The following is a 56,879-nucleotide window of genomic DNA, read 5'->3' as shown; positions in this document are numbered from 1 at the left end:
GCCCCTGCTGGCCGCGATGCGACCACAGGCCGGCATCGCCGAGATTCTGGAGCGCGGCGGGTTGCGGGTGCGGCCGCGGTCGCCGTTGGGTTCGGCGGCACGGCGGGTGCTGTCGGTGCTCGCCGGTCATCCTGCGCAGGAGGCGGGCGCGGCATGAGCGCCTCGCTGATCGATCGGGTGCGTGAACGGCTGGTGGCCGAAGCCTCTCCGTTCAGCCCGGGCGTCGTCGCCGCGGCGATCCGGGCCGAGTCGGGCGGCCTGCTCGGGGACACCGAGGTACTGAGCAACCTACGGCTGCTGGAGACCGAGCTGACCGGAGCCGGAATCCTGGAGCCACTGCTGTGCGCGCCGACCACCACCGATGTCCTGGTGACCGCCCCCGATGCGGTGTGGGTGGATGACGGCAGCGGGTTGCACCGCAGCGCAGTCTGTTTCCCCGACGAAGGCGCGGTCCGCCGGCTGGCCCAGCGGTTGGCGCTGCTGGCCGGGCGCCGGCTCGACGAGGCGCAGCCGTGGGTGGACGGTCAGCTCACCGGCATCGGACCGTTCGCCGTACGCCTGCATGCGGTGTTGCCTCCGATCGCCGCCGCGGGCACCTGCCTGTCGCTGCGGGTATTGCGCCCGGCTACCCAGAATCTCGACACCCTCACCCGGTCCGGGGCGATCCCACCGCAGGCCGCCGACCTGGTGCGGGCGATCATCCGCGCCCGGCTGGCGTTTCTGATCTCGGGCGGCACGGGATGCGGGAAGACCACCCTTTTGGCCGCCGCGCTCGGCGCCGTCCCAGACCATGAACGCATCGTGTGCGTCGAGGACGCTGCCGAATTGGCCCCGCCGCACCCACATCTGGTCAAGCTGGTGGCCCGGGGCGCCAACGTCGAAGGCGTCGGCGAGGTCACCGTGCGCGAGCTGGTCCGGCAGGCATTGCGGATGCGTCCGGACCGCATCGTCGTCGGTGAGGTCCGCGGGGCCGAGGTCGTCGACCTGCTGGCCGCGCTCAACACCGGGCATGACGGTGGGGCGGGCACCGTGCATGCCAACAGTCCCGCGGAGGTCCCGGCCCGGTTGGAGGCACTCGGTGCGCTCGGCGGGTTGGACCGCGCCGCGCTGGTCAGTCAGCTGGCGGCGGCCGTGCAGATCCTGCTGCACGTCGGGCGTGACGGTGCCGGGCAGCGCCGGCTCGCCGAGATCGCTGTGCTGCGCCGAGCCGCCCGCGATGATCTGGAGGTGGTGACGGCCTGGCATGCCGATACCGGGTTGGGTTGTGGTGCAGACGCTCTCAATGCCCTCATCGAACATCGGGTGGCGTCGTGACGGCGAGTGCGCTGGCACTGGCAGCGGCACTGCTGCTGTGGCCGGCCACACCCCGGCGGGCGGCCGCGCTGCGGCGGGTGGATTCACCGGTCCGGTGCCGGGTGCGTGCAACGCCGGTCGTGTTGCCGGTGGGTGTCATTGTGGCCTGGCTGGTTCCGTTGCCGGTCGCCCTGGCCGCGGCGGTGGTGGCGGGCACTGTGGCGATACGCCGTCGGCGCCGCGCCGCCCGGCGGCAGCGACAACAGGAATCCGGGGCACTGCAGGCTGCCTTGGATGTGTTGGTGGGTGAACTGCGTACCGGAGTACACCCGGTGACCGCTTTCGCGACTGCGGCCGGCGAAGTGGCCGGGCCGGTTCATCACGGCATGAGTGCCGTCGCCGCCCGGGCGCGCCTGGGAGCCGACGTCGCGGCCGGGTTGGACGATGTCGCGGCAGGCTCACAGATGCCGATGCACTGGGAGCGGCTCGCTTCCTGCTGGCGCCTGGCCCACGCGTATGGACTCTCCATCGCCACTCTGATGCGCACCGCGCAGCGCGACATCGTTGAGCGTGAACGCTTTTCCTCACACGTCGAAGCAGCGATGGCGGGTCCGCGGGCGACGGCGGCGGTGCTGGCCGGGCTGCCGGTGGCCGGGATCGCGCTGGGCCAGTTGATCGGTGCGCGGCCGTTGGCCTTCCTGTGTGGTGCGGGAGTGGGCGGATGGCTGCTGGTCATCGGAGTCCTACTGGCGTGCGCCGGCCTGATGTGGTCGGACCGGATCACCGAACAGGCGCTGAGATGAGCTGGGCAGCACTGTTTCTCGCCACCGCCATACTTGTCGGAGCGGGTCCGGCCCGCGTACGCAACCGTGCCGTACCCACGCCGGTGCGGCGGGCAAGCCTGCAGCCGGTGCGGGCTGACGATCCGCTCGCCGCGGCCTCGACGTTCGACTTGTTCGCTGCCTGCCTGGCCGCCGGGATGGCGGTGTCGACGGCGGCTGCGGCCGTCACCCCGTCAGCCCCACCGGCACTGGCGCCGCTGCTGCGCCGCGCGGCCGAACTCCTGGCACTCGGAGCGGACCCGGCCAGGGCCTGGGCGGCAGTAGATGCCGCTGTGCCCCAGGACAAGAACGCTGAAGCGCTGTTGCGCCTGGCCCGTCGCTCGGCAGCCTCGGGCAGTGCCTTGGCCGACGGGGTGGCGGAGTTGGCCGTCCAGACGCGGCACGACGCCGCCACCTCGGCCGACGCGGTCGCGGAACGCGCCTCGGTTCTGGTCGCCGGTCCGCTCGGGCTGTGCTATCTGCCGGCGTTTCTGTGTCTGGGCGTCATACCTGTGGTTGCCGGCCTGGCCGGTGACGTACTGGGTTCAGGTCTGTTGTGAGCACACATCGCAAAGGGAGGAAAAGTCATGGCAGGAAACATGATTCGGCGTGCGAAGGCCAGGGCGACGCTGTTGGCGCTCGACGAATCAGGGATGTCCACCGTCGAGTACGCGATCGGGACGATTGCCGCGGCGGCGTTCGGGGCGATCCTGTACACCGTGGTCACCGGAGACTCGATCGTGAGTGCGCTGACCAACATCATCAGCCGGGCCCTGAACACCAACGTCTAGATGACCGGGGTGCGGTCACCGTCGAGGCCGCGTTTGCGATCGCGTCGCTGGTGGCGGTCCTGGTGCTGTGCTTCGGCGGCCTCAATGCGGTGGGCCTGCAGATCCGCTGCATCGACGCCGCGCGTGAAGCCGCCCGCCTGGCTGCCCGAGGTGACGGCGAGGAGGCGACGGCCGCCGCGCGCCGGGTCGCCCCGTCGGGCGCGGTGGTGCACGTCGGTCAGGACGGCGGTCTGGTGGTGGCTCGGGTCAGCGCAGCCACGGTGCTGCCGGGGTTCACGGTGTCCGCCGAGGCGGCCGCGGCTCCCGAGCCCGGCGTCGGGTGAACGGGGATCGGCCACGCTGCTGGCCGCGGCCATGATCGCGATGCTGATCGCGTTCGCGGCGGGCGGCGCCTACCTCGGTGCGGCCGTGACGGCCCGGCACCGGGCTCAGGCCGCAGCGGACCTGGCCGCCGTGGGCGCTGCCGGCGCTGTGGCGTCCGGCCCGGATGCGGCGTGCCGACAGGCTAACCAGATCGCGGCCCGGATGAGATCGATCGTCGGGTCCTGCCGGATCGACGGGCTCGATGTCGTGCTCGAGGTCTCGGTGCCGGTCCGCCTCGGTCGCTGGGGCGTCGGCCCGGCTCGGGCGGCTGCTCGCGCGGGTCCGGTGGATGCGGCCGGTTAGTCGAGCTCGTCGAGGTCTGCTGCGGCGACCTCGTCATCGGTCGGCAGCCGAAGGGCGATCAGGCCAGCGAAGGTGTCGTCGTCGAGTTCGATCCGGTTGATCGTCATGTGCACCGGCCGCCAGCCACCGTCCTCGGCGCGCATCCGCAGCACGGCAGTGGTGGCGCCGTCGGTGAAATCCGACGTCATCCGGGCCATGTGCCGGGCGTCGGCAGGGTGGATGCGGGCCTGCCCGCCGTCGCGGTTACGCCAGTCGAAGAACGGTGCGGGATCGTCGAGCCATTTCAGAAGCTTCCAGTCGTCGAGGCCGACCAGCGCCCGGTGCACACCGGGCCGGGCCAGCCCGTCGAGGATGCGTTGGGCCAGATTGTCGGGGCGCGCCACCGCTTGCTCACGCTCGCTGCGCCAGTTCATCGCCCGGCAGATCAGCCGCTCGGAGCCGTCATCGTGGGGTTCCAGCATTACCCGGGCCACGAATCCCGCGGTGATGGGCTCCCCGCGGTGGTCGGTGAGATCCCAGGTGGCGCACATAGTGTGGCCCACCACGGGTTTGATCGTCATGGCCAACACCTTGGCCTCACTGCCGTTGAGGTCCCTGGCCGGCAGGTCATCGGCGAACATTCGGCCATGGGTGGCTTCGATCTCCGGGTTCTTACCGCCGTTGAGCAGGGATTCGGCAGTGTCGGTAGCCACGCCGGTTGTCAGGTCCCAGACCAGCGGGCCCGGAACGGGCCGCGGCGGCGGCTCGGCATCGGTCGGCCCGATCCAGACGTGCACCCCGTGGATGTGTCCGTCTGACATCCGCACCACCTCAGTGCGGATTACGCGGTCGTTCTTGGGTGTGATGCTGCTGAAGCCCTGGCTGGCCTGCACGGTTTCCCTGATGGCGCTCTGAATTGCCATCAGGTGCGGATTCCGGCGCAGAAACACACTGATCGGGACGAGGTTCTTTGTCTGCAGACCTCGTGCGACCACAACAGGCTCGCTACCCAGTGTCTCCACGAGCAGCCAGTCGTGGGTCATGCGCGGCATTTTACCGGCGGGACCGTAGCTGTCTGCACACCCGACAACGACGGAATCCGCACCTGAAAACTGCGGATTACGGTCGCAGTTTCCGAAACTAGCGCCTGTCGGGTTGCAAACATGAGTGAGGTCACGTAATTTGCCACTGCGCCCGGCCTCCGGGATTGGGAACGGATCGCGTTGTCCGACCGTTCGTCGCAACGTCTGTGTGTTCGGCGTGGCCGAATGCAGCCACGTAGTTGTCGATCCGCGTAGTCGGCCGTCGAGGGGTCGGTCGTCAATGCGGTCGGGGGATCACGCTGAGGACGTATTCAGCGCGCCGAGCACCAGGCGGAGCACCTTCACCGCGCCCGTTTTGTCCAGCGGGTCGTTGCCGTTACCGCACTTCGGTGACTGCACGCACGAGGGGCAACCCTGCGGGCACTCACAAGCTTCGATCGCGTCGGCCGTCGCGCCCCACCATGTACTCAGATTGCGGAATCCGCGGTCGGCGAAGCCGGCACCGCCCGGATAGCCGTCGTACACGAAGATCGACGGCAAACCGTCCACCGGCCCGACGGCCGTCGATACCCCGCCGATGTCGCCCCGGTCGCAGCTGGCCACCAGCGGCAACAGGCCTATCGACGCGTGTTCGGCGGCGTGCAGGCTCCCCGGGACGGCGAGCGGGTCAATACCGCTGTCCTGCAGTGCTTCCGGGGTGATGGCGCACATCACCGCCATGGTGTCCAGCGTGCTGGGTGGCATGTCCAGTTCCACGAAATCGATGACCTCGCCGTCGATGCGGCGGCGCAGGTAGCCGACCACGGTGTTGGTCACCGACACCGGAACCAGCCCGACCGTGACCGGCCCGAACGTCCTGCGTTCGCCGGGCCCGGTGACCGATATGTCGGTGAGTTCCCTGGCGAAGGTGCTGTAGCCGGGATCGGTGGCGTACACGAACGCCACACCGTCCTCGAAAGACAGCGAGTCGACCAGGTAGGTCTCGCCCTGGTGCAGGTATACCGCGCCGGGATGCAGCGAGGCTGCTGCCCGGCCGGCGCCGGTGCTGCCCAGCATCCGGCCGGTATCGGCTTCCAGGATCGCGATCTGGCCGCCGCTGGAGCCGCGGATGTCCACGGCCGGGTGCGGATCCACCCCGGGCGCGGGGAAGTAGCCACCCGGACGCTTGCGCAACAACCCGTCGTCGACCAGGGTTCCGGCCACCGCCTCGGCGTTCCACAGCCGGACCTCGGCCGCCGTCAGCGGCAGCTCGGCTGCGGCGCAGAGCAATTGCGGGCCCAGCACGTGCGGATTCGTCGGGTCGATCACCACCCGTTCGATCGGCTTGTCCAACAGCGCCGCGGGATGGTGCACGAGATAGGTGTCCAGGGGGTCATCGCGGGCGATCAACACGATCAGCGCGCCCTGCCCACGCCGGCCGGACCGGCCGGCCTGCTGCCAGAACGAGGTGACGGTGCCGGGAAATCCGGCCAGCACCACCGCATCCAGCCCCGCGATGTCGATGCCCAGTTCCAGCGCATTGGTGGTGGCCAGCCCACGCAGCCGCCCGTCGGTCAGCGCGCGTTCCAGCTCGCGGCGGTCCTCGGCGAGATAGCCGGCGCGGTAGGACGCCACCAGATCGGCCAGCTCGGGTGCGGTGTCCTCCAACCGGGCCCGGGTTCCCAGTGCGGTGAGCTCGGCGCCGCGGCGGGACCGGACGAATGTCAGGGTCCGCGCGCCCTCGGTCATCAGATCGGCCATCACCCGGGCGGCCTCGGCGCCCGCCGAACGTCGCACCGGCGCGCCGTTCTCGCCGGTGAGATCGTCCAGCAGAGCCGGCTCCCACAGCGCGATCGTGCGAGCGCCCTGCGGGGAGCCGTCCTCGGTCACCTCGGCGACGGTCTGCCCGATCAATTCGGCGGCGGTCTCGGCCGGTGACGCCGTGGTGGCGCTCGCGAAAATCACCGTCGGCCCAGCATTGTCGGCGGAATATCTCTCGCACAGTCGCAGCAGCCGGCGCAGCACCATGGCCACGTTGGAGCCGAAAATGCCACGGTAGTAATGGCATTCGTCGACGACGATGAACTTGAGGTGGCGCAGGAACACCGCCCAGCGGGCGTGGTTGCGCAGCAGCGACAGGTGGATCATGTCGGGGTTCGAGAAGATCCAGCGTGATCGCTCCCGGGCGAACCGGCGCACCTCGGTCGCGCTGTCGCCGTCGTACGGAGCCGGCGCGACATCGCGCAGTGCGGTCACGGTCTCGGTCAGATGCTGCGCGGTACGCAGCTGGTCATGACCGAGCGCCTTCGTCGGTGACAGGTAGAGCACCCGCGCCTGCCGGTCTTCGGCCAACGCCGACAGGATCGGCAGTTGGTAGGCCAGAGACTTGCCCGACGCGGTTCCGGTGGACACGACCACGTGACGTCCGTCGTGGGCCAACTCGGCGGCGGCGAGTTGATGCGACCACGGTGCGGAGATCCCGCGGTCGGTCAGCGCCTGCACGACCTCCGGATGAGCCCATTCTGGCCACTGCTGCGGTTTGCCGTGTCGTGGCGGGATATCCGCAACATGGCGTAGCGGATCTTCGCCGGACGGGGTGCCGTCGACAGCGCAAGCCAGCAGCTCACGGCCGAAATCCGACCCCTGATCCAGCACTCCTGATCCTCCTACCATCTACCCCGCCGACATCGGCCCGGATTTGTAAACGAATTGTTCACCACGCGCCGTATCCCGAGACTGTTGCAGCGGCCCTCAACATGATTGACTGATCACGGTCGCAGCTTCTGTGTTTGTACTCGCACTCGCAGGATCGTCGTTGCGATCGCGGTTCCTGCGAGGGTTGTAGGTCGGGTCTAAGTTCCGGGCGACTCCACGAAGGTATGGCGGTCGGAACGGGCCCGGTGCACCGGAAGTAGGTGGACCGCACCCGGTTGAAAGAGAAGGAAAGAACAAAAGATGCCACAGGGAACTGTGAAGTGGTTCAACGCGGAGAAGGGCTTCGGCTTCATTGCTCCCGAGGACGGCTCTGCTGACGTGTTTGTCCACTACACGGAAATCCAGGGCAGCGGATTCCGCACCCTGGAGGAGAACCAGAAGGTTGAGTTCGAGGTCGGCCAGAGCCCCAAGGGGCCGCAGGCCACGGGTGTTCGGGCCATCTGAGCCACAAACCCAACGAGACACCCCCGTGTGAGTCCGTACCGGACACCGCGGGGGTGTTCTCGTTTTTGCGGCCCGCGCTGGCCTAGTGTCGATTTGTGAGCCAGCTGTCCTTCTTCTCGGCTGAGTCGGTGCCGCCCGCGGTGGCCGACCTGACCGGGGTTCTCGCCGGGCCGGGGCAGGTTGTGTTGGCGAGTCACGGCGGCCAGCAGGCCGCCCGGATCTCGGTGGTCGTCGACGAGCTGTGGCGCGCCCAGGGCCTGGCCGAGATGATGAGTGAGGCCGGGCTCGTCTCGGAGATCTCCAGGACCGACGAGAACAACCCGCTGGTGCGCACCGCGCTGGACCCGCAGTTGATGCTGATCGCCCGGGAGTGGACCAGGGGCGCGGTCAAGACGGTGCCGGCCGGATGGCTGCCCGGTGCCCGCGAGCTGCGGGCCTGGACGTTGGCGGCGGGCACGCCTGAGGCTGACGACCGTTATCTGCTCGGGCTGGACCCGCATGCACCCGATACCCACCCGGCGCTGGCCGCGGCCATGATGCGAGTGGGGATCGCCCCGACATTGATCGGGACGAGAGGCTCACATCCGGCCCTGCGGATCAGCGGGCGGCGACGGCTATCACGCCTGGTCGAGAACGTCGGGGAACCACCCGGGGAGGGCGCGGCGTTGGCGCACTGGCCACGTATTTAATGGTGGACACACGGAGAGCCGGTTTGCGTAGGCTCGCGCGTAATGCGAAATTGTCAGTTGCCGGGCGTGGCGCGGCAACTATAGAAGTGGAGCGTAGGCACAGTTGGCTGGCGATAGCGGCAGCGGTAGCAAGGGACCTGTCCGGCGACTCGTGATTGTGGAGTCGCCGACAAAAGCGCGCAAGATCGCTGGCTACCTAGGCTCCAATTATGTGGTCGAATCTTCCCGCGGGCACATCCGTGACCTGCCGCGCAATGCCGCTGACGTGCCGGCAAAGTACAAATCCGAACCGTGGGCGCGCCTCGGGGTCAATGTCGACGACAACTTCGAACCGCTGTACATCGTCAGCCCGGAGAAGAAGAGCACCGTCACCGAGCTGAAGGACCTGCTCAAGGGCGTTGACGAGCTCTACCTCGCGACGGACGGTGACCGCGAGGGTGAGGCGATCGCCTGGCATCTGCTGGAAACGCTGAAGCCCAAGGTGCCGGTCCGGCGGATGGTGTTCCACGAGATCACCGAACCCGCGATCCGCGCCGCCGCGGAGAATCCGCGTGACCTGGACATCGCGCTGGTCGACGCGCAGGAAACCCGCCGCATCCTCGACCGGCTCTACGGCTACGAAGTGTCGCCCGTGCTGTGGAAGAAGGTCGCACCGAAGCTCTCGGCAGGCCGGGTGCAGTCGGTGGCCACGCGCATCATCGTGCAGCGCGAGCGGGAGCGCATGGCGTTCCGCAGCGCCGGCTACTGGGACGTCAGCGCCGAACTGGACGCGAGCGTCTCCGACCCGCAGGCCACCCCGCCCAAGTTCACCGCCAAGCTCAACACCGTCGACGGCCGTCGCGTCGCCGCCGGTCGTGATTTCGACTCACTGGGCCAGCTGAAGAAGCCCGACGAGGTGCTCGTGCTCGACGAGGCCAGTGCCGGGGCCCTGGCCGCCGGACTGCGTGGCGCCCAGTTGGCCGTCAGCTCCGTCGAGCAGAAGCCGTACACGCGCAAGCCGTACGCACCGTTCATGACGTCGACGCTGCAGCAGGAGGCCGCCCGCAAGCTGCGGTTCTCCTCGGAGCGCACCATGAGCATCGCGCAGCGGCTGTACGAGAACGGCTACATCACCTACATGCGTACCGACTCGACGACGCTGTCGGAGTCGGCCATCAACGCCGCGCGTAACCAGGCGGGCCAGCTGTACGGCTCGGAGTACGTGCACCCGACGCCGCGGCAGTACACCCGCAAGGTCAAGAACGCCCAAGAGGCGCACGAGGCGATCCGCCCCGCCGGTGACGTGTTCCAGACCCCGGGCCAGCTGCACGCGCAGCTCGATACCGACGAGTTCCGGCTCTACGAGCTGATCTGGCAGCGCACCGTGGCCTCGCAGATGGCCGACGCGCGCGGTACGACGCTGTCACTGCGCATCGCCGGCACCGCGGCGGGTGGCGAGCAGGTCGTCTTCAACGCCTCCGGTCGCACCATCACGTTCCCGGGCTTCCTCAAGGCCTACGTCGAGAGCATCGACGAGCTGGCCGGCGGTGAGTCCGACGATGCCGAGAGCCGCCTGCCCAACCTGACCCAGGGGCAGCGCGTCGACGCCGCCGATCTGACCGCCGACGGCCACCAGACCAGCCCGCCGGCGCGCTACACCGAGGCCTCGCTGATCAAGGCCCTCGAAGAGCTGGGCATCGGCCGTCCGTCGACGTACAGCTCGATCATCAAGACCATCCAGGACCGCGGCTACGTGCAGAAGAAGGGCAGCGCGCTGGTGCCGTCCTGGGTTGCCTTCGCGGTCGTGGGCCTGTTGGAGCAGCACTTCGGCCGGCTGGTGGATTACGACTTCACCGCGGCCATGGAGGACGAGCTCGACGAGATCGCCAACGGCCAGGAGCAACGCACCAACTGGCTGTCGAACTTCTACTTCGGCGGCGACCACGGCGTCGAGGGTTCGATCGCCCGGGCCGGTGGGCTCAAGCACCTCGTCGGCGGCAACCTCGAAGGCATCGACGCTCGAGAAGTCAACTCCATCAAGCTCTTTGACGATGAGGAAGGCCGCGCGGTGGTGGTCCGGGTCGGCCGTAACGGGCCGTACCTGGAGCGGATGATCGCCGATCCGGACAACCCGGGCGAGCTCAAGCCGCAGCGCGCCAACCTCAAGGACGAGCTGACTCCGGATGAGCTGACCCTGGAGTTGGCCGAAAAGGCTTTCGCCACACCGCAAGAGGGCCGGGTGCTGGGTGTCGACCCCGTGTCCGGACACGAAATCGTCGCCAAGGACGGACGATTCGGTCCCTATGTCACGGAGATCCTCCCGGAACCCCCCGAGGACCCGGATGCGGGCGCGACGGCCAAGAAGGGCAAGAAGCCGACCGGGCCCAAGCCGCGCACCGGATCGCTGTTGCGGTCAATGGATCTGGAGACGGTGACGCTCGACGACGCGCTCAAGCTGCTGTCGTTGCCGCGGGTGGTCGGCGTCGACCCGTCGAACAACGAGGAGATCACCGCGCAGAACGGCCGCTATGGCCCATACCTGAAGCGCGGCACCGACTCTCGCTCGCTGGCCACCGAGGAACAGATGTTCACCATCACCCTCGACGAGGCGCTGAAGATCTACGCCGAGCCGAAACGCCGTGGGCGCCAGGCCGCTGCCGCCCCGCCGCTGCGTGAGCTGGGTACCGACCCGGCGTCGGGCAAGCCGATGGTGATCAAGGACGGCCGGTTCGGTCCGTACGTCACCGACGGTGAGACCAACGCCAGCCTGCGCAAGGGCGATGACGTGCAGTCGATCACCGACGAGCGGGCCTCGGAGCTGTTGGCCGATCGCCGGGCCCGTGGACCGGTGAAGAAGGCCGCCAAGAAGGTTGCGAAGAAGGCGCCGGCCAAGAAGGCCCCGGCGAAGAAGGCCGCTGCCAAGAAGGCCTGAGCCGTCTAGCTGGAGACGTCGCTCTCGGCCGCGCGCTCGAGGTCGCGGGGCAGCACCAGGTTCATCGGGCGGGCCAGCTGGGTGGGCACCGTGCGGCCGCGCAGTTCGACGATCTCGCCGACGTCCCAGCTCAAAGCCTCGGCATCGAGTGCACCGCTGACCGCGATCGCCGAGGCCAGCACGTGGCCTTCCTCCAGCTTGGCGAGCTCGGTGAGGCGCGCGGCCTCGTTCACCGGGTCGCCGATCACGGTGTATTCGAAGCGGGCCTGAGCGCCGATGTGGCCGGCGATCGCGCGTCCGGCCGAGACTCCGATACCGAACTCGGTGTCGCTGCCCAGCACGCTGAGCAGCTCGTCGTGCAGTTCGCGGGATGCCGCCAGCGCGCCACCGGAGGCGTCGGGATGCTCGATGGGGGCGCCGAAGATGGCCAGCGCGGCGTCACCCTGGAACTTGTTGACGAACCCGCCGTGACGGTTGACGGTGTCGACGATGACCCGGAAGAACTCGTTGAGCAGGTTCACCACGTCGCCGGCCGGGATGGTCGACGCCAGATGCGTCGAACCCACCAGATCCACGAACAACACGGCGACGTCGCGTTCCTGGCCGCCGAGCTCGGTGCCGCGCTCCAAGGCGCGACGGGCCACGTCCTCACCCACGTACCGGCCGAACAGGTCGCGCAACCGTTGCCGCTCGGCCAGCTCACGCACCATGTCGTTGAAGCCGGCCTGCAGCAGGCCGAGCTCGCTGGCGTCGTAGATCTGCATGTGCGCGTTGTAGTTGCCGCGCTGCACCTCGCCTAGCGCCCAGCGCAGCTGGCGCAGCGGATCGGCGATCGACATCGCCACCAGCACGGTGCTGGACAGCCCGATCACCAGCGCGGCGATGGCCAGCAGCAACAACGGCGTGGTCAACCGGTCGGCGGATGCGGTCAGGATCGAGAACTTGCTCGCCACCAGGGCCAGCACGATGGCCAGGAGCGGCACGCCCGTCGAGAGCACCCAGGTGAGCACCTGGCGCAGGATCACCCCGGGGGCGCGGAAGTTCTCCGGAACCCCGCCGCGCAGCGCGGCCACCGCGACCGGCCGCAGCACGCGCTCGGACTGCAGGTACCCGATGATCGCGGTGGCCGTCGCACCCAGGGCGGTGGCGACCAGAACCACCGGAGCCGACTTGCTGGCCACCGGCCAGCTGGCCACGATGAACACGATCGAGCCCAGGAACCAGTTCGTGACGCTGATCAGGGTGCGGTAGAAGGGCATCTTCAGCGCCCGCACGCGGGCCAGCTCGGTGATGGCCGGGTCGGACTTGGACAGCAGGGTGTCGCGGCGCTGCCACCGGATCACCGGGATCAGCAGGCGTAGGGCCAGGTAGGCGCCGATGGTGAACGACACGAACAGGTAGCCCAGGAAGATCGCCAGGTTCACCACCGGGAGGTCCTGGAGCTGGATGCGGTCCTCCGGCGGCAGGCCGAAGCGCAAGAAGCCCAGCACGAACAGCGCGCCGATGATGTCGGCCTGCAACATGCCCAGCGTGAACACCGGCCACGGGGTACGCGCCACCCATCGCGCGAATGCACCGATTCGCGCGATGGGTATGGGCTCCGTGGTCACCCGTTCACCGTATCGGGCCGCAGGGACGTTCAGCGCCTGCTGTGACGTGGTTGTGTCGGCTTGACCACTACTGTTGGGGACGATGAGCGGGGTCTTTTCGCGGCTGGTGGGCCAGCAGGCGGTGGAACAGGAGCTGGTGGCGGCTGCGTCGGCGGCCCGGGGTGATTCGCCACACAGTGGCACCACCGTCGGGACCATGACACATGCATGGCTGATCACCGGCCCGCCCGGATCAGGGCGTTCGGTGGCGGCGCTGTGCTTCGCGGCCGCCCTGCAGTGCACGTCCGAGGGGACTCCGGGCTGTGGTGAATGCCGGGCCTGTACGACGACGATGGCCGGCACGCACGCCGATGTGCGGCGGATCGTGCCCGAGGGGCTGTCCATCGCGGTCAAAGAGATGCGCGAGATCGTCCAGATCGCGTCGCGCCGGCCCGGGACCGGGCGCTGGCAGGTCGTGGTGATCGAGGATGCCGACCGGCTTACGGAAGGCGCCGCCAACGCGCTGCTCAAGGTCGTGGAGGAGCCGCCGGCGTCGACGGTGTTCCTGCTGTGCGCGCCGTCGGTGGATCCCGAGGACATCGCGATCACGCTGCGCTCTCGGTGCCGCCACGTCGCGCTGACCACGCCGTCGGTGGATGCCATCGCCGACGTGCTGATCTCCGGTGACGGGCTGCCCGAGGAGGACGCTCGCTGGGCGGCCTCGGTCAGCGGCGGGCATGTGGGCCGGGCCCGGCGGCTGGCGACCGATCCCGAGGCCAGAGAGCGCCGCAAGCGGGCGTTGGGGCTGGCCCGGGACGCCGCGACACCCGCGCGGGCGTTCGCGGCGGCTGAGGAGATGGTGGCCGTCGCCGAGGCCGAGGCGCTGGCGTTGACCGCCGGACGCAACGAGACCGAGACCGAGGAGCTCAAAACCGCCCTGGGCGCCGGTGGCACCGGAAAAGGCACCGCGGCCACCACCCGCGGGACTGCCGGCGCGCTCAAAGAGCTGGAGCGACGGCAGAAATCCCGGCAGACCCGGGCCTCCCGCGATGCGCTGGACCGCGCCCTGATCGACCTGGCCACCTACTTCCGCGATGCACTGCTGGTGTCATCGGGAGCGACGGCGGTGACGGCCAACCACCCGGATATGGCCGAGAAAGTGGAGGCCATGGCCGCCCACGTGCCACCGGACCGGCTGCTGCGCTGCATCGAGGCGGTGCTGGAATGCCGCGAAGCGCTGGCCATCAACGTCAAGCCGAAGTTCGCGGTCGATGCCATGGTGGCGACCATCGGGCAGGCGCTGCGTGGGTGAGTTGGGTCCTGGGCGGTGTCTGCCGTAAAGTGGTGCCGCCCGGTTCGCTGGGTACGCCACCCTAGCTCAGTCGGTAGAGCAATTCACTCGTAATGAATAGGTCAGGGGTTCGATTCCCCTGGGTGGCTCCACAAGTCCAGGTAGGACAAAAATGCTGCGCTTCCGCAGGTTGAAGCGGCGATAGGCTCCCTGTTTATGGCACGGATCGTAGTGGGCGCGGTTCTCGTCGCCGCGGTTTCACTGACATCTCCGGTGGCAGGCGCCGACCCGGGGCACATCCCTGATCTGGGTAGTTACACCGCGGTGGATATCGACGACTACAACACGTACTACAACTATCCGACGACGAACGGCGCGCAGTTCGTCACTCCGGGTGGGTACCGATGCCGGATCACCTACACGGGCCGTGCCAATCCACCCATGAAGCAAGCCAGCTGCTGGGGTGAGCTGCCCGGTACGTCGAGCAACATGGTCAGCGTCTTCGCGGCCATGTCACTCGATCCGGCGACTTTCTCTACCGGGGATCTGGCCGGCATGGAGAAGTACACGGACTACAAAGAGCCGCGTGACCGCACGGTTGATCCGGCCGACTACAAGCTGCTTCCCGCGGGCAGCAAGCTCGTCTACCCCGATACCGGCACGTGCGCCGTCACCGAGGTGAGCACGGTGTGCGTGGTGGGCGACCACGGCTTCGAGTTGTCGGCGAAGGGCAGCCGCGTCTTCTAGTCCTTGGACAGCGCTTCACGGGCCACGTTGCGGGCCGTATTCGCCGCAGGAAAGCCGGCGTAACCGCTGGCGTGGTAGATGACTTCGGCGATCTCGTCCTCGGTGAGGCCGTTCCGGAGGCCGATCCTGACGTGCGACTCGAACTCGTCGGTGGCCCGCAGGGCGATCAGGATGCCCATGGTGACCAGGCTGCGATCACGCCGGCTCAGGCCCTCGCGGCTCCACAGCCGGCCGAAGACATTGTCGACGCCGATCGCCAGCAGTTCATCGCCGAAGCTGCCGTCGGGTTCGACGTTCTTCTCCGACAGATGCGGCACCATCTCTTGAAGGACCCGCAGACCCTTTTCACGTACGTCGTCAGTCATGCTTGCCAGCTTGGCACCACGCCCGTTCTAGTCGTCGACCGACCGCATTACGAGCGTGTTTGAACCGCTGCGCAGGTAAGCAGTCGATCGCCAATCGTTGTTGCTGAGTGCGGTATCCAGCGCTCTGCTGGTGAGAAACGGGCCAGCAGGTACTTCAGTACGAAGGCTCTCCTTGAGGCTCGGAGCCTCGCCGGTTGCCGTAGGCGCGTATTTCGACCGCAACGCGTCTGCGGTGGTCGGTTGAAGTTCGATGATCGCTTCGATCCAGTAGACCGAGGGCCCCGGCACCGTGACCCGGCTGTCCGATTGTGCGCCGAGGGTGCCGCTCATCCATGTGGCAGAGATCGGGCTGCCAATGTTGGGGAACCGTTTGGTCAGTGGCCCGAGATCATGCCGAATCTCATTGACTTCCACCGAAGTTTCTGTCCGCGGGGATTCGTTACCGCTGCGACAGCCTCCGAGCGAAATCGCGACTGCGAAAACGAGGGCCACACCGACTGGTCTCAGTAGCGTCGTCATTGTGTTGTCCTGACTAACTTCCCGATGCAATCTGCATTGGGAAGCCGATGTCGTCGCGGGCGATGCTTCCCGGGTAGCCGGGTGGTTTCCGCTTGGTTCCGAAGTATCCGTTCAGATGGTCATTCGATGAGTGCATTGATTTCCTCGGGGATGTCGCCGGCCGTCTCCGGATAAATGTTGGTCTTGACCCACGTCTCGTCCGGCTGTCGGTCAACGTAAGACGTGCCTACATCGCCTGATAGCAGCCATAATTGGTCGTTGGTAGACAGCCAGGTGATACCGATTCCGTGGCGGGTGCTGTAGGCGTACGGGTCGCGGAACACCTCGGTGCCCGTTGTGTTGTTTCGGATCACCGCAACCCAGGTGTCGACGCCGTTCTGATTCCGACCCAGGTCAACCGACGCCGTGTAGTGCCCGGAGGGCGAGTCCCGCGGATGGTCAGGCCGCGCGAAGCGGTCGTCAGCGCTACGTGAACTACCGCCGAGAATCCCGCAGCCGCCGAGGGTGCCGGCGATCAGCAGCGCGATGGCGAACTGTCGGATCATCGTGCTAGCCATGTCTCATCACTGGCCACGCGCAATAACGTTGTACGCGCTGCCGAACTGGCGGATCGCGTCGTTGATGCGAGGCCATGGCGCCAGGTACACCGTCAGTTGACTGTCGTAGATGCTCCAGTCCTCGACAGCAATTTCACTTGGAGATAGCAGGCGACCGTCTCTGAAAAACTCTTCATTGATGTGAGGATCATCCGGGCGAGCGGTGAGTGAGACAACTTGAAACGCGAGTCCTGTTTGGGCAACTGAAGGTGTGGGATTCTCCGAGCTCGGATTTGCCAAGTGGGCGCCGGTCGCTACAAGGCTGCGGAGGCGAGCAGCTCGAAGAAGGTCTTTTTGGGCGGACGCCCTGTCAGCCAGAGGTGGCTCCGCCACAGCGGTTTTCGCGAACGCGATTTCGTAAGTGTTAGCACGCTCAGAAACGGTGGTGGTGAAGGTCTGGTTCGCTTCGGAATCCTTCGTCATCGCCGCGAACAGAGATGCTGTACGACGCATGTGCGAGCCTGGGTCATCGAGGGGTTCAAAACCTGCTACACCAGCGGCATCTCCGACCATCGCTCCGATGTACGGGACGAGCACCTGCGCAAAGGCCTGCCAGAGTGCAGGATTCGCCGGAGCGCTCGCGATCTTTTTCCGGTCGTCAGCCAGGAACGATGCGATGGCGTGCGCGGTTTGGCCGGCGCGCGTTGCCGAGGCCTGGTCGGTCGACTGTGCGTCCCGTGGAATCCGAGCGAAGAGCTCGGCCGCGCGACGTCCATCGTCACCCCACGACGCAGAGGTGACCTCCCACAGGAACGCCTGACCATCCGGGCCCGTGACTCGGTCCCCGATGGCGGCGGCGTCCGTGCTTGCGGGAAGTTCGGGCTCGGTATCCGAGGTACAGCCGACGAGAGTGACTAGGAGCGTCAGGACAACGGCGAGCCAGCCGAGGTGTCCGAGAGTTCCGCGATAGCCATCAAGCGCGCTCACAGAACACCCCCTCGACAGGATCCCGACAGTCGACCGTCAGGATTTTCCCTCGGCGCGTCCTTTGTTCGGATCGCTGTTCTCAGCGCCCGGCCCGAGCTTCTGATTCTGGAGCTCATCAAACGCGTTCTTGAGCCCGTTGACGTTCTGCCCGATGGCGAGCATGTCCTTGTTGGCGTTCTGGACGGTGTTGTTGACCTGGGTGATGCCTTCCCTCGCGATCGGGATAAGGCTTTTCTCGCGGGCTTGGGAGCTCAGCGATTTGGGCAGTGAGTCGACCGCACTGTCGACCCAGGACTTCGTGGCGTCGAGTTGATTGCGCCCGCTGGTGACGACGTTCGCGGCGTTGGTGACTTCGGCGGCCAGCTTTTTGTCGAGTTCAGCCAGCTTTTCGTACACGGTGGCATGTTCTTTGTTGGCGGCGGCATAGGCCTGCGAGGCGGGCCCTTGCCACCGGTGGTCCGGCGCAGCCGATTCGACCATGCTTTTCATGCGGAGTAGCTGGGAGCTGCCGTCGTGCTGAGATCCGTCGACAGGCGTGCCGACTCCGAACGTGTCCTTCGCTTTTGACCATGTCGAATAGAAGCCATCAAGCGCGCTCACAGATCGTCCCCCTCGACAGGATCCCGACAGTCAGCGTTGATTATCCCAGCACCCGAACTAGCTGGGTGCCAGGAATCCGACGGGCCCGGGGGAGATGCAGACCGACAGGGCGGCGGTGTTGGCGTGCACGGTGATGGACTGGCCGGCGCCGGGCAGTCGGACGAAGACGCGGTTGAGGCCGGGCCGCACCGGCACCTTCACCTCGGGTCCCTCGGCCAGGGCCATGGTCAGGGAACCGTCGCTGTTGGCCAGATAGTTGATCTCGGTGGTCCAGTCGGCAGGCAGCAACGGACCGTCCAGCGGCATGACGACGGGTTCGTCGGGCTGCACCAGGAATCCGCACTTCGGCGCCGGGCCTTCGACGATGGTGCGCACCCAGGTCACCTTGGCGTCGACCAACGTGCCGGTCCGGTCGAACATCCGCAGATCGGTTGTTGCCGGGGCGAACTCGGGGCGCGGAGAGGCAAGGGCGAACATGTGGCTGGCCAGGTTCTCCGGAGCGGCCACCCGCTGCAGGATCAGCGGATCGACCTCTTGATCCAGCAGGGGAGCGGCCGAGGAGGTGGAGGCCAATGATGCGCGGGCATTGTTGAGGTAGGCGGGCACGGGATTGTCCTGCCACACCTTCAGGAAGGTGAAGGTCGAATACAGGCTGCTCGCCACGAAAAGCGCTGCAAGACTGAAACATACGGCAGTCCGTGCCCGTGAGGCCGAGAGGGCGGAAGAGAACCGTGAGTCTCGGTTCGGCGCACAGAATCCCACAGCCGCGAGCAGCGCCAGCACGACGACCAAGTCCGGCAGATAACGCAGCGTCTGTGCCAGCTCCAGCGCGGTGAACCGGGACGAACGCATCAGATAGATCGGGATCTGGCAGGCCACGGCATAGCCCAGGGCCACGACCAGCACCGGCCAGATGCGGGTCTTGCGTACCAGCACCACCGCCACCGCGACGACCAAAAACACCCAGCCCAGCACCATCACGGAGACCGGCGGCGTGGCCCACGGGGAGGCGGGCGCCCAGCGCTGCCAGGACCATGGGCCGCCCACGAGCCCGGGCACGATGCCGTGCGTGAACGAGCGGCTCAGCAGGTCCCAGGTCATGGTCAGGTCGAAGCTCCATCGCTTCTGATCGACGACGACGAGGTAGACCCCGATCCACGCCACGATCAGGGCCAGGGACCCGACCCACAGCCGAAGGCCGCGCTGCCACACCTCACGCACGCTGAAAGTCCCGGTGACGTACCCAAGCAGCGCCACCACTGCGAACGCCACGAACGGGATCACCGCGGCCTTCTCGAAGAACAACAGTCCGCCGAGAAACACCAGCACACCTGTGACGGCGTGCCGCGAAGACCCGGTCCGCACCAGTAGTACGGCCTCACCAGCGACCCACGCCAGTGCTGCCTGCATCGGCAACGTGTTCAGCCCCGCCGCCCACCACGCGAACCCGGGCAGTGCCAAGGGCGTGAACAACGCGAAGGTCAGGGGCACGAGCAACACGGGGCGCCAGCCCAGGATCACCCACAGCGCCCGCAGCAACGCCAAGGACGCCAGCAGCTGCATCACCACCAGACTCACCGCGGCGAGTACCCAGGAGAACGGCGCCACCCGGGTGACCGCCCCTGACACCAGGAACGCCGCGGGCATGACGTGGCCGTCGTGATCGTCGAACAGGTAGGACGGTGACAGCAGATTCTGGGTCCCGGCCCGGCCGATCAGGATCAGATCGTCCCAGTAGAAATAGCCCCCGAACGCGAGTATCGCCCGGACCACCAGGTGCAGCGCGATCAGCGCAGCGGCGATGCGGGCGACCTTGTTCACTCTTGCCGACTGTACGGACCCAGCGGGGGCACACTTGCCGTCGGTATGGTGAGCCGGTGCGAACACTGGTGACAGGAGCGGCAGGTTTCATCGGATCGACGCTGGTTGACCGCCTGCTGGCGGACGGGCACAGCGTCGTCGGGCTCGATGACCTGAGCTCGGGGCGGGCAGAGAACCTGAGCAGCGCCGACAACAGCGACAACTTCGAGTTCGTCAAGGCCGACATCGTCGACGCCGATCTGCTGGGCTTGTTCAAGGACACCCAGCCCGAGGTGGTCTTCCACCTGGCCGCCCAGATCTCGGTGAAGCGTTCGGTGGACGATCCGCAACTGGACTCCACGGTGAACGTGGTGGGCGTGGTGCGTCTGGCTGAGGCGGCCCGTCAGTCCGGTGTGCGCAAGGTGGTGCATACCTCCTCCGGCGGTTCGGTGTACGGCACCCCGCCGTCCTATCCGACCAGTGAGGACACCCCGACGAATCCGGCTTCGCCGTATGCGGCGAGCAAGGTGGCCGGCGAGGTCTACTTCAACATGTTCCGCAATCTGTACAACCTGGATTGCTCGCACATCGCGCCGGCCAACGTCTACGGTCCGCGTCAGGACCCGCACGGTGAGGCCGGTGTGGTGGCGATCTTCGCTCAGGCGCTGCTGGCCGGGCGGCCCACCAAGATTTTCGGCGACGGCTCCGACACCCGCGACTATGTGTACGTCGACGACGTGGTCGACGCCTTCGTCAAGGCGTCCGGACCGGACGGCGGCGGTCAACGGTTCAACGTCGGTACCGGGGTGGAGACATCGACCCGCGAGATGCACACTGCGATCGCGCTGGCTGTCGGTGCCGCCGACGAACCGGAGATGCACCCGCCGCGGCTCGGTGACCTGCGTCGTTCCCAGCTCGACATCAGCCGGGCCCGCGACGTGCTGGGCTGGCGGCCGCAGGTGGATCTGGCCGCGGGTATCCCCAGGACGGTCGAATTCTTCCGGGGTAATTCCCACTAAAAGATTGTGAGTACTCACTTTCTCGTTTAGCGTTGCGTCATGTCCTACGACGTCATCGTTCGCAACGGCCTGTGGTTCGACGGCACCGGCGCCCCGCCGCAGGTTCGTACGCTGGGGATTCGTGACGGGGTAGTGGCCGCGGTATCGGCCACCCCGCTCGATGAGTCCGACTGTCCGGACGTCATCGACGCCGGCGGCAAGTGGGTGCTGCCCGGCTTCGTCGACGTGCACACGCACTATGACGCCGAGGTCCTGCTCGATCCGGGCCTGCGGGAGTCGGTGCGCCACGGCGTGACCACGGTGCTGCTGGGCATGTGCTCGTTGTCCACCGTCTACGCCGACACCGAGGACGCTGCCGACCTGTTCAGCCGCGTCGAGGCGGTCCCGCGTCAGTTCGTGCTGGGCGCCCTGCAGCAACACAAGACCTGGTCGGGTCCCGCCGAGTACGTGAAGGTCATCGACGAGTTGCCGCTCGGCCCGAATATCGCGTCGCTGCTGGGGCATTCGGACCTGCGGGCCTCGGTGCTGGGGCTGGACCGGGCCACCACCCGCGGGGTCACTCCGACCGACGCCGAGCTGGAAACCATGGCGGCCAAGCTCGACGAGGCCCTCGAAGCGGGCATGCTCGGTATGTCCGGGATGGACGCGGCGATCGACAAGCTCGACGGGGACCGGTTCCGGTCCCGTGCACTGCCATCGACGTTCGCGACCTGGCGTGAGCGCCGGCGCCTGATCAAGGTGCTGCGCAAGCGCGGACGGATGCTGCAGAGCGCGCCGAGTACGGCCAAAGCCTATGAGGCACTGAACTTCTTCCTGGAGAGCAGCGGCCTGTTTGGTCGGCGTCAGGGTGTCCGGATGAGCCTGCTGGTCTCGGCTGATGCCAAGTCCGCGCCCGTCGCGGTGCACGTGCTGGGGCCGGGCATCCGGCTGCTCAACCGGCTCCTGGGCGCCAAGGTGCGATTCCAGCATCTGCCCGTGCCGTTCGAATTGTATTCGGACGGAATCGATCTGCCGGTCTTCGAGGAGTTCGGCGCCGGTACTGCGGCGTTGCACCTCAAGGATCAGATCGAGCGCAACAAGCTGCTCGCCGATCCTGAGTACCGCCGCCGGTTCCGGAAGTCGTTCGACCGCCGCGTGCTCGGACCGACCCTGTGGCACCGCGACTTCCATGACGCCACCATCGTCGAATGCCCCGACAAGACGCTGATCGGCAAGAGCTTCGGCCAGATCGCCGACGAGCGCGGCATCCACCCCCTCGACGCCTTCCTCGACGTGCTGGTCGACAACGGTGAGCGCAACGTTCGATGGACCACCATCGTGGCCAACAACCGCCCCAAGTACCTCGACCGGCTGGCGACGGATCCCTCGGTGCACATGGGCTTCTCGGATGCCGGTGCGCACCTGCGCAACATGGCGTTCTACAACTACCCGGTGAAGCTGCTCAAGCGGGTGCGCGACGCACAGCTCGGCGGCAGGCCGTTCATGTCCACCGAGCACGCCGTCCACCGGCTGACCGCCGAGGTGGCCGACTGGTTCGGCGTGTCGGCCGGCACGCTGCGCCAAGGTGACCGGGCCGATTTCGTGGTCATCGATCCGGCCGGCCTGAACGACTCGGTGGAGGCGTACCACGAGGAGTCGGTCCCGTTCTACGGCGGGCTGAGCCGCATGGTGAACCGCAACGACGACGCCGTCGTCGCCACCGCCGTCAACGGGCAGGTGGTGTTCCGCAACGGCCAGTTCCGCGACGGCTACGGTGAGTCGGTGAAATCGGGCCACTACCTTCGGGCGGGAACCAAGCACCTGGACCATACGCCGGTCTGACATGGCCAGAACCCAGCAGCAGCGCCGCGAGGAAACCGTCGCACGACTACTCGACGCCGCCATCGACACCATCATCGAGGTCGGCTATGCCAAGGCCTCGGCAGCGGTGATCGCCAAGCGGGCCAAGGTTTCCGACGGTGCGCTGTTCCGGCATTTCCCCACCATGAGCGACTTCATGGCGGCCACGGCCCGTGAGGTGGCACGGCGTCAGCTGGAGCTGGGCAGCAAGTTGGGCGCGGACATCGCCGCCGAGCAGCCGCCGTTGCCGGCGCAGTTGAGGATCCTGCGCGACATCGCGGGTAGCGACACCAACACCGTGTGGCATGAGCTGCTCACGGCGGCGCGCACCGACGAAAAGCTCAGGGCCGCATTGCAGACCGTGCTTGCCGAGTACATCGCCAGCATCTACGAAATTGCCAAGGGCGCGCCCGGGATGGATCAGTTCCCCGAGGATGTTTTCGCCGTAATCCTGACCATCGTGATCAACACATTCGACGGGGCCGCCATGGTGCGGCGCGTTCTGCCGATGCCCGAGCTGGAGGATGCCAGGATCGAAATGTTGGCGGCGTTGCTGAGCCGCTAGGTATCTTCCGGCACCCGTACGTTCTGCAGAGCCACGGACCGGGCCAGCCGGGCGTAGCGCAGCTCGATGTCCTTGAAGCGCAGGTATGTCGACAGCGTGACAAACACGAACGCGATGATCAGCACGTACTCCATGAGGTCCGTACCGCGTTTCACGCCAAGCCAATTCGCGAGGACCGTGGTGTCGTCGGGCCGAAGGATGGCGTAGATGCCCGCGCCCACGAACAGCACGAAGCCGACCTTGACCCAGGCTTTGGACCGTGCGCTGCGTCGAGATCCCAGAAGGTAGGCCAACAGCGCCAGCACCGAGACGATCAGCAGGGCCTGAATCCAGTTCACCGGGACATCCTCCTGCGTAGCAGTCCGTCGAAGACGATGTTGACGCCGTTCAGCAGCGGCTGTCCCTTCGACTTCGAGTAGTCGGTGTAGAGAATCTCGACCGGTTCCTCGGCCACCCGCCAATGGTTTTCGGCTGCCAGTGCGATGAACTCGCCGGCATGGCTCATGCCGTTCATGGTCAGGTTGAGTGCATCGGCGACAGTCTTGTTGAACACCCGCAGTCCGTTGTGTGCGTCGGTGAGGCCGAGGCTGCGGCTCTGCGGGCTGAGAAACGCCGCGGCGCGCAGGATGACGCGTTTGACCGGCGGGACGTGGGTGACCGTGCCGGCAAACCTGGTGCCCACCACGAGATCGGCGTTGTCGGTATCGAGCCGATCGATCATCCGGATCACATCTTTGACCTGGTGCTGCCCGTCCGCGTCGAAGGTGGCGAAGACCCGGGCACCCGGACGGCTGCGGGCGTACTCGACCCCGGTCTGAATGGCCGCGCCCTGACCGAGGTTCACCGGATGGGGGACCACGTGTGCGCCGGCGGCGAACGCCATATCGGCGGTGTCGTCGCGACTGCCGTCGTCGACGCACACCACGTTAGGAAAAACGGAGCGCACGTCGGAGATGACGTCGCCGATGATGCTCGCCTCGTTAAAGGCGGGGATGATGATCCAAACGTCGTGAAAGCGCATGTCGATGGGCACCAAACTACACGGTCACTGCATTGCCAGCTTGGCCAGCGCGACCAGGTGAACAGCGATTCCTACCAGCGGTCCGCACAGCAGCGCGACGATGGTCCGAGTCTCCAGCCCCACCGGTAGCAACAGCAGTGCCACCGCTGCGACCGTGGCGAGGATCCAGCCCAGTGCGTAGGCCCGGTGCAGGGCGGCTGCGACGGTAGCGGCGCCGGTCAGCGTTAGCATCGCGATGGCGACGGCGGCCGCGGTCAGCCAAGCCAGCAGGGCGCCGCCGGCGCGGTACTCGTCGCCGAACCCGACTCGCAGCAGCCAGGGGCCGAGCAGCCCGGCCGCGGCCACGCCCACCGCACCCAGTGCGGCTACCGCGGCCGCCGGCGCCAACAGTGCCCGCAGCCGTTTGTCGCGCTGGTCGACGAAGTGTGCGATCAGATTGCCCTGCATCGCGGTGAGCGGAACCAACAGCGGGGCGCGGGTCAGCGTCACGGCGAGGATCACCACACCGCCGGCCGCGCCCAGATCCCCCGAAGTGGCCTTGAGCAGCACCGGGAAGCCCATCACCAGGATCGCGCTGGCGCCGGCCGCGGCGATCGAGTGTGCGGCCCCGCGTAGGAATGTCGACGGGCTGCCCGCGGTGAGCAGCCCGGCCGCCAGGCGCGCCGCCGGCGCGGCGATCAGCATGATCAGCCAGGCCACCGCTCCGGCCACGGTGGCCCACAGGAACCCGGCCAACCCCCAGCCGAGCACGAACGTCGCCGCGGCCACGGCCACCCGGATTCCGGCGTCGGTGACCATCAGGGCCCCGTACTCGGTCCAGCGGTTCACCCCGGCGAGCATGCCGAGCAGCGTGGCGTGCAGACAGAATCCGGCCAGCCCGACGCTGAGCAGCACGACGCTCAGCGCGCGCGACTCGGCGAACACGTGCCCGCTCCACAGCGGTGAGCTGGCCGCGATCACCAGGGCCGCGACGATGCCGACCAGGGCGGCGATCCGCATCGGGTGGGTGGTCGGCCCGCCGCTGAGGTCGCGGTGCCGAGACGAGCGCACCTCGCGGGTGGCCTCCTGCAGCAGACCGTTGGCAGCCCCGGTCACCAGGCCGAACGCACCCCAGAACACGCTGAAGACCGAGAAGCCGGCGGGCTCGAGATCGCGCGCGGCCAGGTACAGCACGGCGTAGCCGCACAGCGCACTGAGCGCCGTCGCCGCGCCGACGCGGGCGACGCTGCTGCGCGTGACCGGTCCGGGTGCGGGTGCGCCGCCGGCATCGGTCACAGGTCCGGCAGCTCTTTGGAGTACAACCAGGCCTGCCACAGCGATTGCAGTGGCTCGTCGGTGTAGCCGGCGGCCAGCCCGGTGAAATCGTCGGTAAACGCCGTGCTGTGTCGGTAGCGGGCTGTCCAATCCCTCAGCAGCGCAAAGAAATTCCGGTCGCCGATCAGAGTGCGTAGCGCGTGCAGGGTCAGTGCGCCGCGCTTGTAGATACGGTCGTCGAACATGTCCTCGGGCCCGGGATCGGACAGCAGAATGTCCTGGGGCTTGTCGCGCAGCCGCTCGTGGTAGTGCTCGGCCCACTCGGCGGCGGTGTGGCCGCCGCTGTGCTCGGACCACAGCCACTCCGCGTAGCAGGCGAATCCCTCGTGCAGCCAGATGTCGCGCCAGCGTCGCGCCGTGACCGAGTTGCCGAACCACTGGTGGGCCAGTTCGTGGGCGATGAGCCGTTCGGCGCCGCGGTGCCCGTCGCAGTGGTTGGCCCCGAAGATCGAGATGCCCTGGGCTTCGAGCGGGATCTCGAGATCGTCGTCGGTGACCACCACGGTGTAGCCGCTGGCCAGTGGATACGGGCCGAACAGCTTGATGAACAACTTCATCATCTGCGGTTGGTGCTCGAAGTCGTGGTCGAACTCGCGCCGCAACCGAGCGGGCAGCACCGCGTGCATCGGTACCGGCGTCTTGGTCAGCCGTTGGCTCTCGTACTGGCCGATCTGCAGGGTGATCAGGTAGCTCGACGTCGGCTCGGCCTGCTCGTAGGTCCACACGGTGTGCCCGGCGCGGGCCTTGCGGGAGATCAGTTCACCGTTGGCCAGGGCGTAGTACGGGCTGTCGGTGCTGATCTGGATCCGGTAACTGGCCTTCGAGCTGGGGTGGTCGTCGCACGGGAACCAGGAGGCCGCCCCGTTGGGCTGGCCGGCCACCAGGGCCCCGTTCGACAGTTCCTCGAAACCGACGTCACCCCAATATGTTGCGATGGGGCGCGGGGTTCCGCTGTAGCGGACGACGATGGTCATCGCGGCCCCGGCCGGTAACGCCGAGGACAGGGTGACCGACAGCTTCCCGCCAGAACATCGGTACTGGGTCGGACGGCGGCCGTTCACCGACACCCGCGACACCGTCAGGGCGTCGGACAGGTCGAGGGTGAAGGTGCGCAGCGCGGCCAGGGTGACCGCGGTGATCGTGGCTGTCCCGGCCAGCCGGTTGATCGCCACCTTGTACTCGAGGTCGAGTTCGTAGCGCGACACCCGGTACCCGAAATTGCCGTTGCGCGGCAGATACGGGTCGATAACGGGCGGGGGTGCCAATTTCTTCGCTGCTTTCTTCGATCGGGTCACGCGGCGGAGTCTTCTGTTTTCTTGGCGGTCTTGTCGGTGGTCTTGTCGGCGGAACGCTTCTTGCCGAACATGTTCCACGGCGCGATCGGGTTGCCCTGCCACCTCGTCGACGGCGGTACCTCGTCGCCGCGCATCACCAGTGAGCCCGGTCCGACCGTGGCGCCGGCACCCAGTCGGGCCGCGGGTAGCGCCACGCAGTGCGGCCCGAGTGTCGAACCTTCTTCGAGCACAACGCTGTCCAACCGCATGATGCGGTCGTGGAACAGGTGGGTCTGTACGACGCAGCCGCGGTTGACGGTGGAGGCGGTGTCCAGTGCCACCAGATCGGCTTCGGGCAGCCAGTAGGTTTCGCACCACACGCCGCGGCCGATCGAGGCTCCCAGCCCGCGTAGCCACAGGTTCATCACGGGGGTGCCGCTGGCAGCCCGGGCGAACCAGGGGGCCGCGACGGTTTCGACGAAGGTGTCCGACACCTCATTGCGCCACACGAACGATGACCACAGGGGGTGTTCGACGGCGCGGATCCGGCCGACCACCAACCACTTCGCGATCACCGCGATGGTCCCGGCCACGGCGCCGGCGGCCAGCAACACCAAGCCGCCGGTCAGCGTCGCCCAAAGGAATCCGAACCGGATCGTCACGGCCTGCATCGCCCCCAGCACCGCGACTCCGATCGCGAAGGTGACGATCACGGGGATCACCCGGCAGGTCTCCACGGTCGAGCGCATGATCTTGAGCCGAATCGACGGGTGGAAGGTGCGTAGTGCGTCGGCCTCGGTGGCGTTGCGGCGCAACCGGACCGGTGGGCTGCCCAGCCAGGATGAGCCGGCCTTGGCCTTGTGCGGCGTAGCCGACAGCACGGCCACCAGGCCGTCGTCGGGCACCTTGCGGCCGGGCTGGGTGATGCCGGAGTTGCCGAGGAACGCGCGCTTGCCGATGGTGGCCTTGGCGACGTGGATCCAGCCGCCGCCCAGCTCATAGGACGCCACCATGGTGTCGTCGGCCAGGAACGCGCCGTCCTGGACCTCGGTGAACTTCGGGGTGAACAGGGCTGTCGAGATCTCGGTGTCCCGCCCGACTTTCGCGCCGAGCAGCCGCAGCCACCAGGGTGTCAGCAAGCTGGCGTAGATCGGGAACAGGTAGTTGCGGGCCGCATCCATCAGGCGTTCTGTGGTCCACAGCTGCCAGCCCACGCGGCTGCGTACGGGGTGGTAGCCCTCCGAGAGCCGCACTGAGAGGATGCGCACGCCGATCACGGTCAGCGCGGCATAGGTCAGCAGCGCGACGACGGCCGCGGCCGGGGTCCATGCGAGCGCGGGCAGTACGGCGTCGGCCGGTGAGGCAGTGCCGTGCACGGCCCAGACGATCACCGCCAGGCCGGCGGCCAGAGCGAGCAGCGGCAGACCGGCCAGCAGCAGCGAGGACACGCCGTACACCGCGACCCACACCGGGGCGCGTCCCGGCCGGTGATCCGGCCAGGGGTGGCGGGCCTTGCCCGATTTCACGGCCGGCGAGCCCTTCCAGAACTGACCGTTCTTGACCTTGCCGACCACTGCCGATCCGGGGGCGACGTCGGCGTTCTTGCCGACGCTCGCCCCGGGTAGCAGCGTGGTGCGGGCGCCGATCGTGGCGTCGTTGCCGATCGACACCGGGCCGACGTGGAAGAGGTCGCCGTCGATCCAGTGCCCCGTCAGGTCCACCTCGGGCTCGACCGAGGCGCGGTGGCCGATCTTGAGCATGCCGGTCACCGGCGGAGCCGAGTGCATGTCGACGCCCTTGCCGACGCTGTTGCCCAGCGCGCGGGCGTAGTAGACCATCCACGGTGCACCGGCCAGGTTCTCCGCACCGCTGGCAGCGCCCAGTCGTTCGGCGATCCACACCCGCAGGTGCACGGCGCCGCCACGGCGATAGGTGCCGGGCTCGAGTCCGGTCAGCAGCATCCGGGCGAACAGCACCGCGATGCCCATGCGGCCCAGTGGCGTGACGAACAGCAGGAACCCGGCCAGCACCCACCACCAGCTGAGCGGATGCGCCCACGACACGATCCCCGTCTGGGCGGCCACGTTGTTCAAAATGGCCAGCCAGACCACCCATTGCATGCCGGTGAGGGTGGCCAACGGCAGTGACAATGCGACCTGTGCGGCCTGGGTGAACAGCGGAGTCGGTTTGACCTCGCGGGATTGGATCTCCGGCGGTGGTTTGAGCTCGTCGAGATAGCCGGCCAGCGAGCCGAGCCGGGGGTGATCGTAGAGGTCGGCGACGGTCACCAGCGGGTAGCGCCGTCGCAGTGCGGCCACCAGCTGCGCAGCCGACAGCGAACCGCCGCCCAGCGCGATGAAATCGGCCTCCGGCCCTTCGACGGGCGTGCCGAGCACGTCGCGCCACAAGCCGGCCAGCCAGCCCATGGTGCCGTCGAGTTGCGGCGCCTCCTGATCGGCGTCTCCGGGCGGTGGCCACGGCAGTGCGTTGCGGTCCACCTTGCCCGACGTGCGGGTCGGTAGTTCGTCGAGCAGCACGAGCCTGGGCACCAGGGCGGCAGGCAGCGACTCCGACAGCGCGGCGCGCGCGGCGGCCAGGTCGAATTCCGGATCGGCGCTGGCGATGTAGCCGACCAGCAGCGGGGTGCCGCTGGTGGTCTTGCGGACCGCTGCCGCACCGCCGCTCACGCCGGGCAGGTGCACGAGCGCGTTATCCACTTCGCCCAGTTCGATGCGGCGGCCGCCGACCTTGACCTGATCGTCGGCGCGGCCCTGGAAGTACAGGCCGTCGGCCTCCAATCTCACCAGGTCACCGCTGCGGTAGGCCCGGTTCCAGCCCAGCGTCGGCATGGGCGCGTACTTCTCGGCATCCTTCTCGGGGTCGAGGTAGCGGGCCAGGCCCACCCCGCCGATCACGAGCTCGCCGACGTCGCCGATCGCCACCGGCAGGCCATCTTTGTCGACCACCGCCAGGTCCCAGCCGGCCAGCGGCAGGCCGATGCTGACCGGGCCCTGCCCGTCCAGCTGCGCGGCGCAGGCCACGACGGTCGCCTCGGTGGGGCCGTAGGTATTCCACACCTCCCGGCCGTCCACCGCGAGCCGGGCCGCGAGTTCAGGTGGGCAGGCCTCGCCCCCGAAGATCAGCAACCGCACTGCTTCCAGTGCCTCGGCCGGCCACAGCGCCGCCAGCGTCGGAACGGTGGACACCACGGTGATGTCACGGCTCACCAGCCAGGGGCCCAGGTCCATGCCGCTGCGCACCAGTGACCGTGGGGCGGGCACCAGGCAGGCGCCGTGCCGCCAGGCCAGCCACATCTCCTCGCACGACGCGTCGAAGGCCACCGACAGCCCGGCCAGCACCCGGTCTCCGGGGCCAATCGGGTTGTCCGTCAAGAACATCTGTGCTTCGGCATCGACGAACGCCGCGGCGCTGCGATGGGTGACGGCCACACCTTTCGGGGTGCCCGTCGAGCCCGACGTGAAGATGATCCAGGCGTCGTCGCGACCCAGCGGCTCCGCGGCCCGCCAGCCCCGCGACGAACCCGGTCCGCGCACCAGCCCGGCCTCGGTGATCACGCCGACCACGTTGGCCTCCCCGAATACCAGCTCGGCGCGTTCGTCGGGGTCGTCGGCGTCGACCGGGACGTATGCCGCGCCGCAGGCCAGCACTGACAGGATCGCCACGTACAGGGCATAGCTGCCCGAGGGCATCCGGATTCCGAGCTTGTCTCCGCGGCCGATACCGCGTGCTGCCAGCCAGGACACACTGTCGGCGACGTCGGCGATCAGCTCGGCGTAGGTGAGCTGGACCGTGCCGTCGTCGAGGGCGGGTGCGTCGGGAAAACGCCGGGCCGTGTCGTGGAGGATGTCGACGAGAGTGCGCGGCTCGGGTGCCAGTGGGGATAGCACGTACTGCGGGGGAATCTCGTGCGGACCGGCGGGAGCTGTCACGAGTACAAACTACTAAGCCCCGGCCATCACGGCCCAGTGGCGCACGGCGGGTCGGTCCGGCGTGCCGCTTCGATTTCGGTTCGTGGGATCCGTCAGGCAGACTGGTCGGCGGAGGGGAGTATTCCTTTCGCTGCGATGTCGTCATCACGTCGGTCGTCAATGATCGATCGGTGTCGCGGACCGGTGTGTTGTAACCGGTGGAAGAGACCTCCGGCGTTTTGACGACCGGAGGATTCTCGATGCAGGTAACCCAGCTGGAATGGATTGTCACCCTCGCAGTGACCATCGCCGTTCTGCTGTTCGACGTCGTCGTGATCGGACGACGCCCCCACGAACCCACCACGCGGGAGACCGCGACGTACCTGTCGATCTACATCGGCATGGCGGTGGCCTTCGGCGTGTGGGTGTGGTACTTCCACGGCAGCCAGTTCGGGCTGGAGTTCTTCGCCGGATGGCTCACCGAATACAGCCTGTCGGTGGACAACCTGTTCATCTTCTTGATCATCATGGCCAGCTTCAAGGTGCCGAGGATCTACCAGCAGCAGGCCCTGTTGGTCGGCATCATCCTGGCGCTGATCTTCCGCGGCATCTTCATCGCGCTCGGCGCGGTCGCGATCAACGAGTTCTCCTGGGTGTTCTACATCTTCGGTGCGTTCCTGGTGTACACCGCGATCAACCTGGTCCGTGACACCGACCACGACGACGACGGCGACAACGGTCTGGTGCGGTTTGCCCGCAAGCACCTGCGGACCACCGACAAGTGGGACGGTCTGCGGCTGTGGGTGCACGAGAACGGCAAGCGGCTGATGACGCCGATGTTCCTGGTGATTGTGGCGCTGGGCACCACCGATCTGCTGTTCGCGCTGGACTCGATCCCGGCGATCTACGGCCTGACCCAGGAGCCCTACCTGGTGTTCACTGCCAACGTGTTCGCCCTGATGGGGCTGCGGCAGCTGTACTTCCTGCTCGGTGACCTGCTCAAACGGCTCGTCTACCTCTCGCAGGGGCTGGCGTTCATCCTGGCCTTCATCGGCGTCAAGCTGGTGCTGCACGCGCTGCACGAGAACGAGCTGCCGTTCATCAACGGTGGCGAGCCGGTGCACGTTCCGGAGATCCCGACCCTGGCCAGCCTCGGCGTGATCGTGGTGACGCTCGCCATCACGACCGCCGCGAGCCTGTACAAGACCCGGGTACGTGACGCCCGGTAGTCCCTTGGATTCCGGCTGAACGTAACTCTGTGCTGGTGCGGTATTCGCGCTTAGCGTGGCCGGGGTGCGGATATTCGTGGCGGATGCCGAGTCCTGGACCGAGCTGACCGACGGTGACGAGCCGACGGCGCGGATCTCCGCGCCCGACCTGGCCCAGGCGCGCCGGATCCGGTCCGGCCTGAAATCCGAGGACGACGGCGTCTCGGTGATCCTCGATGTCACGGTTGCCGTCGCCGGGGACTACCGCTCGGCCCGCTGCAGCCTGACGGTGGCCGGCCCCGAGGCGCAGGTGCGCTACGTCGGGACGGTGGACGGCCTGGCCGGCCTGATCGCCGATATCAAGGCCGCCGAGGTGGCCGACGGTGTCACCCTGATCCCGGCCACGGCGGGCCAGGACCCGCACGGACTCGGGGCCGACGTGCTGCGCAGGCTGGAGTTGCGGTCGCAGGCGAGAGCGTCGTAAGCGACGTACCCTCGCCGGTATGCCTTCAGTTCTGGTCACCGGCGCCGGCCGTGGAATCGGCAGAGCCATCGTCGAACACCTGGCCGCGACCGGATGGGACGTCATCGCCGGAGTGCGCTCGAAAGCCGATGCCGCCTCGGTCACCGAGGTCGACCCGCAGCGCATCTCTGCGGTGATCCTCGACGTCACCGATTCCGGGAACATCGACGCGCTGGACGCTGCGCTGCCGGCGCGACTGGATGCGGTGGTGAACAACGCCGGCATCGTGGTCGCCGGGCCGATCGAGGCATTGACGGCCGACGACTGGCGTAAACAGTTGGAGGTCAACGTGATCGGCCAGTTCGCGGTTACCAGGGCGGTACTGCCGAGGCTGCGCGAATCCCGTGGCCGGGTGGTCTTCATCTCGAGCGTGAACGGCCAGATGTCCATGCCGATGCTCGGTGCCTACGCCGCGTCGAAGTTTGCTCTGGAGGCCGGTGCCGAGGCGATGCGAATCGAGCTGAGGCCCTGGGGCATTCCCGTGGTGGTGGTGGAGCCGGCGCAGACCGACACCGACATGTGGCGCAAGGCCGATGACATGGTCGTCGAGGTGGAGGCGGGGATACCGCTCGAGCAACGGGCTCTGTACGCCAAGCACATCGAGGGGATGAAGAAGTTCATCCCGGTGTCGCAGCGCATGGCCGTGCCGCCGGCGAAAGTGGTTGCGGTAGTGCAGGAGGCGCTCACCGCGGACAAGCCGAGGGCCCGGTACCTGGTCGGATTGGGCAACAAGGTTCAGGTGGCCTTGATGCGGAACACCCCTGCGGCGCTGCGGGATCGGATCATGGCGAAGATCTTCGGGGTGCCCCGCCGGGCCTGATGGAGCTCGAATACCGCGACGCAGGCGGATACGGCTACCAGTTGTAGTAGCCGCCCTCGGGGCCGAGCATGCGTTCCAGGCGGGCCCGGTTGATCCGGGCCAGCTCGTTGCGGACGACCTTGCGCTCGGTCTCCTGGTCGTTGTGCAACCGGTCGATGATCCCGGCCAGGGCCCGGTGCGCGCAGCAGTCCTCGACGAACATCACGAAACCGAAACCGAACCGCTCGGTGTAGTGGACGTCCTCGGTGCTGAGCTGTGACATCACCGCGGGATCGTCATCCCATACCGAGCACTGTTCGCACACCGACTTCGGGCTGCGCGGACGCCTGCCGATATGCGGATAGGCCTGCAGCACGCGGTCGATGGAACCCTCACCGAGGCTGAACAGCAGGGTGTCGGCCTGCCGGAACAGCGAATCGTGGTCGGCGAACGGGCGCCCACCGGCGAGGTCGGTCGCCAGCACCACGCTGTAGCAGCACTCGTACACGGCATGCACCGCACGCCGCAGGGGCAGTGCGTTGTACGCCTCAAGTCCCATGCCCTGATGCATCAACACCTGGTCAAGCATGAGAGGCGCAGAGCACAGGGGAGTTACCCCGTGTTACAGCGAGGCTAAATCAGTGACCTGAGCTCTTGAACCGCTCGATCGAGCGCTGCAGTTCGGCCTCGGCCTCTTCGCGGCCCGCCCAATCGGCGGCCTTGACGAACTTGCCCGGTTCCAGGTCCTTGTAGTGCACGAAGAAGTGCTTGATCGCCTCGAGCTCGAAAGGCGGCACGTCACCGAGGTCCTGGATGTGGTCCCAGCGGGGATCGCCGGCCGGCACGCACAGCAACTTGTCGTCGCCGCCGGCCTCGTCGGTCATCTTGAACATCGCGACCGGGCGGGCCTCGACGATGCAGCCGGGGAACACCGACTCGGGCAGCAGCACCAGCGCGTCCAGCGGATCGCCGTCCTCGCCGAGGGTGTCCTCGAAGAACCCGTAGTCGGCCGGGTAACCGAACGACGTGTAGAGGTAGCGGTCGAGCTTGACCCGGCCGGTCTCGTGGTCAACCTCGTACTTGTTGCGCGAACCCTTCGGGATCTCGATGACGACGTCGAACTTCACCGTCGTGGCTCCTTCGCATCTGCGGTCAGTCGTGGGTCGTCGGGCGACGACGCGGGTCAACCCTAATAGAGCGATAGTCTGGCCTAAACGGGTGGCTCGTCCCCACCACCGGCAGAGCAGGAGAAATATGCGGCCCACTCGGTGGCGGCAGTCCACCCATGTGGCGGTTGGCGTCGTGGTCCTGGTGCTGGTCGCCGCCGTCGTCGCGGTTGCTGCCGTACTCACCGGGCACCGGTCCAGCGATGCCGAGGCGGCTCCGCCGGCACCCCCGCCGGCGACGGCCAGCCCGGGGATCGTCCCGGTGGACATGTCGGCGCCGACACCGACCGTGAGCGGCCTGGCCGCCGCGCTGGGCCCGGCCCTGGCGAATCCCGACCTCGGTGAGGTGACCGGCCGGATCACCGACGCCGAGACCGGTGCTGAACTGTGGGAACAGAATTCCGGGGTGCCGATGCAGCCGGCTTCGGTCAACAAGGTTCTGACGACGGCGGCTGCGCTGCTCACGCTGGACCGCAATGCCCGGCTCGCCACCACCGTCCTGGCCGTCGATTCGCAGCCCGGTCTGGTGGTGCTCAAGGGCGGCGGGGACACCACGCTCTCGGCGGCGCCCGCGGACACCGACACCTGGTACAAAGGCGCGGCCCGGATCAGTGACCTGGCCGAGCAGGTGCGCAACAGCGGCATCACGGTCACCGCGGTCCGGGTGGACATCAGCGAGTACAGCGGCCCCACGATGGCGCCGGGCTGGGACCCTGCCGATATCGAGGGCGGTGACATCGCACCGATGGAGCCGGTGATGCTCGACGGTGGACGCATCCAGCCGACGACGGTGGAATCCAGGCGGTCGACCACACCCGCGCTGGACGCGGGCCGGGCCCTGGCCGCCGCACTCAAGGTGGACCCCGCGACGGTGACCGTGCTGGCCAATGCGGTGCCGGGCAAGCAGATCGCCGCGGTGCAGTCCGCGCCGCTGATCGAGCGGCTGCGCCAGATGATGAACGAGTCCGACAACGTGATGGCCGAGTCGATCGCCCGTGAGGTTGCCGCCCAACTGCACCGGCCGCAGAGTTTCGACGGCGGTGTCGACGCCGTGCTGACCCAACTAGAAGGCATCGGCATCGACATGTCGGCGGCCAGGCTGGTCGATTCCAGCGGCCTGTCGACCGAAGACCGGCTGACCGCCCGGATTCTCGACGAGGTCGTCAACATCGCGGCGGGCAACACCGAGCCCGCCGTGCGGCCGCTGGTCGACCTGCTACCCATCGCCGGCGGCAGCGGCACGTTGTCCAACCGGTACCTGGACACCGACGCCGGCCGTGACGCCGCGGGCTGGCTGCGGGCCAAGACCGGGTCACTGACCGGGACCAACGCGCTGGCCGGCATCGTCACCGACGACAGCGGGCGGGTGCTCACGTTCGCGCTGATCTCCAACAACGCCGGGCCCACCGGGCGCACCGCGATCGACGAGCTGGCCGCGTCGCTGCGGTCGTGCGGATGTGGCACGTGAGCGACAAGGTCGCCATGACCGCGGGCCGCGCGGTCGACTGGGATTTCGCCGCAACGGTCGGGGCGAAGCTGGCCCGGCCGGCCCCGGCCTCCAGCGACTACACCCGCAACCAGGTGATCGAGCAGCTCTCGGAGAGTTCGAAGGCCGCCGAGCTGCCGGTGCGTGAGGTCACGGGTCTGATCGAGGGTGTCGAGGTTCCCGAGGCCCGCGTGGTGGACCGTCCCGAGTGGATCCAGGCGGCCACCCGGTCGATGCGGGTGATGACCACCGGCCTCCAACCCGGTGACGAAAGTGACACGCACAAACCGGGATTCATCACCGGCCGGGTGACCGGGGCGCAGACCGGTGCGGTGCTGGCGTTCATCTCCTCGGGCATCCTCGGCCAGTACGACCCGTTCGGCCCCGACGGTGGCGAGCTGCTGCTGGTGTATCCGAACGTCATCGCGGTGGAACGTCAATTGCGTGTCGCCCCAGCTGATTTCCGGCTGTGGGTGTGTCTGCACGAGGTCACCCACCGGGTGCAGTTCCGCGCCAACCCCTGGCTGGCCGACCACATGTCGCAGGCGCTGGCCGTGCTCACCCAGGACGCCGGCGAGGATGTCGCCGAGCTGGTGGGCCGGCTCGCGCAGTTCGTCCGCGATCAACGCAACGGGTCGGCGCCGGACCCGAATTCGAGCGGCGTGCTCGGCCTGATGCGTGCCGTGCAGGCCGAGCCGCAGCGCCGCGCGCTCGATCAGCTTTTGGTGCTGGGCACCCTGCTGGAGGGGCACGCCGATCACGTGATGGATGCCGTCGGGCCGGCGGTGGTGCCCACGGTCTCGACCATCCGGCGTCGCTTCGACGAACGCAGGCAGCGTAAGCAGCCCCCGCTGCAGCGCGTGGTCCGCGCCCTGTTGGGCTTCGATGCCAAGATCAGCCAGTACACCCGGGGCAAGGCATTCGTCGACCATGTGGTGCGGGAAGTCGGGATGGCCCGGTTCAACACGGTCTGGTCCAGCCCCGACACCCTGCCGCAACCCGACGAGATCGACGAACCGCAACGATGGATCGAACGGGTGCTGTAGCCGCGCTGCGGCAAGCGGTCGCGGCCACCGGCGAGGGCGTCGATGGCTCGACATGGTGTGTGGCATTGTCGGGCGGCCCGGACTCCCTGGCGTTGACCGCCGTCGCGGCCGGCCTGCGGCCCACCACCGCGCTGATCGTCGACCACCGGTTGCAAGCCGGATCGGACGCCGTCGCCGAAGCTGCGCGCAGGCAGGCGATGGCATTGGGATGCGTTGCAGCGCATGTTCTTCTGGTTGACGTAGGCCGTACCGGCGGGCCGGAGGCGGCGGCACGTCAGGCCCGTTACGCAGCACTCGACACGGCCCGTGCCGGCGCCCCGGTACTGCTCGGCCACACGCTCGACGACCAGGCCGAGACGGTGCTGCTCGGGCTGGGCCGCGGATCGGGTGCCCGCTCGATCGCCGGGATGCGCCCGCATGACCCGCCCTGGCACCGGCCCCTGCTGGGGGTGCGTCGCACACTGACGCACGCCGTCTGCGACGAACTCGGCCTCAGCCCGTGGCAGGACCCGCACAATGCCGAACCCCGGTTCACCCGGGTCCGGCTCCGCCGCGAGGTGCTGCCGCTGCTGGAGGACGTGCTCGGCGGCGGGGTGGCCGAGGCCCTGGCCCGCACCGCGACCGCGCTGCGCGAGGACACCGAGACGCTCGACGCGCTGGCCGGCGAGGCCCTGGCCGGGGCGCGCATCGAGGCCGGCGGTCTGGACACCGCCGGGTTGGCCCCGTTGCCCGACGCGGTGCGGCGCCGGGTGATCCGGGCCTGGTTGCTGGACAGCGGCGCGTGTGATCTGACCGACATCCAGATCCGCGGCGTCGACCGGCTGGTGACGGCCTGGCGCGGGCAGGGTGGCGTGGCCGTCGGGTCCGGGCTGCGCAAACAGCGGTTGTTCGCGGCGCGGCGCGGCGGCGTGCTGATGATGCATACCGAACCGGTCTAGCGATCCGCGTTGGAAAGCAGCTGCCTCGCATGGCACGCTGTTCGATGTGGCTGTCGACTCTGCCGAGCTGTATGCGGGAGACATCAAATCGGTGCTGTTGTCCGAGGAGCAGATCCGGACCCGCACCGTCGAACTCGCCGAGATGATCGCCGAGCAATACCGAGACAATCTGGGCAACGACGACCTGCTGTTGGTCACCGTGCTCAAGGGCGCGGTCATGTTCGTCACCGATCTGGCCCGGACCATCCCGCTGCCCACGCAGCTGGAGTTCATGGCGGTCAGCTCGTACGGCTCGTCCACCTCGTCCTCGGGTGTGGTGCGCATCCTCAAAGACCTCGACCGCGACATCAATGACCGCGACGTGCTGATCGTCGAGGACATCATCGACTCGGGGCTGACCCTGTCCTGGTTGCTGCGCAACCTGGCCACCCGTGGCCCGCGGTCGCTGCGGGTCTGCACGCTGCTGCGCAAGCCCGACGCCGTCAGGACCGAACTCGACGTCGCCTACGTGGGCTTCGACATCCCCAACGAGTTCGTCGTCGGATACGGCCTGGATTTCGCCGAGCGCTACCGCGATCTGCCCTACATCGGCACCCTGGAACCGAAGGTGTACGAAACGCCCTGACCGGCGCAGAATCGCAGGCATGGCTGATACCCGCACGGCCCTTCGGATCTGCCCCTTCTGCGAGGCCACCTGTGGCCTGACGCTCACCATCTCCGACGGTCGGGTGACCGCCGCCCGCGGCGATCGTGACGACGTGTTCAGTGCGGGATTCATCTGCCCCAAGGGCGCCAGCTTCGGTGAGCTCGACAACGATCCGGACCGGCTGACGCGCCCACTGATCCGGCGTGACGGCGTACTCACCGAAGCGACTTGGGCTGAGGCGTACGCGGTGGTCGCCGAGCGACTCGCCGCGGTGATCGCCGAGCACGGCGGTGCCGCGGTCGGGGTTTACCTCGGCAACCCGAACGCGCACACCATCGCCGGCAGTCTGTACGCGCCGCTGATCATCCGGGGCCTCGGCACCCGGCAGGTGTCCAGTGCCAGCACGCTCGACCAGATGCCCAAGCACGTCGCGCTGGGCCTGATGTTCGGCAGCCCGGTCGCGTTCACCGTCCCCGATCTTGACCGCACCGACTATCTGGTGATCATCGGTGCGAATCCGCTGGTGTCGAACGGCAGCCTGGCCACCGCCGCCGACTTCGGAGGCAAGCTACGGGCCTTGCGTAAACGCGGCGGCAAGCTCGTCGTCATCGATCCGGCCCGCACCCAGACCGCCAAACTGGCCGACCGCCACCTCGCCCCGCGGCCGGGTACCGATGCGGCGCTGCTGTTCGCCATCGTGCACGTGCTGTTCGAAGAGGAGCTCGTCGAACTCGGCGGGCTCGCCGAGCACGTCACCGGGGTCGAGCAGGTCCGTGACCTGGCCGACGAGTTCTCACCCGAGGCCGTCGAGCAGGCGTGCGGCGTGGCAGCCGAAGAGATCCGGGATCTGGCCCGCGAGCTCGCCGCCGCCCCGACCGCCGCCGTCTACGGCCGGATGGGTACGTCCACAGTCGAGTTCGGGACCATCGGCAGCTGGCTCGTCGACGTGATCAACGTCCTCACCGGCAACCTCGACCGCCCCGGCGGAGCGATGTTCGCGCTCGGAGCCGCCGCACCCGCACCGCGCCCGCCGAAACCCGGCCGCGGATTCCAGACCGGGCGGTGGGCCAGTCGGGTCTCGGGCTATCCCGAAGTGCTCTCCGAACTGCCGGCGGCCGCGCTCGCCGAGGAGATCGACACCGCCGGTGAAGGGCAGATCAAGGCGATGATCACGATCGCCGGAAACCCGGTGCTTTCCGCGCCGGACGGCGACCGCCTCGACCGGGCCCTGGACCGGGTCGACTTCATGCTGTCTGTCGATCCGTACCTCAACGAGACCACCCGCCACGCCGACGTCATCCTGCCGCCGCCCCCGCCGGCCTGCAGCGCGCACTTCGACGTGGCGCTGAACAACCTCGCCGTCCGCAACAACGTGCGGTACTCCCCGCCGGCACTGCCACTGGACGGACGGCCCGACGAGCCCGAGATCCTGTCCCGGCTCGCCCTTATCCTCTACGGCATCGGGGCCGATGGGGATCCGGCTCTCGTCGACGCCCAGGTGATCGCCAAGACGCTGGCGAAGGAGACAGCCGACCCCGATTCGCCGGTGGCGGGCCGCGACGTCGAAGAGCTCACCTCGATGTTGTACGACGGCCCCGGGTACGAACGCCGCCTCGACATGATGTTGCGGCTCGGGCCCTACGGCGACGCGTTCGGTGCCAAGCCCGACGGGCTCACCATGGAGCTGTTGAAGGCCAACCCGCACGGCATCGACCTGGGGCCGCTGAAACCGCGGGTCCCCGAGGTCCTGCGAACCCCAAGCGGGCGAATCGAACTCGCGCCGGAGCCGATCGTCGCCGACGTGGCGCGGCTGCGCGATGCACTCGGCCGCGCGGTAGGCGGGTTCCTGCTGATCGGGCGGCGTCATCTGCGGTCCAACAACAGCTGGATGCACAACCTCCCGGCGCTGTCGGGCGGCTCCAACCGGTGCACCCTGCAGATCCATCCCGACGATGCCGCTGATCTGGGACTCACCGACATCGCCGTGATCAAGGGCCCCGGCGGTGAACTGCTGGCCCCGATCGAGGTGAACGACGGCATGCGGCGCGGCGTGGTCTCGCTGCCCCATGGCTGGGGACATGACCGCGGCGGCACCGGCCAGCAACTCGCGGCCAGCCGGCCTGGGGCGAACGTCAATCAACTCAACGACGGGGCACATCTGGATCCGTTGTCGGGCACCGCGGTGCTCAATGGCATCCCCGTCGACATCGCACCAGCGGGTTGACCCCGGCTAGACCTCTCGGCGTGTCGGCGCGGGAAAGCGATGTCCGACCTGCCCGGCTGTCAGCGACAGAGTCGCTATGAGTCGGGCGCTGGACTGATGAGGCTCGTGGGGTCAGAGATGCTGGCGTCGCAAAACTGGTTAGCGACAATGGGTTTGGTGAGTTCCATGTTGTCGATGTGGCGATTGTCGCTGAAAAGTCGCTGATAGCCGGGCACATCGGATACCCCGCTGGAATTTGTGACTGGCGTGACTTGTCGGTCCCTCTTGGCACCGTGACGCCATGAGGGACAAACTCCTGCTGCGGGGCACCAACCTTCGCTATGTGCTGACGGTGCAGCTTCTTCAGCACGGCGCGCAGTCGGTGGCCGATCTGGTCGATGCACTCGAGGATCAGGGATTCACCACTAGGGGACGGCCGTCGAAGGCGATCTCCGACGCCCTGCGTTGGGAGATCGCCCACGGCAGGGTGTGCCGGGTCAGGCACGGGCGTTACCGCCCCTGCGGGATGCCGCGTTCCACGGAGTACCGCATCCGCGAACGAGTCGCGGCACTCCGCGCCGCAGCCGCCGACTGCGCGGCGGCCTAGGTCAGCTCCCAGATCACGGTCACGGAGAAGTTCACCGTCTGCTGACCGGGTTCGAGCGGAACCGCTTCCATCGCCGCGCGTGGCATCGGGGTCGGCGTGGGCGGGGTGGAGCCACCGGACTGCTCGGATATCGAGATCACCTTGCCCAGGTGAAGTCCCGACAACCCGGCGTATTGATCGGCGCGGTTCTTGGCGTCGTCGAATGCCCGGGCGCGGGCGTCGCGCACGAGGTCCGAGTCGTCCTCGATCGAGTAGTTGACCGAGTTGATGCGGGTGGCGTCGCCTCCGGTGCTTGCGATCAGCGCCAGGGTCTGGGAGGCCTTGGCGGTGTCGCGGATCTTCACCTTGATCGCGTTGCTGGCCTGGTAACCCGAGATCTTGCTATCGGTGAATTGCGGCTGCACGCTCACTTGCGTGGTGCTGATGTCCTTGCGGTCGATGCCCGATCCGACCAGCGCATCGATCACGGCCTGCTGGCGCTGGCTGGACTGGTTGAGCGCGCCCGACACGTCCGGGGCGGTGAACTCCATCGCCACATCGGCGGTCAGGGTGTCCGGTACGCCCTGCACCTGGCCGGATCCGACGACGGTCACCTGCCGGGCGCCGTCCGGCGCGCCCGCGGCGGGGCCTGAGGTCGCATCACACGCGCTTGCGCTGACGGCGATCAATCCCGCGGCGGCAACGCCGAGTACCCGCAATTTCGCATTCCCGATCGGCATGACCGAACCCTACCGGGACGTCACGGGGTCACCAGGACTTTGCAGTGCCGGTCGGGGGAGGCGAGTTCGCCGAACGCGGCGCTCACGCCGTCGAGGCCGACGGTTCCCGTGACCATCGGCGCGACGTCGATCTCGCCCTCGGCGATGGCGCGCAACGAGTTCGCGAACTCGGCGGGGTCGTAGCCGAAGACGAACTGAATGTTGATCTGCTTGGTGACCGCGTAGAACGGGTGCACGGTGTCTGGCTGCATGCAGACCCCGGCCACCACCAGTCGGACGCCCGCGGGTGCGCGGCGCAGCACGTCATCGATGACGCCGGGGGCGCCGACGGCCTCGAACACCACCGCGGGCTTGCACTGATGGAGCGGGGAATCGACGGCCGGATCCAAGGTGACGTGCGCGCCCATCGTGGCGGCGAGTTCACGGCGGGCGGGGGAGAAGTCCGACGCCACAATGGTTTCCACGCCCCGAAGTTTCAGCGCGGCGATGATGGCGATACCGACGGGGCCGCAGCCCACGACGAGTGCCGCCTCGCCGGGTTCGATGCGCGACGCGTTGACTGCGTGCAGGCCGACGGCCATCGGTTCGGTGAGCGCGGCGTGTTCGGCGCTCAGGCCGTTGGGTACTGGTAGCAGCAGCGGTGCCGACAGCAGCATCCTCTCGGCGTATCCGCCCAGGGTGCTGTTGCTGTACACGATCGGTGCGATGCCGCCGGCCGAGATCAGCACCGGTACGGAGGTCACCAGGGTGCCGGCCGCGGGCGCCTCGGTCCCCGGGCCGGCGTCGAGGATCTCCGCGCTGAACTCGTGGCCCATGAAGACGTCACCGGCCAGGTCGATGTCGATGTCGGGTACGCCCTCCATGTCCGCACTTGCGGCCAGCATGTCGGCGCCGTGGGTGGCGAAATGCAGGTCGGAGCCGCAGATTCCACAGGCCTTCACCTCGACCAGTACCTCGCCGGGCCCCGGCACCGGTTCGGGCACGTCGTCGCGGACGACCATCCGTCCGCCGCGCAGGACCGCGGCGCGCATCAACCCTCCTCTCCGGCGGTGTCCTCGGTGACGGCTTCGGTTATCGCGTTGACGATCGCCTGCCCGGCGCGGCCCAGCAGTTGATCCCGCATGCCCGTCGCCCAGTCGTGGGACGCCTGGGCGGCGGTGAGCTGGCCCTTGAAATGAGGGATCACCTCACGCGCGAACAGTTCGTAGGAGTGGAAGGTGGCGGCCGGCGGCGCCCAGTCGTGGCCGAGGAGCAGGAAGGTGCCGAACCCGCCCGAGCGGTCCAGCAGGTCCTGAATGTAGGTGATGGCGTCGGCGGTGGTGCCGATGCAGCAATTGCCCCCCGCCGCATAGTTTTCCACGAACTCATATGCGGACGGGGCCGGTCCTGTCTCGTTGGAGAGCGGCACGAAGCCGGCTGCCCCGAAGTAGTTGGCGAAGTCCTGCAGGCCATATGTGCAGTCTTCGATGGCCTGCTCACGGGTATCGGCGAGGTGGATGATGCCCAGCACCCGCCAGTTCTTGCGGTCCGGTTCGGGCCGGCCGGATTTGGCGGCCTGGTCGCGCACCGTGTCCCACGTGGTCTCGACGGCCGCGTAGCCGCCGGGTACCGACATCGACAGGGACAGCAGGGACGTGCCCAATGCCCCGGCCAGTCGCGGCCCGGAAGGGGAAATCATTGCCGCAGTGGATATTTCTGGGTAGGGCCAGGTGTAGGGACGGATGTGCAGGGCGGCGTCGCGCAAGGTGAACCACTCGGTCTTGCGGTCGATCCGCTCATCGGGTGCGGCGCGGAACAACGCCAGGATCGCCTCGAGGGATTCCTGCATCATCGGCCGCTGGTCCACCGGGTCGATACCCATCATGTAGGCATCCGACGGCAGTGCCCCGGGCCCGGTTCCGAACATCACCCGGCCACGGGTGAGGTGGTCGAGCAACACCCAGCGGTCGGCCACCATGAGCGGGTGGTGGTACGGCAGTGACACCACACCGGTGCCCAGCCGGATGTGTCTGGTCCGTTCGGCCGCGGCGGCGATGAACACCTCGGGACAGGCGATGAGTTCGTAACCGCCGGAGTGGTGTTCGCCGAACCAGGCCTCGTCGTAGCCGAGGCGGTCCAGCGCCTCGACCCGGTCCATGTCGTATTGCAGCGCGGTGGTGGGGGATTGGCCTACGGGGTGGAAGGGAGTGATGAATACGCCGAAATTCAAAGGACTCACCGCAGGCCTCCCAGGAACTCCAAGAGCGCTTTGTTGACCTCGTCAGGCCGTTCCTGCTGCAGCCAGTGCCCGGCGCCGTCGATCAGCACCTCGCGGTAGTCGCCGCTGACCACGTCGTGCACCCGGTCACGCGGGGTGAAGCCAAGTACCGGATCCGCGGTACCTGCCAGGAACAGGGTGGGCGCCGTGATGGTCGGTGCGGGAGTGTTTTCGGTCAGCTCCCAGTTCCGGTCGAAATTGCGGTACCAGTTCAGCGGCCCGGTGAAGCCGTTCTCGGTGTACGCCTGCACGTAGTGCTCGAACTCGTCGGCGCTGATCCAGTCCGGCAGCGGCGGGACCGGTCGTCCCGACAGGCTTTCCGGGGGCGCACTGATGCCTTCCATCGAGAGCATCCGGCGCATCGACTCACGCGGGTCGGCGCCCAACGCGGCATCGGCGATACCGGGTTCCTGGAAGTACAGGATGTAGAAGAAGTTGTCCCCGACGATCTTGCGCCAGATCTGCGTCGGGGGTGCGGGCGCTCGAGGTACCGGCGGCACGCTCATGGCCACGACTGCTCTGACCCGGTCCGGGTAGAACAACGGGAAGTTGGTCGCGACCGGCGAGCCCCAGTCGTGGCCGATGAGAACCGCCTGCTCGGCACCGACGTCATCGAGCAGGCCGGCGATGTCGGCGGTCAACTCCACGATGTTGTAGGCGTCGATGTCTTCGGGGCGCGATGAGCCGCCGTAGCCGCGCTGGTCAGGGGCCAGAACGTGATAGCCGGCCGCCGCGAGCGCCGGGATCTGGTGCCGCCACGAGTACGCGAGCTCAGGGAATCCGTGGGCCAGAACCACCACCGGATTTCCGCGTTCACCCGCCTCGGTCACCGTCAATGTCACGCCATTTGTATCGACTAACCGTTCGGTTGGTGTGAGCACGATCTCACCCAAGCACACGATCGACGGCTGCGTAAGCCTGCCGATTCAAAACTATCAAAATAAACACGGCCGTATGAGATACGATAGATTGATGCTTCGCGTGTGCATCCGGGTGATCGCCGTCTGCTGTGTTGTCGCGGCTGCACTCGGTGCGGTGATCCTGTGTCAGAACGACTTCGACATCACCGAGGAGCATGTGGCGATACCCGGGTCGACGCAGCCGCTCGACGCGATCCTGGCGCTGCCGACCCGCGGCGAAAAGCCCTACGGTCTGGTGGTTTTCGTGCACGGCGATGGCCCTGCTGACGCGTCGCGCGATTCGTTCTACCGGCCGCTGTGGGAGTCGTTCGCCCGGGCCGGTTACGCCTCGGTGTCCTGGAACAAGCCCGGAATCGAAGGGGCGCCGGGCAATTGGCTGTCCCAGAGCATGCATGACCGTGCCATCGAGACCGAGGCTGTGCTGACCTGGGCGCGCAGCCGCGACGACATCGACCCGCACCGCATCGGGGTGTGGGGGATCAGTCAGGCCGGCTGGGTGCTCCCCGAGGTGGCCGCGAACCACCCCGAGCTGCGGTTCATGATCCTGGTCGGGCCGGCGATCAACTGGCTGCGGCAAGGCGAATACAACCTGCTGGCCGAACTTCGGGCACAGGGAGCGGGCGGCCCCGAGATCGCCGCCGCGCTGAAACGCCGGACCGAATCGGTACGGCTGCTGCGTGCCGGCGCCGACTACGACCGGTACGTCGCGAGCGGCATCGACGACCCGCCGATGTCCGCCGACCGGCTGCGGTTCGTGCGCGCCAACTACCTGTCCGACGTCACTTCGGTACTGCCCCGGATCGAGGTTCCCGTACTGCTGATGCTCGGCGCGGACGACCGCAACGTCGACGTCGCCGAAACCGAGCGGGTCTATCGCGCGCAGCTGCCGCCGGGCCGACTCACCGTCCACAAGTTCCCGGACGCCTCGCACAGCATCGCCAAGGCCCGGCTCGACCATCGCCAGGGCTTGCGTTCGTTCCTGGTGGCCGTGTTCGCGCCGCGCTCGTTGTACGCGCCCGGTTACCTCGACTCCCTGCGGGAGTTCGTCGATCACCTTCCCGACAGGAGCACACCATGAGAGTCCTCGCGCTGGGCGGAGCCGGAGCGATGGGTGCCGCGGCTGTGCGGACCGCGGCGTTCTCCGGTGGCGTGGAGCGGATCGTGATCGCCGACCGTGATCTCGCGGCGGCCGAGCGCGTCGCCCGAGAGTTGGTGGGAGCGCCGGTGCCGACCGTCGCCCGCCGGGTCGACGTCACCGATGGCGCCGAACTCCGCAGAGCCCTCGGCGAGGTCGACCTGGTACTCAACACCGTCGGCCCCTACTACCGCTTCGGTTTGGCGGTGCTGCGTGCCGCGATCGACACCGGCACGCACTATCTCGACATCTGCGACGACTGGGAACCCACAGTGCAGATGCTCGAACTCGACGCCTCGGCCCGTGCGGCGGGCGTGACTGCCGTGATCGGCATGGGTGCCAGCCCTGGCGTGAGCAACCTGCTCGCCGCGACGGCGGCGGCTCCGCTCGACACCGTCCGCGACGTGTACACCGCCTGGCCGGTCGACGTGACAGCCGGGATCGAGGACAGCAGCGACCAGCTGATCGGCCCGGACGGATCACCGACCGCGGCCGCGGTTCACTGGATGCAGCAGAGCAGTGGCACCATCACAGCGGTGCGGGCAGGCTCATTGACCGAACAACCGCCGTTGCGTCCGGTGACACTCGAGTTGCCCGGCGGACGCCGCGGCACTGCCTACACCGTCGGACACCCCGAACCCGTCACGCTGCAACGCACCCTCAAACCGACCGGGGAATCGGCCAACCTCATGGTCGTCACGCCGTCGGCGGTCGCCTTTCTCGACGTGTTGCGGCGCGACATCGACAGCGGCAGGCTCACCAACGAGGCCGCCGCGCGTCGCGTCGCCAAGCCGCATCTCCCCACCGTCATCCGGTCGCTGCCGCGTGCGGTGCTGAACAAGGGCCCCGGCACGCTGCCGCCGTTCTTCGCGGTGGCCTACGGTGACCGCCAAGGCCGCGAGGGGGCGGTGCTGGCCCACCTCAGCGCTGAGGCCGGCATCGGCGCATTGCTGACGGACATGGCCCGCGCCACCGGAATTCCCTTGGCGCTCGGCATGTCCCAGGTCGTCGACGGCACCGCACGGCGGGCCGGTGTGCACCCACCCGATGCGGTGATGAGCAGCGAGCGCTTCTTCGCCGACCTCGATCGCGAGCTCGGTCGCACCGGTTCACCGCCGCTCATCGTGACGGAGCAGGAGTACCGATGAGCCCTGACACGAGCACCGACGCCGACCGTGCCGTCCCGACCCGCACCCTGGTGGAGAGCCTGATCCGCGAGGATGCCACGGTCGACGCGGGCGAACTCTACGAAGTCGCCAACACCCTCGGCATGAGCGACCAGCAGGTCAGGTTGTGCATCAAGCGCCTCGTCGCCGAAGGGCAGTTCGTTCAGGACGGCCGCGGGCGGAAGGCGGTGTTACGCGCGACTCCCGAGGTCCGCAGCACCATCGAGCCGGACCTCGAGTTCGTCCGCTACATGTACGCGCAGGACCGCGGGCAGGCCGACTGGGACCACGAATGGCATGTGGTGGCCTTCGCGATCGGTGAGTCGGCCCGCGCGGCCCGCGACGCGATGCGCGATGCGGTTCTCCGGTTGGGCGGCGCACCCATCCAGGGCGGACTCTATGTATCGCCCAACGCGTGGGAGCCGCACGTGCGGGCTGCGGCCGACCGATTGGGCGTCTCCGACCGGGTCACCATCCTCACCACAACCGACCTCGACGTCGGGGGAGTCACCGAGCCGCAGGCCCTTGCCGGAGCGCTGTGGCCGCTGGAGGCCATCGCGGATGGCCACCGGCGACTCCTGGCGACTGCGGAGCGATCGGTGCACGCGCTGCCCGGCGCCACCCGCGCCGTGCGGCTCGGCGTCGCGATCGAGCTGGCCGCGGAGTTCACCCGGGCGGTGGAGCCGGATCCGCTGCTGCCACCCCAACTGTTGCCGCAGCCATGGATCGGTGCCGTGGCCCGCGCTGCGGTCGCGGACTGCTGGTCAGACCTGCTGCGCGACGATCAGCCCGAGCCGTTGAACCTCTTCCGCTGGTATGCCGATGTCATCGCAGAAGTGGCCGGTATCGCCCGCCGGCAGTAGTGCTTCCAGTATGTGTAGTGGGGCTGGATACCGTCGGGAACTGCCGGACGTTGGTCTAGCGGTAGCCTTGAATGTCTCAACTGCGCACGTTGGAAGGACCGGGCCGAACTCGGCCGAGTGATCGATGAACCGCAAAAATGTGATCCGTACGCTGACCGTGATCGCGGTCGTGCTGTTGCTGGGCTGGTCGTTTTTCTATTTCAGCGACGACACCCGCGGCTACAAACCCGTCGACACCTCGGTGGCGGTGGCGCAGATCAATGCCGACAACGTCAACAACGCCCAGATCGACGACCGCGAACAACAGCTGCGTCTCGATCTGAAGAGCGGCAAAGACGAGACCGAGAATTCCGACAAGGTCATCACCAAGTACCCGACCGGCTATGCCATCAAGCTGGCCGATCAGCTGGATGCCAAGCACATCAAGTTCGGCACCACTGTCAATCAGGGCAGCTTCCTCGGCTCGATGCTGATCTACATGCTGCCGCTGCTGTTGCTGGTCGGCCTGTTCGTGATGTTCTCCCGGATGCAGGGCGGCGGCCGGATGGGCTTCGGCTTCGGCAAGTCGAAGGCCAAGCAGCTGGGCAAGGACATGCCCAAGACCACGTTCGCCGACGTCGCGGGTGTCGACGAGGCGGTCGAGGAGCTCTACGAGATCAAGGACTTCCTGCAGAACCCGAGCCGGTATCAGGCGCTGGGCGCCAAGATCCCCAAGGGTGTGCTGCTGTACGGCCCGCCCGGAACCGGTAAGACCCTCCTGGCCCGCGCGGTCGCCGGTGAGGCCGGCGTTCCGTTCTTCACGATCTCCGGTTCGGACTTCGTCGAGATGTTCGTCGGTGTCGGCGCCTCCCGGGTGCGCGACATGTTCGAGCAGGCCAAGGCCAACAGCCCCTGCATCATCTTCGTCGACGAGATCGACGCCGTCGGTCGTCAGCGCGGCGCCGGCATGGGCGGCGGCCACGACGAGCGTGAGCAGACGCTGAACCAGTTGCTCGTCGAGATGGACGGCTTCGGCGACCGCCAGGGCGTCATCCTGATCGCGGCCACCAACCGGCCCGACATCCTCGACCCGGCCCTGCTGCGTCCGGGCCGCTTCGACCGGCAGATCCCGGTGTCCAACCCCGACCTGGCCGGCCGTCGCGCGGTGCTCAAGGTGCACTCGGCGGGCAAGCCGATCGCCCCCGACGCCGACCTGGACGGGCTGGCCAAGCGCACCGTCGGCATGTCCGGTGCCGACCTGGCCAACGTCATCAACGAGGCCGCACTGCTCACCGCCCGCGAGAACGGCACCGTCATCACCGGTGCGGCGCTGGAAGAGGCCGTCGACCGCGTCGTCGGCGGACCGCGCCGCAAGGGCCGCATCATCAGCGAGCTGGAAAAGAAGATCACCGCCTACCACGAGGGCGGGCACACCCTGGCCGCGTGGGCGATGCCCGATATCGAGCCGATCTACAAGGTGACGATCCTGGCCCGCGGTCGCACCGGCGGCCACGCCGTCGCAGTCCCCGAGGACGACAAGGGTCTGATGACCCGCTCGGAGATGATCGCCCGGCTGGTGTTCGCCATGGGTGGCCGCGCCGCCGAGGAGCTGGTCTTCCGCGAGCCCACGACAGGTGCGGTGTCCGACATCGAGCAGGCCACCAAGATCGCGCGCGCCATGGTCACCGAGTACGGCATGAGCTCCAAGCTGGGCGCCGTGCGATACGGCACCGAGCACGGCGACCCGTTCCTGGGCCGCACCATGGGCACCACGCCGGACTACTCCCACGACGTCGCCCGCGATATCGACGATGAGATGCGCAAGCTCATCGAGGCCGCTCACACCGAGGCGTGGGAGATCCTCACCGAGTATCGCGATGTGCTCGACACCTTGGCCGGTGAGCTCCTGGAGAAGGAGACACTGCACCGCGCCGAATTGGAGGCCATCTTCAGCGACGTGAAGAAGCGTCCCCGGCTGACCATGTTCGACGACTTCGGTGGCCGGGTGCCGTCGGACAAGCCGCCGATCAAGACGCCGGGCGAGATCGCCATCGAGCGTGGCGAGCCGTGGCCGCCGCCGGTCCCCGAGCCGGCGTTCAAGGCCGCCATCGCTGCCGCCAGCCGAGAGGCCGAGCGGGCCAACGAGACCAACGGTGCCGGCACAAATGGTGCGCCGCCGAACGGTTCGACCCAGCCCGACTACGGCGCACCGGCCGGTTGGCACGCCCCGGGCTGGCCGCCCGCGCCGTCGCAGCCGGGATACCAGCCGCCCCAGCAGCAGCAGGGTTACTGGTACCCCCCGCCGCATCCGTCGGGATGGCAACAGCCCCAGCCGTACCCGTATCAGCCCTATCCTCATCCCGGCCAGCCCGCCCCCAACGAGGAGGCGAGTCAGGATGGCGGTCCCGAGCGGGCCGACCGGTCCAACCCACCGGCCCACGGCTGATCCGAGAACGGAGGCTTCGATGTCGCAGTCGCTGCGCGAGCATCACAACAACACCGATACGGCCACGCGGGTGTTCGACCAACCGCGGGCCGAGGCGGCGGTGCGTGAGCTGCTGATCGCTATCGGTGAGGACCCTGACCGTCAGGGTCTGCTCGAAACCCCGGCCCGCGTGGCGCGTGCGTACAAAGAGCTGATGGCCGGGCTCTACACCGACCCGGACGCGGTGCTCAACACGACCTTTGACGAGGAACACGACGAACTCGTGCTGGTCAAGCAGATCCCGTTGTACTCCACGTGTGAACACCACCTGGTGTCGTTCCACGGGGTGGCCCACGTCGGATACATCCCCGGGGTCGACGGCCGGGTGACCGGGCTGTCGAAGATCGCCCGCTTGGTCGACCTGTACTCGAAACGCCCGCAGGTGCAGGAACGCCTGACCGCTCAGATCGCCGATGCGCTCATGCGCAAGCTCGACCCGCGCGGGGCCATTGTGGTGATCGAGGCCGAGCACCTCTGCATGGCCATGCGCGGTGTCCGCAAACCCGGCGCGGTCACCACCACCTCCGCGGTGCGCGGACAGTTCAAGACCGACAAGGCATCCCGGGCCGAGGCGCTGGAACTTATCCTGCGGAAGTGAACCTCCCCAGCCCGATTGTCCGTCGCGGAACGCGTGTGCAGGTCATGGGCGTGGTGAATGTGACCGACGATTCGTTTTCCGACGGCGGCAAGTTCATCGACCGTGACCGCGCCGTCGCACATGGGCTGGCGCTCGCTGCCGCCGGCGCCGCGATCATCGATGTGGGCGGGGAATCAACCCGCCCCGGTGCGGTGCGGGTTGACCCTGCCGTGGAGGCGGCCCGCGTCGCTCCCGTGATCGAAGCGCTTGCCTCCCAAGGGATCACCGTCAGCATCGACACCATGCATGCCGACGTGGCAAGGGTTGCCCTGGAAAGCGGCGCGCAGATCGTCAACGACGTGTCCGGCGGCCTGGCCGACCCGAACATGGCGCCCCTGCTCGCCGAGGCGAAGGTGCCGTGGATCCTGATGCACTGGCGTTCGGTCAGTGCCGAGCAGCCTCACCACGCCCCGGGTTACGGCGACGTGGTGACCGAGGTCCGCGCCGAGCTGCTGGCCGCTGTCGATGCCGCGGTCGCCGCGGGTGTCGACCCGCAGCGGTTGATCATCGACCCGGGCCTGGGCTTCGCCAAGACCGCCCAGGACAACTGGGCCTTGCTGCGTGCGCTGCCCGAATTCATCGACACCGGGATCCCGGTGTTGGTGGGTGCGTCACGCAAACGTTTCTTGGGTGCATTGCTGGCCGGGGAGGATGGGACACCGCGGCCACCGGACGGTCGGGAGACCGCCACCGCGGCGATCTCGATGCTGGCCGCCCAGCACGGTGCCTGGGGTGTTCGGGTGCACGATGTGGTGGCCTCCGTCGACGCGCTCGCCGTGCTGGAAGCCTGGGAATCTGGAGGTCGGGTTGGCTGATCGAATTGAGTTGCGCGGCTTGCGGGTTCGCGGCAATCACGGGGTCTTCGACCATGAGCGCCGCGATGGCCAGGAGTTCGTCGTCGACATCACGGCGTGGGTGGACCTGCGCCGCGCGGCGGCCACCGACGATCTGGCCGACACCCTCGACTACGGCGCGCTGGCCCAGCAGGCAGCTGACATCGTCGCGGGCCCGCCGCGCAATTTGATCGAGACGGTCTCCGCCGAGATCGCCGACGCCATCATGACCGACGAGCGTCTGCACGCGGTCGAGGTTGTCGTACACAAGCCCAGCGCCCCGATTCCGCTGGCCTTCGACGATGTCGCGGTGGTGGCCCGGCGGTCCCGCAGGGGCACGCTGTGACCACCACTGTCCTGTCGATCGGGTCGAATCTCGGCGACCGGCTGGCCCGGTTGCAGTCAGTGGTCGACGGCCTCGGGAGTGCGGTACGCGCGGTGTCGCCGGTGTTCGAGACCGACGCCTGGGGCGGAGTCGAGCAGGGCCCGTTCCTCAACGCGGTGCTGATCGCCGATGATCCCGGCCTCGACGGACACGGCTGGCTGTGTCGCGGTCAGCGGCTCGAGCAGGCGGCGGACCGGGTCCGGGAGCAGAAGTGGGGCCCGCGCACCCTCGATGTCGACCTGGTGGCCTGCCATGACGGTGGCGTCGAGGTGCTTTCCCATGACGACGACCTGACGTTGCCGCATCCGCATGCCCACCTGCGCGCGTTCGTCCTGATCCCCTGGTTGGTGGTGGATCCGGATGCAACGCTGACGGTGGCCGGCCGGTCCCGTCGGGTGGCGCACCTGCTGGAGGAGATCGATCCGGCCGAGCGGGCCGGGGTCAGGCGCACCGACCTGGTGCTGGACTTCGGCACCGAACCGGTGGCGGACTGATGGGCCCCACCCGCAAGCGTGACCTGGCCGGCACGGTCGCCGTCGTCGCCATCGTCAGCTACGTGCTGATCGGGGTGCTCTACCGCTGGTTCCCGCCGTTGACATTGTGGACCGGGCTTTCGCTACTGGCGGTCGCGCTCATCGAGGCGGGCTGGGCGTTCTACGTGCGGGCCAAGATCAACGACGGGCAGATCGGGGTCGGCGCGGGCCGGTTGCACCCGCTCACGGTGGCCCGGTCGGTCGTGATCGCCAAGGCCTCGGCCTGGGTAGGCGCCATCGTCGCGGGCTGGTGGATCGGTGTGCTGGTGTACCTGCTGCCCCGCCGCGGCGAACTGCGGGTTGCCGGGGAGGACACTCCCGGCGCGGCGGTGGCAGCGGTCAGTGCCCTGGCTCTGGCCATCGCGGCGGTGTGGCTGCAGCACTGTTGCAAGTCTCCCGAGGAACCGCCGGACAACGGGGACACTGCGCCTGAGTGACGGATTGTCTGAGGTAGTTTGGCCGAATCGCCGCGGTGGTCGCCAGGCTAGATGACCGGTGACGGGTACAGTCGGCGCATGACCGTTCTGCCCCGCGGTGGTCGGCCACGGCGCGGCGGCCGAAGGCCAGGCTGGCTGCTCTTAACGGTATTGCTGGTACTCGCCATTCTGGCCAGTTCCGCATTGGTGTTCACCGATCGCGTCGAGTTGCTGAAGCTCGCAGTCATCCTGGCCCTGTGGGCTGCCGTGGTGGCGGCCTTCGTCTCCGTCATCTACCGGCGTCAGAGTGACCTGGACCAGGCCAAGGCCCGGGACCTGAAGTTCGTCTACGACCTGCAGCTGGATCGGGAGATCTCGGCGCGGCGGGAGTACGAGCTGACCGTCGAGACCGAGCTGCGCCGGGAGCTGGCCTCCGAGTTGCGCGCGCAGGCCGCCGACGAGGTTGCCGCGCTGCGCTCAGAGCTGGCCGCGTTGCGGGCGAACCTGGAGATCCTGTTCGACACGGACCTGGTGCACCGCCCGGCGATCGAGACCGACAAGAGCGCCGTGCGCACCGCGGGCCGGGTGACCGCCAGCCGCCTGGACGTGCCGCCGGTCGAGGTCACCGACATTCGGATTTCGCGGACCGAGGAAAGCCCGATCATCGATGTTCCGGCCGAACCGCATCCGCCGGAGAACGACTGGGCGACCTCGGGTGGTGCGCATCGTCTGCCGTCGCGACCGATGCCTGCCGGTGAACAGGCCCGGCGCCGACGGCGTCAGCAGGAGGCCCCCCGTCAGCAGGAGGCCCCCCGTCAGCCGGAGCCCAGGCCCCAGCCGTGGCCTGAACCACAACCCGTATCTCGGCCAGAACCGCAACCTGCGCCTCGACCTGAGCCCCGACCTGAGCCGCAACCTGCGCCCCGGCCGGAGCCGCAACCCCGACCCGAGCCGCAACCGGCCGCACGCAGGCAGCCCGAGCCGCCGTCGACCTGGGCGCCGCCCCCACCGCCGCCGGCGATGCCGCCGATGCAGCCCTCGCCCACGATCGAAGCCCCTGAACCCGAGCCGGCGAGCACGCCTGCACCGGCAGTCGAGCCTGCGGCCACGGGTTGGCAACCGGCTCCCGCCGAGGGGCAGTGGATTCCCGCCGGCGCCCCCGGCAGCAACTGGGCTGCGCCCATCGCTCAGAACGGCGCCACGACGGAGTATGTCGGCAGGCGTCGCGCACCTGATTCAATGCTCGAAGCAACCCCGCCGGACGCCCCCGAGGCAACGCCGCCGGAGGCCCCCGAACCGGCCCCGGCGCCTGCCGAACCGGCCCCGCCGGCGGCCCCCGCAATGTCGGCGGCTCAGGCTCCCGAGCCGCCCCGTGGCCGGCACTCCGCCGCAGCGGAGATCGCCGATCCCGGCCGCTCCCCGGCGGCACCGGCGTCCCCGGCATTGGCCACAGAATCCTCGCAACCACCGACGCCGCCCCGGCGGGCTTCACGGCACGGCAGCGAAGCGGAACCCGAGCCGGCGAACGGACACCATGCCGACGGACAGTCGGTGAATGAGCTGCTGGCGCGGTTTCAGTCCGGCCCTGCCGAAGGCGGGCGTCGCAGGCGCCGCGAGGAGTGAGCTAGTCTCGTGACGACCGTCCGGTACCCGCAACGCGGGACTGGAACGAGAAGAAACCTATTCATCCTGTGAGGTCGTCTGCGATGGAGCAGCCCCCTGCAAACGGGTGGTCCCCCCCTGAGGGATTGCGTCCTGCCAGGCTCAGCGTCGGCATCATTTCGGCCGGCCGGGTCGGCACGGCGCTCGGCTATGCCCTGGAACGGGTCGAGCACGTGGTGGTGGCGTGCAGCGCGATCTCCGAGGCCTCGCGGCTGCGGGCGCAGCGCCGGCTGCCCGACACCTCGATCCTTCCCGTCCCCGACGTGGCGCAGCGGGCCGAACTCCTGCTGTTGACGGTTCCGGACGCCGAGCTGCCGTCACTGGTATCGGGTCTTGCAGCCACCGGCGTGGTGCGGCCCGGCACGATCGTGGTGCACACTTCCGGCGCCAACGGGGTCGCGGTACTGGCCCCGCTGACCGAGCAGGGGTGCATTCCGTTGGCCATTCACCCGGCGATGACGTTCACCGGCTCCGACGAGGACCTCGCGCGGCTGCCCGATACGTGCTTCGGGATCACCGCGGCCGACGAAGTCGGTTACGCGATCGGTCAGTCGCTGGTGCTGGAGATCGGCGGTGAGCCGTTCCGGGTGCCCGAGCACGCGCGGACGCAGTACCACGCGGCGCTGGCGCATGCCAGCAACCACCTGGTCACCCTGGTGCTCGACGCCGTCGACACCCTGCGGGCCTCACTGCGCGGCGAGGAACTGCTCGGCCAGGAACTTGTCGGCGATGCCCCCGGCGGTCTGCCCGAGCGGGTGGTGGGCCCACTGGCCCGGGCCGCGCTGGAAAATGCGCTCCAACGGGGCCAGGCCGCATTGACCGGACCTGTTGCGCGTGGTGACGCAGCAGCGGTGGCCGCGCATCTGAATGCCCTACGCGCATTGGATTATCAACTGGCCCAGGCGTATCGGGCCGATTCGCTGCGTACCGCCCAACGCGCCCACGCGCCCATGGACGTCTTCGAGGTGCTCTCAGGCACCGGCCCGGAAACCAGCCCTGAAACGAGTCAAGGATGACCCAGAGCAACCCTCCCAAGTTCGTCGCCGGTGAACTGAACGTCTACTCGGCACCTGCCGATGTCGCGGCCGTCACCCGGGCCCTGCGCGCCAGCGGGCGCCGGGTCACCCTCGTACCCACCATGGGTGCGCTGCACGAGGGCCACCTGACGCTGATCCGCGCCGCCAAGCGCGTCCCCGGTGCCGTCGTGGTGGTGTCGATCTTCGTCAACCCGTTGCAGTTCGGGGCCGGAGAGGATCTCGACGCCTACCCGCGCACCCTCGATGAGGACCTGGCCGCGCTGCGTGCCGAAGGGGTCGAGATCGCTTTCACCCCAACCGGTTCGGCAATGTACCCGGACGGCCCGCGGACCAGTGTGCAACCGGGTCCTGCGGGTGGCGAGCTCGAAGGCGCCTCGCGCCCCGGTCATTTCGCCGGTGTGCTGACCGTCGTGCTCAAGCTGCTCCAGATCGTCCGGCCCGACCGGGCCTTCTTCGGCGAAAAGGATTATCAGCAACTGGCATTGATCCGGCAGATGGTCGCCG

56 protein-coding genes and 1 tRNA gene (2 of these 57 only partly in view) are annotated in these 56,879 nt (G+C 68.0%); 37 read left to right on the top strand and 20 right to left on the bottom strand.

Translation table 11 applies throughout. The features are described 5' to 3' along the window. The 7 genes in view from ssd to EYZ64_RS32525 are tightly spaced (at most 38 nt apart) and all read left to right on the top strand, a layout consistent with a single transcriptional unit that may run on beyond the window. Window positions 1–157: the 3' portion of a septum site-determining protein Ssd gene (ssd, locus tag EYZ64_RS28950; protein WP_135459081.1), read on the top strand. It extends 929 nt beyond the left edge of the window; the window shows 157 of its 1,086 coding nt (coding positions 930–1,086); its start codon lies off the left edge, out of view; it ends in the stop codon at window positions 155–157. After that, entirely contained in the window at window positions 154–1,314 is a 1,161-nt protein-coding gene (locus EYZ64_RS28945) for a TadA family conjugal transfer-associated ATPase (protein ID WP_135459079.1), read from the top strand. Before ssd ends, EYZ64_RS28945 begins: the two co-directional genes overlap by 4 nt. Then, the gene (locus EYZ64_RS28940) at window positions 1,311–2,096 is read left to right on the top strand and encodes a type II secretion system F family protein (protein WP_135459077.1); all 786 of its coding nucleotides are present in this window, start codon (window positions 1,311–1,313) and stop codon (window positions 2,094–2,096) included. The genes EYZ64_RS28945 and EYZ64_RS28940 overlap by 4 nt, the downstream gene beginning before the upstream one ends. Continuing rightward, entirely contained in the window at window positions 2,093–2,674 is a 582-nt protein-coding gene (locus tag EYZ64_RS28935) for a type II secretion system F family protein (protein WP_167858017.1), read from the top strand. Before EYZ64_RS28940 ends, EYZ64_RS28935 begins: the two co-directional genes overlap by 4 nt. Window positions 2,675–2,701: 27 nt before the next feature. Next, window positions 2,702–2,905, top strand: a complete 204-nt coding sequence (locus EYZ64_RS28930) for a DUF4244 domain-containing protein (protein WP_135459074.1) — start codon at window positions 2,702–2,704, stop codon at window positions 2,903–2,905. Window positions 2,906–2,943: 38 nt separating this feature from the next. Continuing rightward, on the top strand, window positions 2,944–3,228 hold the full coding sequence (locus tag EYZ64_RS32530; RefSeq protein ID WP_286175349.1) for a TadE family type IV pilus minor pilin: 285 nt from the start codon (window positions 2,944–2,946) through the stop codon (window positions 3,226–3,228). Between the two features lie 31 nt (window positions 3,229–3,259). Then, window positions 3,260–3,571 carry an Rv3654c family TadE-like protein gene (locus EYZ64_RS32525; protein ID WP_353653697.1) on the top strand — a complete coding sequence of 104 codons (312 nt, stop codon included), beginning with the start codon at window positions 3,260–3,262 and terminating at the stop codon, window positions 3,569–3,571. Here the strand turns inward: EYZ64_RS32525 and EYZ64_RS28920 are convergent. After that, the gene (locus EYZ64_RS28920; protein ID WP_135459072.1) at window positions 3,568–4,593 is read right to left on the bottom strand and encodes a PAS domain-containing protein; all 1,026 of its coding nucleotides are present in this window, start codon (window positions 4,591–4,593) and stop codon (window positions 3,568–3,570) included. The two genes, EYZ64_RS32525 and EYZ64_RS28920, sit on opposite strands and share 4 nt — an antisense overlap. Before the next feature lie 294 nt (window positions 4,594–4,887). Next, window positions 4,888–7,227, bottom strand: a complete 2,340-nt coding sequence (locus EYZ64_RS28915) for a DEAD/DEAH box helicase (protein ID WP_135459070.1) — start codon at window positions 7,225–7,227, stop codon at window positions 4,888–4,890. Window positions 7,228–7,527: 300 nt separating this feature from the next. On the opposite strand from EYZ64_RS28915, the gene EYZ64_RS28910 reads away from it, so the two are divergent. From EYZ64_RS28910 to topA, 3 genes are all read left to right on the top strand, one after another. Continuing rightward, window positions 7,528–7,731: a cold-shock protein gene (locus EYZ64_RS28910; RefSeq protein WP_003882601.1), complete on the top strand. Its 204-nt coding sequence runs from the start codon at window positions 7,528–7,530 to the stop codon at window positions 7,729–7,731. A 95-nt stretch (window positions 7,732–7,826) separates the two neighbouring features. Further along, window positions 7,827–8,420 (top strand): hypothetical protein, encoded by a 594-nt coding sequence (locus EYZ64_RS28905; RefSeq protein ID WP_135459068.1) that lies wholly within the window; start codon window positions 7,827–7,829, stop codon window positions 8,418–8,420. Between the two features lie 103 nt (window positions 8,421–8,523). Further along, window positions 8,524–11,331 (top strand): type I DNA topoisomerase, encoded by a 2,808-nt coding sequence (topA, locus tag EYZ64_RS28900; protein ID WP_135459066.1) that lies wholly within the window; start codon window positions 8,524–8,526, stop codon window positions 11,329–11,331. Between the two features lie 5 nt (window positions 11,332–11,336). Here the strand turns inward: topA and EYZ64_RS28895 are convergent, their stop codons facing one another. Then, complete coding sequence (locus EYZ64_RS28895; protein ID WP_135459064.1) at window positions 11,337–12,941, bottom strand: adenylate/guanylate cyclase domain-containing protein; 1,605 nt, start codon at window positions 12,939–12,941, stop codon at window positions 11,337–11,339. Window positions 12,942–13,023: 82 nt separating this feature from the next. On the opposite strand from EYZ64_RS28895, the gene EYZ64_RS28890 reads away from it, so the two are divergent. The 3 genes from EYZ64_RS28890 to EYZ64_RS28880 all read left to right on the top strand — a co-directional run bounded on the left by EYZ64_RS28890 (window position 13,024) and on the right by EYZ64_RS28880 (window position 14,958). Beyond that, the gene (locus EYZ64_RS28890; RefSeq protein ID WP_135459062.1) at window positions 13,024–14,232 is read left to right on the top strand and encodes a DNA polymerase III subunit delta'; all 1,209 of its coding nucleotides are present in this window, start codon (window positions 13,024–13,026) and stop codon (window positions 14,230–14,232) included. A 55-nt stretch (window positions 14,233–14,287) separates the two neighbouring features. After that, window positions 14,288–14,363: transfer RNA gene (locus EYZ64_RS28885), tRNA-Thr, on the top strand. 64 nt (window positions 14,364–14,427) lie between these two features. After that, window positions 14,428–14,958 (top strand): hypothetical protein, encoded by a 531-nt coding sequence (locus EYZ64_RS28880; protein WP_135459060.1) that lies wholly within the window; start codon window positions 14,428–14,430, stop codon window positions 14,956–14,958. Here EYZ64_RS28880 and EYZ64_RS28875 read toward each other — a convergent pair. The 6 genes from EYZ64_RS28875 to EYZ64_RS28850 all read right to left on the bottom strand — a co-directional run bounded on the left by EYZ64_RS28875 (window position 14,955) and on the right by EYZ64_RS28850 (window position 19,786). Beyond that, window positions 14,955–15,323, bottom strand: coding sequence for a carboxymuconolactone decarboxylase family protein (locus EYZ64_RS28875; protein ID WP_135459058.1), 369 nt, complete (start codon window positions 15,321–15,323; stop codon window positions 14,955–14,957). The two genes, EYZ64_RS28880 and EYZ64_RS28875, sit on opposite strands and share 4 nt — an antisense overlap. Window positions 15,324–15,350: 27 nt before the next feature. Next, window positions 15,351–15,737 (bottom strand): hypothetical protein, encoded by a 387-nt coding sequence (locus EYZ64_RS28870; RefSeq protein ID WP_135459056.1) that lies wholly within the window; start codon window positions 15,735–15,737, stop codon window positions 15,351–15,353. 224 nt (window positions 15,738–15,961) lie between these two features. After that, entirely contained in the window at window positions 15,962–16,399 is a 438-nt protein-coding gene (locus tag EYZ64_RS28865) for a hypothetical protein (protein WP_210115593.1), read from the bottom strand. A 6-nt stretch (window positions 16,400–16,405) separates the two neighbouring features. Next, window positions 16,406–17,365: a hypothetical protein gene (locus EYZ64_RS28860; RefSeq protein ID WP_135459054.1), complete on the bottom strand. Its 960-nt coding sequence runs from the start codon at window positions 17,363–17,365 to the stop codon at window positions 16,406–16,408. 36 nt (window positions 17,366–17,401) lie between these two features. Next, the gene (locus EYZ64_RS28855) at window positions 17,402–17,965 is read right to left on the bottom strand and encodes an EspA/EspE family type VII secretion system effector (RefSeq protein WP_135459050.1); all 564 of its coding nucleotides are present in this window, start codon (window positions 17,963–17,965) and stop codon (window positions 17,402–17,404) included. 57 nt (window positions 17,966–18,022) lie between these two features. Beyond that, window positions 18,023–19,786, bottom strand: a complete 1,764-nt coding sequence (locus EYZ64_RS28850) for a hypothetical protein (protein ID WP_135459048.1) — start codon at window positions 19,784–19,786, stop codon at window positions 18,023–18,025. 56 nt (window positions 19,787–19,842) lie between these two features. Here EYZ64_RS28850 and EYZ64_RS28845 point away from each other — a divergent pair, with 56 nt between their 5' ends. Genes EYZ64_RS28845 through EYZ64_RS28835 form a run of 3 tightly spaced genes read left to right on the top strand, consistent with a single transcriptional unit; the run spans window position 19,843 to window position 23,188 of the window. Next, complete coding sequence (locus EYZ64_RS28845) at window positions 19,843–20,784, top strand: GDP-mannose 4,6-dehydratase (protein WP_135459046.1); 942 nt, start codon at window positions 19,843–19,845, stop codon at window positions 20,782–20,784. A gap of 39 nt (window positions 20,785–20,823) precedes the next feature. Beyond that, a complete protein-coding gene (locus tag EYZ64_RS28840; RefSeq protein ID WP_135459044.1) occupies window positions 20,824–22,605 on the top strand; it encodes an N-acyl-D-amino-acid deacylase family protein in 1,782 nt (593 codons plus the stop codon). A 1-nt stretch (window position 22,606) separates the two neighbouring features. Next, window positions 22,607–23,188, top strand: coding sequence for a TetR/AcrR family transcriptional regulator (locus tag EYZ64_RS28835; RefSeq protein ID WP_135459042.1), 582 nt, complete (start codon window positions 22,607–22,609; stop codon window positions 23,186–23,188). Here the strand turns inward: EYZ64_RS28835 and EYZ64_RS28830 are convergent. Genes EYZ64_RS28830 through EYZ64_RS28810 form a run of 5 tightly spaced genes read right to left on the bottom strand, consistent with a single transcriptional unit; the run spans window position 23,185 to window position 30,747 of the window. Beyond that, complete coding sequence (locus EYZ64_RS28830) at window positions 23,185–23,526, bottom strand: DUF2304 domain-containing protein (RefSeq protein WP_135459040.1); 342 nt, start codon at window positions 23,524–23,526, stop codon at window positions 23,185–23,187. The genes EYZ64_RS28835 and EYZ64_RS28830 overlap by 4 nt on opposite strands. Then, the gene (gene ppgS / locus EYZ64_RS28825; RefSeq protein ID WP_135460310.1) at window positions 23,523–24,209 is read right to left on the bottom strand and encodes a polyprenyl-phospho-N-acetylgalactosaminyl synthase PpgS; all 687 of its coding nucleotides are present in this window, start codon (window positions 24,207–24,209) and stop codon (window positions 23,523–23,525) included. The genes EYZ64_RS28830 and ppgS overlap by 4 nt, the downstream gene beginning before the upstream one ends. A 24-nt stretch (window positions 24,210–24,233) precedes the next feature. Beyond that, window positions 24,234–25,484 (bottom strand): MATE family efflux transporter, encoded by a 1,251-nt coding sequence (locus tag EYZ64_RS28820; RefSeq protein ID WP_135459038.1) that lies wholly within the window; start codon window positions 25,482–25,484, stop codon window positions 24,234–24,236. Beyond that, window positions 25,481–26,818, bottom strand: coding sequence for a M1 family metallopeptidase (locus EYZ64_RS28815; RefSeq protein ID WP_135459036.1), 1,338 nt, complete (start codon window positions 26,816–26,818; stop codon window positions 25,481–25,483). Before EYZ64_RS28815 ends, EYZ64_RS28820 begins: the two co-directional genes overlap by 4 nt. Then, the gene (locus EYZ64_RS28810; protein ID WP_135459033.1) at window positions 26,815–30,747 is read right to left on the bottom strand and encodes a Pls/PosA family non-ribosomal peptide synthetase; all 3,933 of its coding nucleotides are present in this window, start codon (window positions 30,745–30,747) and stop codon (window positions 26,815–26,817) included. Before EYZ64_RS28810 ends, EYZ64_RS28815 begins: the two co-directional genes overlap by 4 nt. 239 nt (window positions 30,748–30,986) lie before the next feature. Here EYZ64_RS28810 and EYZ64_RS28805 point away from each other — a divergent pair, with 239 nt between their 5' ends. From EYZ64_RS28805 to EYZ64_RS28795, 3 genes are read left to right on the top strand one after another with little or no spacing between them, the layout of a single operon-like run. Further along, the gene (locus EYZ64_RS28805) at window positions 30,987–31,955 is read left to right on the top strand and encodes a TerC family protein (protein WP_135459031.1); all 969 of its coding nucleotides are present in this window, start codon (window positions 30,987–30,989) and stop codon (window positions 31,953–31,955) included. 55 nt (window positions 31,956–32,010) lie between these two features. After that, the gene (locus EYZ64_RS28800; protein WP_135459029.1) at window positions 32,011–32,418 is read left to right on the top strand and encodes a hypothetical protein; all 408 of its coding nucleotides are present in this window, start codon (window positions 32,011–32,013) and stop codon (window positions 32,416–32,418) included. Window positions 32,419–32,437: 19 nt separating this feature from the next. Further along, window positions 32,438–33,277: an SDR family NAD(P)-dependent oxidoreductase gene (locus EYZ64_RS28795; RefSeq protein ID WP_135459027.1), complete on the top strand. Its 840-nt coding sequence runs from the start codon at window positions 32,438–32,440 to the stop codon at window positions 33,275–33,277. A 34-nt stretch (window positions 33,278–33,311) separates the two neighbouring features. Here the strand turns inward: EYZ64_RS28795 and EYZ64_RS28790 are convergent, their stop codons facing one another. Both EYZ64_RS28790 and EYZ64_RS28785 read right to left on the bottom strand, forming a co-directional pair. Beyond that, on the bottom strand, window positions 33,312–33,833 hold the full coding sequence (locus EYZ64_RS28790) for a 2-oxo-4-hydroxy-4-carboxy-5-ureidoimidazoline decarboxylase (RefSeq protein ID WP_167858015.1): 522 nt from the start codon (window positions 33,831–33,833) through the stop codon (window positions 33,312–33,314). A gap of 61 nt (window positions 33,834–33,894) precedes the next feature. After that, complete coding sequence (locus tag EYZ64_RS28785) at window positions 33,895–34,383, bottom strand: inorganic diphosphatase (protein ID WP_135459021.1); 489 nt, start codon at window positions 34,381–34,383, stop codon at window positions 33,895–33,897. A gap of 127 nt (window positions 34,384–34,510) precedes the next feature. Here EYZ64_RS28785 and dacB point away from each other — a divergent pair, with 127 nt between their 5' ends. The 6 genes from dacB to EYZ64_RS28755 all read left to right on the top strand — a co-directional run bounded on the left by dacB (window position 34,511) and on the right by EYZ64_RS28755 (window position 41,348). Further along, window positions 34,511–35,890 (top strand): D-alanyl-D-alanine carboxypeptidase/D-alanyl-D-alanine endopeptidase, encoded by a 1,380-nt coding sequence (dacB, locus tag EYZ64_RS28780; protein ID WP_135459019.1) that lies wholly within the window; start codon window positions 34,511–34,513, stop codon window positions 35,888–35,890. Then, on the top strand, window positions 35,878–36,954 hold the full coding sequence (locus EYZ64_RS28775) for an Rv3626c family coenzyme F420 biosynthesis-associated protein (protein WP_167858014.1): 1,077 nt from the start codon (window positions 35,878–35,880) through the stop codon (window positions 36,952–36,954). The genes dacB and EYZ64_RS28775 overlap by 13 nt, the downstream gene beginning before the upstream one ends. Continuing rightward, window positions 36,933–37,892, top strand: a complete 960-nt coding sequence (tilS, locus tag EYZ64_RS28770) for a tRNA lysidine(34) synthetase TilS (RefSeq protein ID WP_135459017.1) — start codon at window positions 36,933–36,935, stop codon at window positions 37,890–37,892. Before EYZ64_RS28775 ends, tilS begins: the two co-directional genes overlap by 22 nt. Window positions 37,893–37,929: 37 nt before the next feature. Further along, entirely contained in the window at window positions 37,930–38,517 is a 588-nt protein-coding gene (gene hpt, locus EYZ64_RS28765) for a hypoxanthine phosphoribosyltransferase (protein WP_135459015.1), read from the top strand. 19 nt (window positions 38,518–38,536) lie between these two features. Continuing rightward, window positions 38,537–40,762, top strand: coding sequence for a molybdopterin-dependent oxidoreductase (locus EYZ64_RS28760; RefSeq protein WP_135459013.1), 2,226 nt, complete (start codon window positions 38,537–38,539; stop codon window positions 40,760–40,762). A gap of 280 nt (window positions 40,763–41,042) precedes the next feature. After that, window positions 41,043–41,348: a hypothetical protein gene (locus EYZ64_RS28755; RefSeq protein WP_135459011.1), complete on the top strand. Its 306-nt coding sequence runs from the start codon at window positions 41,043–41,045 to the stop codon at window positions 41,346–41,348. Here the strand turns inward: EYZ64_RS28755 and EYZ64_RS28750 are convergent. The 4 genes from EYZ64_RS28750 to EYZ64_RS28735 are packed head-to-tail and all read right to left on the bottom strand — an operon-like array spanning window position 41,345 to window position 45,205. Continuing rightward, window positions 41,345–42,067, bottom strand: coding sequence for an SIMPL domain-containing protein (locus EYZ64_RS28750; protein WP_135459009.1), 723 nt, complete (start codon window positions 42,065–42,067; stop codon window positions 41,345–41,347). The genes EYZ64_RS28755 and EYZ64_RS28750 overlap by 4 nt on opposite strands. A 20-nt stretch (window positions 42,068–42,087) precedes the next feature. Continuing rightward, window positions 42,088–43,098, bottom strand: coding sequence for a zinc-binding dehydrogenase (locus EYZ64_RS28745; RefSeq protein ID WP_135459006.1), 1,011 nt, complete (start codon window positions 43,096–43,098; stop codon window positions 42,088–42,090). Next, window positions 43,098–44,285 (bottom strand): LLM class flavin-dependent oxidoreductase, encoded by a 1,188-nt coding sequence (locus EYZ64_RS28740; protein ID WP_135459004.1) that lies wholly within the window; start codon window positions 44,283–44,285, stop codon window positions 43,098–43,100. The genes EYZ64_RS28745 and EYZ64_RS28740 overlap by 1 nt, the downstream gene beginning before the upstream one ends. Further along, window positions 44,282–45,205, bottom strand: coding sequence for an alpha/beta fold hydrolase (locus tag EYZ64_RS28735; RefSeq protein ID WP_167858012.1), 924 nt, complete (start codon window positions 45,203–45,205; stop codon window positions 44,282–44,284). Before EYZ64_RS28735 ends, EYZ64_RS28740 begins: the two co-directional genes overlap by 4 nt. 91 nt (window positions 45,206–45,296) lie before the next feature. Between EYZ64_RS28735 and EYZ64_RS28730 the strand changes: the two genes are divergently transcribed. The 12 genes from EYZ64_RS28730 to panC all read left to right on the top strand — a co-directional run. Further along, on the top strand, window positions 45,297–46,322 hold the full coding sequence (locus tag EYZ64_RS28730) for an alpha/beta hydrolase family protein (protein WP_135458999.1): 1,026 nt from the start codon (window positions 45,297–45,299) through the stop codon (window positions 46,320–46,322). Beyond that, on the top strand, window positions 46,319–47,527 hold the full coding sequence (locus EYZ64_RS28725; protein WP_135458997.1) for a saccharopine dehydrogenase family protein: 1,209 nt from the start codon (window positions 46,319–46,321) through the stop codon (window positions 47,525–47,527). Before EYZ64_RS28730 ends, EYZ64_RS28725 begins: the two co-directional genes overlap by 4 nt. After that, entirely contained in the window at window positions 47,524–48,408 is an 885-nt protein-coding gene (locus EYZ64_RS28720) for a PaaX family transcriptional regulator C-terminal domain-containing protein (protein WP_135458995.1), read from the top strand. Before EYZ64_RS28725 ends, EYZ64_RS28720 begins: the two co-directional genes overlap by 4 nt. A gap of 124 nt (window positions 48,409–48,532) precedes the next feature. Continuing rightward, window positions 48,533–50,833, top strand: a complete 2,301-nt coding sequence (gene ftsH, locus EYZ64_RS28715; protein WP_135458993.1) for an ATP-dependent zinc metalloprotease FtsH — start codon at window positions 48,533–48,535, stop codon at window positions 50,831–50,833. A gap of 19 nt (window positions 50,834–50,852) precedes the next feature. Then, window positions 50,853–51,470, top strand: a complete 618-nt coding sequence (gene folE / locus EYZ64_RS28710) for a GTP cyclohydrolase I FolE (RefSeq protein WP_135458991.1) — start codon at window positions 50,853–50,855, stop codon at window positions 51,468–51,470. Window positions 51,471–51,514: 44 nt separating this feature from the next. Further along, the gene (gene folP / locus EYZ64_RS28705; RefSeq protein WP_210115709.1) at window positions 51,515–52,324 is read left to right on the top strand and encodes a dihydropteroate synthase; all 810 of its coding nucleotides are present in this window, start codon (window positions 51,515–51,517) and stop codon (window positions 52,322–52,324) included. After that, on the top strand, window positions 52,317–52,688 hold the full coding sequence (folB, locus tag EYZ64_RS28700; protein WP_135458987.1) for a dihydroneopterin aldolase: 372 nt from the start codon (window positions 52,317–52,319) through the stop codon (window positions 52,686–52,688). Before folP ends, folB begins: the two co-directional genes overlap by 8 nt. Beyond that, window positions 52,685–53,221 (top strand): 2-amino-4-hydroxy-6-hydroxymethyldihydropteridine diphosphokinase, encoded by a 537-nt coding sequence (gene folK, locus EYZ64_RS28695; protein WP_135458984.1) that lies wholly within the window; start codon window positions 52,685–52,687, stop codon window positions 53,219–53,221. The genes folB and folK overlap by 4 nt, the downstream gene beginning before the upstream one ends. Then, window positions 53,221–53,697, top strand: a complete 477-nt coding sequence (locus EYZ64_RS28690) for a DUF3180 domain-containing protein (protein ID WP_135458982.1) — start codon at window positions 53,221–53,223, stop codon at window positions 53,695–53,697. Before folK ends, EYZ64_RS28690 begins: the two co-directional genes overlap by 1 nt. Window positions 53,698–53,775: 78 nt before the next feature. Next, window positions 53,776–55,299, top strand: a complete 1,524-nt coding sequence (locus EYZ64_RS28685; RefSeq protein WP_135458980.1) for a DUF6779 domain-containing protein — start codon at window positions 53,776–53,778, stop codon at window positions 55,297–55,299. Window positions 55,300–55,382: 83 nt separating this feature from the next. Next, a complete protein-coding gene (locus tag EYZ64_RS28680) occupies window positions 55,383–56,354 on the top strand; it encodes a Rossmann-like and DUF2520 domain-containing protein (protein ID WP_135458977.1) in 972 nt (323 codons plus the stop codon). Beyond that, on the top strand, window positions 56,351–56,879 hold the 5' portion of the coding sequence (gene panC / locus EYZ64_RS28675) for a pantoate--beta-alanine ligase (RefSeq protein WP_135458975.1). 416 nt of this gene lie beyond the right edge of the window; 529 of the gene's 945 nt are visible here — the first part of the coding sequence; its start codon is at window positions 56,351–56,353; its stop codon lies beyond the right edge, outside the window. The genes EYZ64_RS28680 and panC overlap by 4 nt, the downstream gene beginning before the upstream one ends.

Origin of the sequence: Mycobacterium sp. DL99 (assembly GCF_004762045.1) — a bacterium.
Lineage (GTDB): Bacteria > Actinomycetota > Actinomycetes > Mycobacteriales > Mycobacteriaceae > Mycobacterium.
The sequence above is the reverse complement of the archived record's forward strand: the minus strand, read 5'-3'. Positions and strand labels throughout refer to the sequence as shown.

Coding starts and splice junctions, on each gene's coding strand:
- EYZ64_RS28945 (WP_135459079.1), top strand. CDS start 154: ATGAGCGCCTCGCTGATCGATCGGGTGCGTGAACGGCTGGTGGCCGAA.
- EYZ64_RS28935 (WP_167858017.1), top strand. CDS start 2,093: ATGAGCTGGGCAGCACTGTTTCTCGCCACCGCCATACTTGTCGGAGCG.
- EYZ64_RS28930 (WP_135459074.1), top strand. CDS start 2,702: ATGGCAGGAAACATGATTCGGCGTGCGAAGGCCAGGGCGACGCTGTTG.
- EYZ64_RS32525 (WP_353653697.1), top strand. CDS start 3,260: ATGATCGCGATGCTGATCGCGTTCGCGGCGGGCGGCGCCTACCTCGGT.
- EYZ64_RS28920 (WP_135459072.1), bottom strand. CDS start 4,593: ATGACCCACGACTGGCTGCTCGTGGAGACACTGGGTAGCGAGCCTGTT.
- EYZ64_RS28910 (WP_003882601.1), top strand. CDS start 7,528: ATGCCACAGGGAACTGTGAAGTGGTTCAACGCGGAGAAGGGCTTCGGC.
- EYZ64_RS28890 (WP_135459062.1), top strand. CDS start 13,024: ATGAGCGGGGTCTTTTCGCGGCTGGTGGGCCAGCAGGCGGTGGAACAG.
- EYZ64_RS28880 (WP_135459060.1), top strand. CDS start 14,428: ATGGCACGGATCGTAGTGGGCGCGGTTCTCGTCGCCGCGGTTTCACTG.
- EYZ64_RS28875 (WP_135459058.1), bottom strand. CDS start 15,323: ATGACTGACGACGTACGTGAAAAGGGTCTGCGGGTCCTTCAAGAGATG.
- EYZ64_RS28865 (WP_210115593.1), bottom strand. CDS start 16,399: ATGGCTAGCACGATGATCCGACAGTTCGCCATCGCGCTGCTGATCGCC.
- EYZ64_RS28840 (WP_135459044.1), top strand. CDS start 20,824: ATGTCCTACGACGTCATCGTTCGCAACGGCCTGTGGTTCGACGGCACC.
- EYZ64_RS28835 (WP_135459042.1), top strand. CDS start 22,607: ATGGCCAGAACCCAGCAGCAGCGCCGCGAGGAAACCGTCGCACGACTA.
- ppgS (WP_135460310.1), bottom strand. CDS start 24,209: ATGCGCTTTCACGACGTTTGGATCATCATCCCCGCCTTTAACGAGGCG.
- EYZ64_RS28805 (WP_135459031.1), top strand. CDS start 30,987: ATGCAGGTAACCCAGCTGGAATGGATTGTCACCCTCGCAGTGACCATC.
- EYZ64_RS28795 (WP_135459027.1), top strand. CDS start 32,438: ATGCCTTCAGTTCTGGTCACCGGCGCCGGCCGTGGAATCGGCAGAGCC.
- dacB (WP_135459019.1), top strand. CDS start 34,511: ATGCGGCCCACTCGGTGGCGGCAGTCCACCCATGTGGCGGTTGGCGTC.
- EYZ64_RS28775 (WP_167858014.1), top strand. CDS start 35,878: ATGTGGCACGTGAGCGACAAGGTCGCCATGACCGCGGGCCGCGCGGTC.
- tilS (WP_135459017.1), top strand. CDS start 36,933: ATGGATCGAACGGGTGCTGTAGCCGCGCTGCGGCAAGCGGTCGCGGCC.
- EYZ64_RS28760 (WP_135459013.1), top strand. CDS start 38,537: ATGGCTGATACCCGCACGGCCCTTCGGATCTGCCCCTTCTGCGAGGCC.
- EYZ64_RS28755 (WP_135459011.1), top strand. CDS start 41,043: ATGAGGGACAAACTCCTGCTGCGGGGCACCAACCTTCGCTATGTGCTG.
- EYZ64_RS28750 (WP_135459009.1), bottom strand. CDS start 42,067: ATGCCGATCGGGAATGCGAAATTGCGGGTACTCGGCGTTGCCGCCGCG.
- EYZ64_RS28745 (WP_135459006.1), bottom strand. CDS start 43,098: ATGCGCGCCGCGGTCCTGCGCGGCGGACGGATGGTCGTCCGCGACGAC.
- EYZ64_RS28730 (WP_135458999.1), top strand. CDS start 45,297: ATGCTTCGCGTGTGCATCCGGGTGATCGCCGTCTGCTGTGTTGTCGCG.
- EYZ64_RS28725 (WP_135458997.1), top strand. CDS start 46,319: ATGAGAGTCCTCGCGCTGGGCGGAGCCGGAGCGATGGGTGCCGCGGCT.
- EYZ64_RS28720 (WP_135458995.1), top strand. CDS start 47,524: ATGAGCCCTGACACGAGCACCGACGCCGACCGTGCCGTCCCGACCCGC.
- ftsH (WP_135458993.1), top strand. CDS start 48,533: ATGAACCGCAAAAATGTGATCCGTACGCTGACCGTGATCGCGGTCGTG.
- folE (WP_135458991.1), top strand. CDS start 50,853: ATGTCGCAGTCGCTGCGCGAGCATCACAACAACACCGATACGGCCACG.
- folP (WP_210115709.1), top strand. CDS start 51,515: ATGGGCGTGGTGAATGTGACCGACGATTCGTTTTCCGACGGCGGCAAG.
- EYZ64_RS28690 (WP_135458982.1), top strand. CDS start 53,221: ATGGGCCCCACCCGCAAGCGTGACCTGGCCGGCACGGTCGCCGTCGTC.
- EYZ64_RS28685 (WP_135458980.1), top strand. CDS start 53,776: ATGACCGTTCTGCCCCGCGGTGGTCGGCCACGGCGCGGCGGCCGAAGG.
- EYZ64_RS28680 (WP_135458977.1), top strand. CDS start 55,383: ATGGAGCAGCCCCCTGCAAACGGGTGGTCCCCCCCTGAGGGATTGCGT.